This is a genomic window from Streptomyces sp. NPDC002125 (assembly GCF_053593715.1).
Window position 1 is genome coordinate 1 of sequence record NZ_JBSFDD010000045.1, and the last position, 41,634, is coordinate 41,634.

Below are 41,634 nucleotides of genomic sequence, written 5' to 3' on the forward strand. Positions count from 1 at the left end.
TTTTCTTATACGGACCCCCCGACGCCTTCTGGTCCCACCGGCGGCGCGTCGTGGGGGGGGGGGGGGGGCGGGGGGGGGGGGGGGCGGGCCCCCCCCCCCCCCCCCCCCACGGGGGAGGGCGGACGGATCGCCGGCTGTCACGGTTGTCCCATGACCGACACCTCACGCGTCGCCCGTCCCGCGAACGCCGACATCCGCGTCCATGGCCGCACGGCCCGGCTAGGACAGGGACTTGCTCCCTTCCGGCGCTTCCTTCCCGCCCTTGCTCAGCGCACCCGGCCACCAGGCAGCGGGCCCGATGTCCCGGACGAGCGCGGGCACGAGGAGCGAGCGCACGACGAGCGTGTCGAGCAGCACGCCGAACGCGACGATGAACGCGATCTGGACCAGGAAGGCCAGCGGGATGACGCCCAGGGCCGCGAAGGTCGCCGCCAGCACGACACCGGCCGAGGTGATGACCCCGCCCGTGGTGGTCAGCCCGCGGAGAACGCCCTGCCGGGTGCCGTGGATCAGGGACTCCTCGCGGACCCTGGACATCAGGAAGATGTTGTAGTCGACGCCCAGAGCGACGAGGAAGACGAATCCGTACAGCGGCACGGACGAGTCGGTGCCGCTGAAGCCGAAGACGTGCTCGAAGACCAGCGAGGCGATTCCGAGGGTGGCGAGGAAGTTCAGCGCCACCGTCGCCACGAGCAGGAGCGGCATCAGCAGGGAGCGGAGCAGTCCGATCAGGATGACGAGGATGATGACCAGCACCACGGGCACGATGATGTTGCGGTCATGTTCGGCGGTCTTCTGGGTGTCGTACTGCTGCGCGGTGTAACCGCCGACGATGGCGTCGGCACCGGGCACGGCGTGGACCGCCTCGCGGAGCCTGGTGACGGTCGCCTTGGCGGCGTCGCTGTCGGCCGCGTCCGCGAGCGTGGCGTCGATGCGGACCCTGCCGTCCACCACGAGCGGTTCCCCGCTGCCCGGGCGTCCGGAGGCTGTCACCACGGAGACACTGTCGACACCGGACACGCCCTCGGCGGCACCGACCACCTTCTGAGCACCGGCGGCGTCGGCGATCACGACGGCGGGGTTGCCCGACCCTCCGGGAAAGTGCCGTCCCAGCGTCTCCTGCGCGGTGACGGACGGTGCGTCGTTGACGAAGATCTCCTTCAGGGGCACGCCCTTGGAGTTCAGCGTCGGCATGAAGGCGGCGCACGCGAGGAGGCCGATCAGTGTGAAGGCCCACACCTTGCGCGGAGAGCGGTCGACCAGGCCCGCGATCCGGGACCAGATGCCCGTGGAGCCGGCTTCGGGCTCGGCGTCGCCCTTCTTGGGCTTGGCCGGCCAGTACGCGGCCCTGCCGAGCAGGACCAGGACGGCGGGCAGGAAGGTGAGAGCGCTGAGCACGGAACAGACGATGCCGATGGCGCCGACGGGCCCGAGAGCGCGGTTGTTGGTCAGATCGCTGAGCAGGAGAGCGAGGAGTCCCAGGGCGACGGTGGCAGCGCTGGCCGTGATGGGCCCAGCGGACTCCCGGAGCGCCGCCCGCATCGCCGTCCAGCGGTCGGCCTGCCGGCCCAGCTCCTCGCGGAACCGCGCGGTGAGCAGCAGGGCGTAGTCGGTGGCCGCGCCGATGACCAGGATCGACAGGATGCCCTGGACCTGCCCGTCGACCCGGACGATGTCGTGGTCCGCCAGTACGTACACGATCGCGCAGGAGACACCGAGGGCGAAGACCGCGCCGACGATGATGATCAACGGCAGCAGGACGCTCCGGTAGACCAGGAGCAGAATGACGAGCACGGTCACCAGGGCAACACCGAGCAGCAGTCCGTCGATGCCGGCGAAGGCGTCGGACAGATCGGCCTGGGAGGCCGCGGGTCCGGCCAGTCCGACCACCGTTCCAGGAACCTTCTCCGCCGCTTCGCGGATCTCCGCGATGGCGTCGGGGAGCTCGTCACCGAGGTCCGGCCGCAACTGGACGATTCCTTCGAGAGCCTGACGGTCCTTCGACGGGAGTGCGGGGCTCACCTCGCCCGTCACGCCCGGGCCGCCCTGGATCGAGGCGAGTGCGGCCGTCGCCGCCTTCTGCTGCGCCGCCCCGAGCTCTTCGCCGTTCTTGTCGGACGTCCAGACCACGATGGCGGGGACGGTCTGCTGCCGGCTGAACGCCTTCTGGGCCTCGACGACTCTGGTCGACTCGGCGCTCTGCGGCAGGAAGGAGGCCTGGTCGTTGGTGGCTACTTCACCGAGCTTCCCGGCATACGAGCCGAACGTACCGCCGACGACGAGCCAGGCGAGAACAAGGAATACAGGGACAAGGAACAGCCGGCGAACCGGCTTCGATGCGGTGGACATGGCGCTCCTGGGTCGGCCGCGATCTCTCAATCATGATGTATCTCAATGATTGAGATTACATGCTCCACACCACCGCTCGTCACCGGCGGGGCGATTCAGCGCCGGGGAACCTGCATTCGAGCGAGTTCACCGTTCATCCGGCCGAGGAAACGGAGCACGGCCTCCAGCTCCTCGGGGTCGGTCGCGGTGCACGCGCCCGCCGCCGCCTCGGCGAGGGGCATGAAGAAGGAGCGGGCGACCGCCTTGGCCCCGGGCTCGTAGTACAGGTGCACGACACGCCGGTCGGCACTCTCCCTCGCCCGTCGGATGTGGCCCGCGCGCTCCAGCCGGTCCAGACACGCGGTGACCGCGCCGGAGGTCAGACCGAGATGCTCACGGAGCCTGCCCGGGGTCAGCGGCGGGTCGGCGTCGAGAATCGCCCCCAGCGCCTGCACATCCGTGGCGTGCAGACCCTGCGCGTGCGCGAAGGCGTGAACCAGGCGGTTGATCTCGCCGTTCATCCGGCGCAATTCCACCCCGAGCGCCTGAAGCTCCGACACCCCGCTCGCGGTCGGGTGTGATCCGTCACGAGGGTTGTCCGCACTGTTCACCGCCCCATAGTAGGACGCGGGCGGGCACACGAGAGCTCCCTCCCCGATGAGCGCCGGGCACACTCCCCCCGGACGCGGACTGCGATTCAGCAGATCATCTCGCCTTTACACTTCTACAGTTGTGTAGAAATCAACTGCACGCGTTCTCCGTGTACGGAAGAAGGAGTGGACGCCACGATGGTGTTCAAGAAGCTGCTCGGTTCGCTCGGCGTAGGAGGACCGACCGTGGACACGGTCCTGGAGCCGGGAGCCGTGATTCCCGGGGGCAGCCTCAGCGGCCAGGTCCGCCTGAAGGGCGGCGGCGCCGATTTCACGGTCGAGCACATCACGCTGGAGCTCGTCGCCCATGTCGAGGCGGAGCACGAGGAGGGCGAGTCCGAGGGCGCCGTCGCCTTCGACCGCTTCACCGTGAGCGGTGGGTTCGTGCTGGCCGAGGGCGCGGTGCACACCGTGCCGTTCAGCGTGACGCTTCCCTGGGAGACCCCGGTCACCGAGCTCTACGGCCAGGATCTCGGGATCGTGCTCGGCGTGCGCACGGAGCTCTCGGTGGCGGGCGCCAGGGACAAGGGGGACCTCGACCGGCTCACGGTGGGTCCGCTGCCCGCACAGGAGGCCGTTCTCGAGGCGTTCGGCCGGCTCGGGTTCGGCTTCAGGTCGGCCGATCTGGAGCTGGGGCACATCCACGGGAGCGGACAGCGGCTCCCCTTCTACCAGGAGATCGAGCTGTCGCCCTCATCGCGCTACGCGGACCGGATTAGCGAGATCGAGGTGACGTTCCTCGCCGGGGCCGACGGCCTGGACGTCGTCCTGGAGGCGGACAAGCGAGGAGGCCTCTTCTCCGGCGGCGGCGACGTCGTCAGCCGCTTCACCATCGGCCATGACGAGGTTCAGGGGCGCGACTGGGCAACCGAGGTCGACGGGTGGATCCACGCGCTGGCCGAGGCCCGCTCGGCGCACGGCGCCCCCGGGGCGTACGGCGGCACCGCCGAAAGCCACGGACACAGCGGCGGGCAGGGACACCATTCGGGCTCCGGCCTCGGCACCGCCGTGGCCGCCGGGGCCGCGGGCGTCGCCGTCGGCGTGGTGGGCGGGATGGTGGCCGCCGAAGTCATCGACGAGGTGGGCGACTTCTTCGAGGGCGACGAGGAGGAGGACGAGGGCGACGAGGGCTGAGGGGCGGCCGGGAGACGCCCTGCCGCAGTCTTCTACAGTTCTGTAGATTTGGCGCGCCCCGGCCACCCCAGGGCATCGCCGAGGTCGCCGTGCGGGCGTCCCGGACCGCCAAGGAGAGACTGCCGTCATGTTCGGAATCAGTGAGATCGCCCTCTTCATCATCATCGCCGTCGTGATCTTCGGCGCGAAAAAGCTCCCCGAACTCGCCCGCTCCCTGGGCAAGTCGGCACGGATCCTGAAGAGCGAGGCACAGGCTCTGAAGCGCGACGGCACCTCTCCCGCCGATCCGGCAGAGAACGGGTCCGGTACGGCGGGCCCGCGCGTCATCAAGGGCACCGCCACCGAAAGCTCCGGACAGCACTGAGGTTCGATCGGCCCCGCCACCCGGTGGGGTGGGCTTCGGCGTGTCAGGGTCCCGTGGTCGAGCGGATTCCCCCGGACGGGGGCACCGTGGACGAAGGAGACACGAGCCGGAGCGAGGGGCCATGGACAGCAAGGACGACACCGGCGGACTGCGGTGTCTGGTGACAGGCGCGACGGGATACATCGGCGGACGCCTCGTACCCGAGTTGTTGGACGCCGGCCACCGGGTGCGCTGCCTGGCGCGCACGCCGGAGAAGCTCCGGGACCATCCCTGGGCTGGCGAGGCCGAGGTCGTCAAGGGGGACGTGACCGACGCGGAGTCCGTGCGCGCCGCGATGCGGGACGTCGACGTCGCCTACTACCTGGTGCACGCCCTCACCAGCGGTTCGGGCTTCGAGAGGACCGACCGGGAGGCGGCCCGGATCTTCGGCGAGCAGGCGCGGGCCGCCGGAATCAGCCGCATCGTCTATCTGGGCGGTCTCACTCCCGCCGACGTCCCCGAGCGGGATCTGTCCCCCCATCTCCGTTCCCGTGCCGAGGTCGGACGCATCCTCCTCGAATCGGGTGTGCCGGCGACCGTGCTGCGCGCGGCGGTGATCATCGGTTCGGGTTCGGCGTCCTTCGAGATGCTCCGCTATCTCACCGAGCGGCTCCCGGTCATGGTCACCCCGAGCTGGGTGTCGACGAGGATCCAGCCGATCGCGGTCCGGGACGTCCTCCGCTATCTCGTGGGCAGTGCGCACATGCCGACCGAGGTGAACCGCACCTTCGACATCGGCGGTCCCGATGTGATGACGTACCGGGACATGATGCAGAAGTACGCCCAGGTCGCCAAGCTCCCCCACCGGCTGATCCTTCCGGTGCCGATGCTGTCGCCGGGGCTCTCCAGTCACTGGGTCGGGCTGGTGACACCCGTGCCCGCGTCGATCGCCCGGCCGCTCGCGGAGTCCCTGCGCTACGAGGTCGTGTGCCACGAGCACGACATCGCCGACCACGTCCCCGACGGCCCCGGGCAGCCCTTCTCCTTCGACACCGCTCTCTCGCTCGCCCTGCAGCGGATCCGCGAGGCCAGGGTGACGACCCGGTGGTCCTCGGCCTCCACCCCAGGCATCCCCAGCGATCCGCTGCCCACCGACCCCGACTGGGCCGGCGGGAGTCTGTACACGGATGTGCGCGAGCTCGACGTCGACGCGTCACCCGACGCCCTGTGGCGGGTCATCGAGGGGATCGGAGGCGACAACGGCTGGTATTCGTTCCCGCTGGCGTGGGCGGTCAGGGGCTGGATGGACCGGCTGGCCGGCGGAGTGGGCCTGCGCCGGGGCAGACGGGACGCCCAACGGCTGCGGGTCGGCGACTCGCTGGACTTCTGGCGGGTCGAGGAGATCGAGCCGGGCCGGCTGCTCAGGCTCCGCGCGGAGATGCGGCTCCCGGGCCTGGCCTGGCTGGAGATGTACGCCGAACAGGGCAAGGACGGCGGGTCCCACTACCGCCAGCGGGCCGTCTTCCACCCCAACGGTCTGCTCGGACACGCGTACTGGTGGAGCGTCTCCCCCTTCCACGCGGTGGTCTTCGGCGGGATGGCGCGCAACATCGCGCAGGCCGCGGTCAAGGGAACGGCGGGTGGCCGGGCATGACCGTGGCAGTGGTCCTCTTCACCTCCGACCTCCGGCTGCACGACCATCCACCGCTGCACGCGGCCCTGGCCTCGGCCGACGAGGTGGTCCCCCTGTTCGTCCTGGACGACGCCGTCCATGACGCCGGATACGACGCGCCCAACCGGCGCGCGTTCCTCGCCGACTGCCTCCACGACCTCGACGCGGGGCTCCGGGAGCGGGGCGGGCGTCTGGTCCTCCGCCAGGGTGACGTCGCCGACGAGGTCGGCAGGGTCGTCACGGAGACCGGCGCGGGCGCGGTTCACCTGGCGGCCGGTGTCAGTGCGTTCGCCCGGCGACGCGAGGAACGGCTGCGTGAAACGCTCTCGTCCATGGGCTGCCCGCTCAGGGTGCACGACGCGGTCATCACGGCCGTCGCACCCGGAGCGGTGGTGCCCTCGGGAGCGGGCAGGGATCATTTCGCCGTCTTCACCCCGTACTTCAGGCGCTGGTCCGGCGAGGGGACCCGCTCCCCGTTCCGGGCTCCACGCACCGTGCGCGTGCCGAAGGACCCCGGGTCCCTGCCGCTGCCTTCGCGGTCCGGGCTCACTGGGCTCTCTCCCGGCCTCGCCGAGGGCGGGGAGACCGAGGGGCGCAAGCTGTTCGGCGCATGGCGCCGCAACGGTCTCGCGTCGTACGAGGACCGTCACGACGACCTCGCAGGTGACGCGACCTCGCGGCTCTCGCCGCATCTGCACTTCGGCACCCTCTCCCCCACCGAGCTCGTCGAACGGGCCCACGCGGCGGGCGGTCCGGGGGCGGAGGCATTCGTGCGCCAGTTGTGCTGGCGGGACTTCCACCACCAGGTCCTGGCCGCGCGACCGGAGGCCTCCCGTTCCGACTACCGCCCCCGGGGCGACCGTTGGCGCACCGGGCGGGCGGCGGAGAAGGACACGGCCGCCTGGAAGGAGGGCCGCACCGGCTATCCGATCGTCGACGCGGCGATGCGCCAGCTGCTCCACCAGGGCTGGATGCACAACAGGGGGCGGCTGCTGACGGCGAGCTTCCTCACCAAGACGCTGTACATCGACTGGCGCACCGGAGCGCGTCATTTCCTGGAGCTTCTGGTCGACGGGGACATCGCCAACAATCAGCTGAACTGGCAGTGGGTGGCGGGCACGGGCACGGACACCCGGCCCAACAGGGTCCTCAATCCGGTGACACAGGCCAAGCGGTACGACCCGCAGGGTGAGTACGTACGCCGCTGGGTGCCCGAACTCGCGGGGATCGCCGGGCCCGGTATTCATGAGCCGTGGAAGCTGCCGGGCTCGGAGCGCTCCCGCTACGACTACCCGGATCCGGTCGTCGGACTGCCGGAAGGGCTGGCCCGCTTCAAGGACGCACGCGGACTTGACTGAGGCGCGCCGGGCCGAGGCCGACGCGCCGCCGGGCCCGGCAGGGCGGCCCGGCGAAGCCCCGCACCCGGCCGGACGGTCGTCCCGGCGAAGCCCCCGCGCCCGGCGGGCTCGGCCGGTCGGCCCGGCACCCGGCCCGCCACGGCTTCGGTTCAGACCCTGCGCCAGCGCGCGTTGGCCCAGGAGAAGAGGCCGAAGGCGGCGAGGCCCAGCGCGATCAGCACGAGCAGCCAGGGCCCCGCAGGGGTCTCGGTGAAGGAGCGCAGGGTGTCGTCCATGCCCTTGGCGCGGCCCGGTTCGTGCTGGACGGCAGCGGCCACGGCGAACCCGCCGGCCGTCGCGAAGACCGCACCACGGACGGCGCCGCCGAAGACACCGGTGACGTCGACGGCCTGACGGACCTTCTTCGTCATCTCGGCAATCTTCAGATGCTTGTGGAACTTGCGCATGACGGCCCGTCCGGCGATCCACAGGCCCGCGCAGGTCACGGCGGCTCCGGCGATCCCGACGATCCACTGGCCACCGGTCCACTCCAGGGCGCGCGCCGTGACGTCGGCGGTCTGACGGTCGCTGGATCCGCTACCGCTGCTGTGGTCACCGGCGGCGTAGGAGAGCACGGAGTACGACACGAAGGAGTAGAAGAGGAAACGGCCCGCGGCCATGGCCCGCTTGCCCGCCTTGCGTCCGTCCGGACCGGCCTGCCCGAACAGCGCCTCGGACAGTCGCCAGAGCGCCATCCCGGCCAGGGCCACGCCCAGCACCCAGAGCAGGAGGTTCCCGAAGGGCTTCTCGGCTATCTCCGCGATCGCGCCGCCTCGGTCGGCCTGCTTCCCGCCCCCGTCGGAGAAGGCGATGCGCAGAGCCAGCAGGCCCACCAGGAGGTAGATCACTCCGCGGGCCACGAACCCGGCGCGTGCTCCCGCTTCCACGGCCCGGCTGTTGGCCGCCCGTCTGGCCTGACCCCGTGCGTTCATCGACAGTGCGTTCGTATTCATGCACTGCCGGATGCCCCTGAAACGCCGATCAATGCCGGGGCGTCAGGGCACGTCAGGCGTTCTCGTCCGTCGGTTCGCCCTCCCCGGCCGCCTGCCCCTTGGCGCGTCGGCCGACGACGGCCGCCGCGGCGAGCGCGCTTCCGGCGAACGCGAGGGCGACGACCCACGGGCGGTCCAGGACATGCCCGGTGGCATGGTCCAGGGAGTAGCGTCCGGCGCCGGTCACCCCGATCGCGGCGGCGGTGAAGCCCAGGAACGCCGGGTACTCGTAGCCGCCGGCGGTCGCGAAGAAGCCCGCGGGCGCGTGCACGGCGACGGCACCCGCCATCGTGCCGGCCGCGGCGGCACCGGCGGCCGGGGTGGCCAGCCCGAGGGCCAGCAGGATCCCGCCTCCCGTCTCGCCGAGTCCGGCGGCCATGGCGCTGTGCTTCGGCGGGTCGAAGCCCATGGCCTCCATGGCCGCGGTGGTGCCTTCGATGCCGCCTCCGCCGAACCATCCGGCCAGTTTCTGGCTGCCGTGGGCCGCCAGGACCGCCCCCGTCCCGACCCTGAGCACGAGGAGTCCGAGGTCACGTCGGTTGATGCAGGTCATGGGATGACTCCTGTCGCCGAGGAGGGTGCGCGCGGGAGGGAAGGCGTACGCATCCACTGTCGTCCGGGCCGGGAGGCGAGGGCCGGTGGTGTTACGCCATTCGTGGACCGGCCTTGCGGGGGCTGCGACGTACGCCATTGTGCAACTAGTTGCATAAAGCCTTCCGGGTGGTCTACAACTGGCTCGACGACACCTGCGAGGAGACCCGGATGAGCCCGTACCCCACCCTGCTGAGCCCGCTCGATCTCGGGTTCACCACACTCCCCAACCGGGTGCTGATGGGTTCGATGCACATCGGCCTCGAGGAGGTCGAGCGCGGTTTCGAGCGGATGGCGGCGTTCTACGCGGCCCGGGCGCGCGGCGGGGTGGGCCTCATCGTCACCGGCGGGATCGCGCCCAGCGAGCGTGCGTGCTCCTTCCCCGGCGGCGCGAAGATGACCACAGAGGCGGAGGCGGAGCAGCACGCCGAGGTCACCTCCGCCGTGCACGCGGCGGGCGGCCGGATCGCGATGCAGATCCTGCACTTCGGGCGCTACGCCCACCACCCGGACCTGGTGGCGCCCAGTGCGCTCAAGGCCCCGATCAGCGGGTTCACCCCGCACGCGCTGACGGACGACGAGGTCGAGGAGACCATCGAGGACTTCGTGCGGGCGGCGGAACTCGCGCGCCGCGCCGGCTACGACGGAGTCGAGATCATGGGCTCCGAGGGCTATCTGATCAACGAGTTCATCGTCGCGGCGACCAATCACCGCGAGGACCGCTGGGGTGGTTCGTACGAGAACCGCATCCGCTTCCCCGTCGAGATCGTGCGCAGGGTCCGCGAGCGGGTCGGGCCCGACTTCATCCTGATCTACCGGCTGTCGATGCTGGACCTGGTGCCGGGCGGTTCCACGCTGGAGGAGGTCGTGCACCTCGCCCGCGAGATCGAGGCCGCCGGGGCGACCATCATCAACACCGGCATCGGCTGGCACGAGGCCCGTATCCCGACCATCGCGACCTCGGTGCCGCGCGGCGCCTTCACCTGGGTGACGGAGCGGGTCCGCGGCGCGGTCTCGGTGCCGCTGGTGACCAGCAACCGCATCAACACCCCCGAGCTGGCCGAGGAGGTACTCGCCTCGGGCCGCGCGGACATGGTGTCGATGGCCAGGCCCTTCCTCGCCGACCCGGATTTCGTGGCCAAGGCCGCCGAGGGCCGTGCCGACGCGATCAACACCTGCATCGGCTGCAACCAGGCTTGTCTGGACCACATCTTCAGCCTGCGGATCACCTCCTGCCTGGTGAATCCCCGCGCCTGCCACGAGACGGAGCTGGTGCTGTCCCCGACCCTTACGCGCAAGCGCGTCGCCGTGGTCGGCGCCGGGCCCGCGGGGCTGGCGTGCGCGGTCACGGCCTCCGAGCGCGGGCACGCGGTGACGCTGTTCGACACGGCCGACGAGATCGGCGGCCAGCTGAACGTCGCGCGACGGGTCCCCGGCAAGGAGGAGTTCGACGAGACGTTGCGCTACTTCCGTACGCGGCTCGCCGAGGAGGGCGTCGAGCTGCGGCTCGGCGCCCCGGCCACGGCCGCCGCGCTCGAAGGCTTCGACGAGATCGTCCTCGCCACCGGAGTCGAGCCGCGCACCCCCGCGATCCCCGGCGTCGGGCACCCGAGCGTGGTCAGCTACCTGGACGTCCTGCGGGACGGCGCGGAGGTCGGCGACCGGGTGGCGGTGATCGGCGCGGGCGGAATCGGCTTCGACGTCGCCGAGTTCCTGACCGACGGGGGCGACGGCGCGAGCCTGGACCCCGAGGTCTTCTTCAGGCAGTGGGGTGTGGACACCGGTTACGCGGACCGGGGCGGGCTGCGGGCCCCCGAGCGCCCGAGGACACCGCGCACGGTGCACCTGGTCCAGCGCAAGGCGACCAAGGTCGGGGCCGGCCTGGGCAAGACCACCGGCTGGATCCACCGGACCGAACTGCGCCACCGGGGCGTGACGATGATCGCGGGAGCCTCGTACGACCTGATCGACGACGAGGGGCTGCACCTCACGGTGGACGGCGAGCAGCATCTGCTGCCGGTCGACACGGTGGTGCTGTGTGCGGGCCAGGAACCCCGGCGTGAGCTGTACGAGGAGCTGCGCGCGGCAGGCCGGCCCGTGCATCTGATCGGCGGCGCCGACGTGGCGGCCGAGCTGGACGCCAAGCGCGCGATCCGCCAGGGCACGGAGCTGGCCGCGGAGCTGTGACGGGGCGGCGCACGCCGTCCATAGGACGCCCACGCCGTCCTTAGGATGCACACCATGTCACTGCCGCACGCGATCCTCACGGCCCTGCTCGAGAAGCCGTCGTCCGGTCTCGAACTGACGCGCAGGTTCGACCGGTCGATCGGCTACTTCTGGCCGTCCACGCACCAGCAGATCTACCGCGAGCTGGGAAAGCTGGAACAGGCCGGGCACATCCGGGTCCTGCCGTCGGCGCAGCGGGCCCGTGGGCAGAAGAAGGAGTACGAGGTGCTGCCCGCGGGCCGCGAGGAGCTGACCGGCTGGGTGTCGCTGGCCGAGGATCCTCGGCCGGTCCGCGATCCGCTGCTGCTCAGGATGAGGGCGGCCGCCGTGGTCGGGGCGCCCGGTCTCGCCGGGGAGCTGCGCAGGCATCTCGCGCTGCACCAGCGGCAGCTGGCGGAGTACCTGGAGATCGAGCGGCGGGACTTCCCTCCGGAGCGGACCGCCGACGAGGACCGGCTGCGTCATCTGGTGCTGCGCGGGGGGATCGACCTGGAGACGTTCTGGACCGGCTGGCTGACCAGGGCGATCGACGATCTGGAGGGTTCCGGGCGTTCCGGGGCGGAGGGCGGCGCCGGGGCCGGGTCCGCGGACGCCGGCTAGGAGCCCCACTCCCCCGCGTCCCGGACATCTGCGAGCACATCTCTTCGGGCTGCGAGCGGCTCCGCGCTCCCCCTCGGCCCGTCCGTCTGCCCGAGGGGGATGGACCGGGACTACTGGCCGGGGCCGCCCTGTGTCCCGACCGGTTCTGCCCGGAACACGAGCGGCTCGGCGGGGCGGGGGACGGAGAGGGACGGGACGGCGATGACGACCCGCGACGGCACAGTCGGCCCGGGTGAAGCGGCCGGGACCAGTGGCACGCTCGGCCCGGGTGAAGCGGCCGGGACCAGTGGCACGCTCGGCCCGGGTGACGCGGCCGGGACCGGTGGCGGAGCCGGAACGGCCACGGCCGGCGGCGTGGCCGAGACGGGTGGCGCGGCCGGGACCGGTGGCGCGGCCACGGCTTCGGGTGCGCCCTCCGCCTGCGCGCGGCTGAGCAGAATCACGCCCCGTACGGCGGCGGCGGCCCCGACGAGCGCCGGGATCACCCCGAGCAGCCCGCCCTGGAGGCGTTCGCCGAGCAGGACCAGGCCGATGGCCGCGGCGGCCACCGGATTGGTGAGGGTGACCACGGCGAGCGGGGCGCCGAGGCCGCCCCGGTAGGCGGTCTGGGAGAGCAGCAGGCCGCCCAGGGCGAAGAAGGAGACGAGCAGTGCCACGGTCACCAGCCGCCAGCTGAGCAGCGGCCCCGAGTGGTCGGTGGCGGCGACCGTCAGGGTCTGGGTGAGCGCGGAGGCCACCCCGGAGGTGATGCCCGACGCGGCGGCGTGCCGGAGGCCGGGCCGGGTGCCCGGGCGGCTGAGGACCGCGACGAGCGTCATGGTCACGGCTCCGACGCCCACGGCCTCGGGCAGGGTCAGCGTGTCGTGCGGTGCGGTGCCTCCGGCCGCCAGGAGCAGCGCGGCGAGGCCGAGGAGGGTCAGGAGCGTCCCGCGCCACTCCGTACGGCTGACGCGGCGCCCCGCCGAGCGGGCCCCCAGCGGGACGGCGGCCACGAGGGTGAGCGCGCCGAGCGGCTGGACCAGGGTGAGCGGTCCGTATTTCAGCGCGGCGACGTGCAGGAGGGCCCCGGCCGCGTTCAGGCCGACCGCCGACCACCAGGCTCCGCGTGCCATCAGCCGCAGCGCTCCGGTGGAGGGGTCGGTACGGCCGGCGAGACGGGCCTGGGCGACCGCGGCGGACGCGTAGGCGACGGCGGACACCAGGGAGAGCGCGACGGCGATGAGCGTGGCGTTCATCGGCGTACCCCCTGCTCTGCGTACATCGGTGACCCGTAGCCCTGAGCGGGGATGGCGGCCGGCCACGGGAGGTGGGGGGTGATCGGGGTGCTGGGCAGCCTGATCGCGGCGTAGGCGACGGCGAGCATCGCGGAGACCACGATCGAGTCGAGCCAGTAGTGGTTGGCGGTTCCCACGATGACGAACAGTGTGATCAGGGGGTGCAGCAGCCACAGCAGGCGCCACCGGGAGCGGGTCGCGACGATGAGCCCGACGGCGATCACGAGGGCCCAGCCGAAGTGCAGGGAGGGCATGGCGGCGAACTGGTTGGCCATCGGGTCGGTCGCGGGGCTGTCGCCGTACACCGTCGGGCCGTAGACCTGGCCGGTGTCGACGAGGCCCGCCGCGTGCAGCATCCTCGGCGGCGCGAGCGGGAAGAGCAGGTGCACGGCGAGTGCCGCGCCGGTGAGCGCGGTCAGGATGCGCCGCGACCAGACGTAGTGGCGCGGCTCGCGCCAGTACAGCCAGATCAGGAACGCCAGCGTGGCCGGGAAGTGCACGGTCGCGTAGTAGGTGTTCGCCGCCTGGATCAGGGTGGGGCTGTGCAGCAGAAGGCCCTGCACGGCTCCTTCGCCGGGGAGGCCGGCGGCTCGTTCGAAGCCCCAGACCTGTCCGGCGTTGTGGAACGCCTCGTCGACATGGCCGGTCGCGGCCATCCGGCCCAGTTTGTAGACGAGGAAGAGTCCGGCTACGAGAAGCAGCTCACGGACGAGGGGTGGTCGGGCTGATATGTCCGGCTCCCGCTCCGCAGGCTCTCTGCGGGTGTGCATCACCCGTGCCCCTTTGCTGACGGTGCGCTGTTACGACATCGGTCCGGCCGGTCCGACCGAATCGATACGCCAGTGTACCGATACGCAGGCGTATCGGTACACGCGCGTATCGGTACACTGGCGTATCGAGGGTCCTCAGCCGCACAGCCGCAGAGAGGGAAGCAGATGCCGTCGCCCGGTTCAGCACAGGAGTCACCGCCCGCGTCGCGCAGGTCGAAGATCACACCTGAGCGGGCGCAGGAGCTCTACGCCGCCGTGCTGGACCTGCTCCGGGAGAGCGGTTACGAGTCGCTGACCATGGAGGGCGTCGCCTCCCGCACCCGCTGCGGGAAGTCCACGCTCTACCGCCAGTGGGGCTCCAAGCCGGAGCTGGTCGTGGCCGCGCTGCACGGCACCCGGCAGACCCTGCTCTCGGACATCGACACGGGCAGCCTGGGCGGAGATCTCAGGGAGGCCGCCCGGGCCGTGGAGACGGCGTCCGGCAAGGACACCCCGCTGATGCACGCGCTCAGCCATGCCGCACTCCAGAATCCCGACCTGCTCTGCGCACTGCGCTCCACGCTCATCGCGCCGTCGATCGCCGCGATCGACGCGATGGTCGAGCGGGCCGTCCGGCGCGGCGAGATCGACGCCGACAACCCCGCGACGGACTACGTGGCGGCCCAGGTGCTCGGCATCATGCGCGCCCGGCCACTCCTGGAGGGGCGGTACGCCGACGACGCCTTCCTGACCCGCTTCATCGAGTGCGCAGTGCTTCCCGCACTCGGACTCCACGCGTCCCCGCCCACTCCCGTGGAGCACGGGGGCGGTCCCCCCTCACCCCCACCCGCCCCCGTGGAGAGCGGGTCCTGATGAACGTGGGCCGTCGTCCCGAGCGGATGACGGCGGTCCACCCGCGCGCCGCACCGTGGGGACGGGGTCGGCGCACAACCGGCCGGCCGGTGGTTTCTTCGGAAGCCACCGGCCGGCCGCGTTCGTACCGCCACCCCTCCCCCCTTCTCGTCCTCTTGACGATATACAGGGAAAGCCGTTATCGTCGTCGTGACGAGAAAGAGGGGGTCCCGACATGGCCGACATCACCCGGCGCCTCGGCTGGCGGCATCTGCGCTCCGCGCCCACCACGCACATCCGCCACCACAAGCGCGGCAGGCTCGCCCACGACGGCACGGGGCTGAGCTTCTGGTACCGCTCACTGTCCGCGGCGCTGTCCGAGGTCCCGGTGGACGACCGGGAGCTGGCGATGGCCTTCCACGCGCGTACGGCCGACTTCCAGGACGTGACCGTGCAGGCGACCGTCACCTACCGGATCAGCGACCCCGCCGAGGCCGCCGCGCGGCTCGACTTCTCCGTCGACCCCGACACCGGGGTCTGGCGCGGTGCGCCACTGGAACAGATCGCCACCCTGCTCACCGAGACCGCACAGCAGCACACCCTGGACGTCCTGGCCCGCACTCCCCTGGCCACCGCACTGGTGGACGGGGTCGCCGCCGTACGGGAGCGGGTCGCGACCGGGCTCGCGGCCGAACCCCGGCTGCCGGCCACCGGCATCGACGTGGTCGCCGTGCGCGTGGTCGCCATCCGCCCCGAGGCGGAGGTCGAGCGCGCCCTGCGCACCCCGGCCAGGGAGCAGATCCAGCAGGAGGCCGACAGGTCGGTCTACGAACGCCGGGCGGTCGCCGTGGAGCGTGAGCGCACGATCGCCGAGAACGAGCTCGCCAGCAAGATCGAGCTGGCGCGCCGCGAGGAGCAGCTCGTCGACCAGCGGGGCACCAACGCCCGCCGGGAGGCGGAGGAGAAGTCGGCGGCCGACGGGGTGCGCACGGAGGCCGAGGCCGCCCGCAAGGTCCGCCTGGCCCGCGCGGAGGCGGAGGCGGCGCGCGAGGTCGGGGCCGCCCGTGCCGAGGCGCAGTCGGCCTGGCTGCGGGCGCACGGGGACGTGGACCCCGCGACCCTGCACGCCCTGGCGGCGACCCGGCTGGCGGAGAATCTGCCCCGCATCGACAGCCTGACCCTCTCCCCCGACGTGCTCACGGGCCTGCTCGCCCGGCTCGGAAGGCCTGAGCCGGAACAGGAGGCACGGGCGTGAGCCTCGCGCCCCGCGCGGTACTGGTGCACCGCACGACGGAGTACGAGGAACTCCTCGCCCGGCACGGGACGCACGGTCAGGCCGCGTTCGTGCTCGCCGGGCGCGGCCGGTCCGTCGAGGAGGTCGCCGAGCGCCACCGGCGCAACGAGCAGGCGCTCACGGAAGTGGCCGCCGCTTTGCCGCTGCGGTGGCGCAGGACGCGGGTGGAGCGGGCGGATCTCGACCGCTTCCTGTTCGGCCCGGAGGACGTGGTGGTCGTGGTCGGGCAGGACGGCCTGGTCGCCAATGCGGCGAAGTACCTGTCCGGGCAGCCGGTGGTGGGCATCGACACCGATCCAGGCCGCAACCCCGGAGTCCTCGTACGCCACCGCCCGCGCGACGCTGCCGCACTGTGCCTGGCGGCCGTCGCCGGAGGCGGGAAGGTGGACCCGCTCACGATGGCGGAGGCCGTCGCCGACGACACCCAGCGGCTGCTCGCCCTGAACGAGATCTACCTGGGGCCGCCGGGCCACCAGACCGCGCGGTACCGCATCGGCCCCGACGGCACGCCCACCGCCGGTGAGTCACAGGCGTCCTCGGGCGTCCTGGTCGGAACGGGCACGGGCTCCACCGGCTGGCTGCGCTCCCTCTGGCTGGAGCGCGGCAGCCGGCTGCCGCTTCCGGCTCCGTCCGATCCCCGGCTGGTCTGGTTCGTACGCGAGGCCTGGCCCTCCCCCGCCACCGGTACGTCGATGGTCTCGGGTGAGCTGGGGCGCGGGGACGGGCTGACGCTCACCGTCGAGTCGGACCGCCTGGTGGTGTTCGGCGACGGGATGGAGTCCGACGCGCTGGAGCTGACGTGGGGCCAGTCGGTGCGGCTGGGAGTCTCTGACACCACGCTCAATCTGGTGGCCTGACGGCTCGTGCGCTTCCGGCCGCCGGCACGGGTGCGGCTGAACCGGGGGAGCCGGCCGTTCACCCGGGGCCGGGGGACGGGTCCGGCGGCCCCGGGCACGGTGCGAGGATGGCGGACATGGCCGATGATCTCGCGAACGTCCCGACCCGCAACACCCGTCCGCCGCTGGCCCAGGCCGCGTTCGGGGTCGGAGTCGTCGTGCAGGACGCGGAGGGCCGGATTCTGCTCGGCAGGCACCGCGACGGCACATGGGAGCTGCCCGGCGGGAAGGTCGACCCGACGCACGAGTCGGTCGCGGCGGCGGCAGCCCGCGAGCTGCGCGAGGAGACCGGGCTGCGGGTGCGCGAGGACGAGGTGGACGTCTTCGCGATGGTGCACGACGTGGTGGGAGGCATCAACCGGATCAGCATGGCGGCGCTGGTGACGGTGGAGTCGGCGGTCGCGCGGGTCACCGAGCCGCACCTCATGAGCGCATGGCGCTGGACCGCTCCCGACGAACTGCCCGGCCCGCTCTTCCACCCCTCGGCCCAGATCCTGGCCGTCTGGCGCCCCGATCTGGGCGTCGAGCATCCAGCCGCCCACCACCTCAGGGTCGCCCCACCCCGGAGCGACACCCCGCACCACCGGATGCGCAGGACAGAGCCCTAGAGCATGACCTAGCTCCAATAATTATTTGCCTAGGGGTCATAGGCAGGTTTAGCGTCGATGCCATGAGAGCCGTCACCGAACAGGACATCCGCGCGTCGTTCGTCAATTGCTCCAAGGGAGAGGCGAAGCGCCTGCCGCTCCCCCGCGACCTGGAGGAGCGACCCTGGGACGATCTGGACTTCCTGGGCTGGCGCGATCTCTCGGCACCGGACCGGAGCTACATCGTCACGGAGACGGGCGGCGAGCTGACCGGCATCACGCTCCGCTTCCCCTCCCAGCAGCGCGGCTTCCTGCACCGCAGCATGTGCTCGGTCTGCCTGACCACGCATCCCGGCAGCGGTGTCTCGCTGATGACCGCCCGCAAGCGGGGCCAGGCGGGCAGGGACGGGAATTCGGTGGGCATCTACCTCTGTACCGACCTCGACTGCTCGCTGTACGTACGGGGGAAGAAGAAGCCGGCCCCCGGTGGGCGCTTCGAGGAGTCACTGACGGTGGAGCAGCAGATCGAACGGACCAGGAACAAGCTCTCGGCCTTCCTGGAGACGCTCGGCGCCTGAATCACAGGAAATGCGGCACTTCGTATGCGGATGTACCAATAAGGGACCGTCCGCACGATCGGAGTAGCCCCATGGACGACTATCCGCTGCTCAACCTCTTCCTGACGATGATGTACGTGTTCCTCTGGGTGCTGTGGTTCTTCCTGCTCTTCAAGGTGGTCACGGACATCTTCCAGGACCACTCGCTGAACGGCTGGGCCAAGGCGGCCTGGCTGATCTTCGTGATCGTGCTGCCCTACGTGGGCGTCCTCGTCTACCTGATCGCCAGGGGCAAGAGCATGGGCAAGCGCGAGGCGAAGCAGGCCAAGGAGCGGGAAGAGGCCTTCCGCGACTACGTGCGGCAGGCGGCCCGGCCGGAGGGCGAGCCGGGAGCGGGCGGCGGCCATGTGTCCGACCTCGCCAAGCTCGCCGAGCTCAAGGAGAAGGGCCACATCAGCCAGGAGGAGTACGAGAAGGCGAAGGCCAAGCTCCTCGTCTGAGGCAGAAACACCTTCCGCTCTCCCGCCCGGGGAACCGAACCGGGCGGGAGAGACGTGTGCGGCCCCTTGTCAGAGCCTCTCGATAGCGTGCCGGCAGCCAGCTCCGACTCCTCTTCGGGAGAACAACCGTGGACATCCTGCTCATCGCCGGCCTGTGGCTCGATGGCTCCGCATGGGACGACGTCGTGCCCGAACTCAGCGCGCTCGGCCATCGCCCCGTGCCGCTCACCCTCCCCGGCCAGGGCGACGGGAATTCCGGCGCGACGCTCGACGACCAGGTGGCAGCGGTGATCGCCGCCGTCGACGCGATGCCCGGGAAGCCCCTGGTGGTGGGGCACTCCGCCGCGTCGAGCCTGGCCTGGCTGGCCGCCGACGCGCGACCCGGAAAGGTGGCCGGGGTCGCCCTGATCGGCGGTTTCCCCGCCCCCGACGGGCAGGCCTATGCCGATTACTTCGCGATGGAGGGCGGCGCCATGCCCTTCCCGGGCTGGGGCCCCTTCGAGGGGCCGGACGCCGCCGATCTGGACAAGCGGGCCCGGCGCCGTTTCGCGTCCGCCGCCGTCCCGGTCCCCGAAGGGGTCGCGCGGGGAGTCGTGCGCCTGACCGACGAGCGCCGCTTCGACGTTCCCGTCGTGATCGTCTGCCCCGAGTTCACCCCCGCCCAGGCCGAGGAGTGGATCGCCGCCGGCGAGAGCCCCGATCTCGCCCGCGCCACCCACCTCACCTACGTGGATCTCGACTCGGGCCACTGGCCGATGGCCACCCGTCCCCGTGAGCTCGCCCGCGTCCTGGCGGAGGCCGCGAGCGCGTAGCACCGTGACCGGACACCTGGGCGGGCCGCCGGCGGCCCGCCGCCCCGGACGAGGCCCGCGCCCCGACGAATACCCGCATCCGTCGAGGCCGGCCGCCCCCGGCGAATGCCCGCATCCCCGCGGAGGCCGGCCGCCCCGGCGAATGCCCTCATCCGTGGACGCGGGCGCGTTCCGGCGCGGCCGGAACGCTCGCCGCGCGGCCCGACCGGCGCGGGCCCTCCGGCTCCGGGTCAGTGCAGGCGGGCCGGGGTGGGGGTCTCGCGCAGCGCCTCGACGACACTGTCGACGTGCGCACGCGCCGCCGCCTCCGCCGCGGCGCAATCGCCCGCGACCACGGCGTCGATGATCGCCAGATGCTGGGGCAGCGACTGCGCGGGGCGGCCGGGCCGGAGCGCCAGACGGAACTGGTAGCGCACCATCTGCCCGTTCATCCGGTCCAGCAGTTCCTGCGCGACCTTCTGGTCACTGACCTCGCCGATGCACTCGTGCAGCCTGCGGTTGAGCACCGAGTAGGCGTCCGGGTCCCCCTCGGCCACCGCCCGGGTCATCGCCGCGCCGATGTCCTTGAGCTTCTGGCGCACCTCGTACGACGCGTACTCCGCGGCCCGCCGGGCGCAGAGCCCCTCCAGCAGGGCCCGGCACTCGGTGATCTGGATCGCCTCCTCCACGGAGATCACCCGGACCCGCGCCCCGCGCCGGGGAATCAGCTCCACCAGCCCTTCTGCCGCCAGGTCCTGGAGTGCCTCGCGTACCGAGCTCCGGGTGGCCGCGAAGACCTCGGACAGCTCCTGCTCGACCAGACGCTGCCCGGGCACCATGTCCCCCGCCGCGAGCGCCGCCCGGATTCCGCTGGAGACCGCGCTCCGGCCCGCCCGGCCGGTGACCTGATTCGACGTCACCCCTCCGCCTTCCGTACATCGTCGGGAAATTCGCGCGCCGCGTGGACTCCACGGCGGCGCCAGCAGCGATGATGCCCGAAACTTTCTCGTCAGGCATATTGTCAACAATTTCATCGACGGTTACGGTGGCGTGACAGCCGGCCGGGTCGGACGGCCCCGGGAGCGGCCCTCCGGCTGTGTACACGCAGGCACTTCGAAGAGGAACAGCGATGATCATCGACTGCCACGGCCACTACACGACGGCCCCGCCCGCGCTGGAGGCCTGGCGGAACCGGCAGATCGCCGGTCTCGGGGACCCGTCCGTCGCGCCGAGAAGGTCCGACCTGAAGATCAGCGACGACGAGCTGCGCGAGAGTGTCGAGTCGAACCAGCTGCGGCTGATGGACGAGCGCGGTATCGACATGACGATCTTCTCGCCGAGGGCGTCGTTCATGGCCCACCATGTCGGTGATTTCGGCACCTCGTCCGAGTGGGCCGCCATCTGCAACGAGCTGTGCTTCCGTGTCAGCCGGCTCTACCCGGAGCGCTTCGTCCCCGCTGCGATGCTCCCCCAGTCGCCGGGCGTCGACCCCGCGACCTGCATACCGGAGCTCACCAGGTGCGTCGAGGAGTACGGCGCCGTCGCGCTGAACCTCAATCCGGACCCCTCCGGCGGCCACTGGACCGCACCACCCCTCACCGACCGCTCGTGGTACCCCCTGTACGAGAAGATGGCCGAGTACGACGTCCCGGCGATGGTGCACGTCAGCACCAGCGTGAACCCCGCGTTCCACACGACGGGCGCGCACTACCTCAACGCCGACACCACCGCCTTCATGCAGCTGGTGCAGGGCGACCTGTTCGCGGACTTCCCCACCCTCCGGCTGGTCATCCCGCACGGCGGCGGCGCCGTCCCCTACCACTGGGGCAGGTTCCGCGGTCTGGCCATGGCGCTCGGGAAGCCGTCCCTGGAGGAGCACGTCCTCGGCAACGTCTTCTTCGACACCTGCGTCTACCACCAGCCCGGCTCGGACCTTCTGTTCGACGTCGTGCCCACCCGGAACATCCTCTTCGCCTCGGAGATGATCGGCGCCGTCCGCGACATCGACCCCCGGACCGGCCACCATTTCGACGACACACGCCGCTACGCCGAGGCCGCCGGGCTGCCCGGGAAGGACCTCGCGGACATCCAGGAGCACAACGCCCGCTCCGTGTACCCGCGCCTGGACGCCCTGCTGAAGCGCCAGGGCCGCTGAACCCGCGGAATCGACCGACCGGGTAACCGGCCGGCCGAGGATGAGGCCGGCCGGGAGTGCGGGAGAGGCGGGCGGAGCCCGCCCATGGCCGCCGCTCGCCGGTCCCGCATGCCCGGGCGCCGCTCCGCTCCCCGCGCCCGGACGGACACGCACCACCGCACCGACGTCCCCCATGAACCACAGGAGTTCTCATGAGTGTGCCTTCCCCCAGGACACCGGGCTGGCTGAACTGGTACCAGAATCCGTCCACGCCCTCCTTCCGGCTGCCGCGAGGCACGGTCGACGCCCACTGTCACGTGTTCGGGCCGCAGGCCGAATTCCCCTTCGCGCCGGAGCGCAAATACACCCCCTGCGACGCGAGCAAGACGCAACTGGCCGCACTGCACGACCATTTGGGCGTGAGCCGCGCCGTCGTCGTCCAGGCCACCTGTCATGGCGCGGACAACACCGCGATGACCGACGCCGTCCGGGCGTCCGGTGGCAGGGCACGCGGCATCGCGACCGTACGGCCCGGCATCTCCGACGCGGAACTGCGGGAGCTGGACGCCGCCGGGGTGCGTGGAGTGCGCTTCAACTTCCTGCGCCGCCTGGTCGACACCTCCCCGAAGGAGGACCTGCGAACGATCGCGAAGAAGATCGCTCCGCTCGGCTGGCACATCGTGCTCTATTTCGAAAGCGCTGATCTGCCCGAGCTGGAGGGCTTCTTCGGCTCCCTGCCCGCTCCCCTCGTGGTGGACCACATGGGCCGGCCCGACGTGAACCATCCCGCGGACGGACCGGAGTTCGACCGATTCCTCCGCTTCGTCGGCGCGCACGACGTCTGGGTGAAGGTGACCTGCCCCGAGCGTCTCAGTGTGACCGGACCCCCCGCTCTCCACGGGGAGCGGCACGCCTATACGGACGTGGTGCCCTTCGGCCGCCGTGTGATCGAGGAGTTCCCGGACCGCGTCCTGTGGGGCACGGACTGGCCCCACCCCAACCTCACCGGCCACATGCCCGACGACGGGCTCCTGGCCGATTTCGTGCCGCGGGTCGCGGTCACGTCCGAGCAGCAGCAGAAACTCCTCGTCGACAACCCGATGCGCCTGTACTGGCCCGGCGAGGACGTCTGACCCCCTCCGCACACCGCGCCCTCACCCCCGCACCCGCACTCCGACAGGGACCGTCCCATGCAGCACGCCAATTCGGCGAACCGGCTGGACCGACTGCCGATCTCCCGCTTCCACAAGACCACTCTGCTCGCCATCGCGTTCGCCTACTTCTTCGAGTTCGCGGACATCAACAGCTTCGCGACGACCGCTCCCAAGCTGGTCGATCTGTGGGGCGTGACGGTGAGCCAGGTCGCCTACGTCACCTCGCTGTCGTTCGTCGGCATGTTCATCGGCTCCATCGTCGCCGGAGCCCTGGCCGACCGGTGGGGCCGCAAGAAGACCCTGCTCCGCACCATCCTGTTCTTCGGGTTCTTCTCGTTCGTCTCGGTGTTCTCGTGGGACATCTTCTCGCTGGGCGTCTTCCGGGTGCTCACCTCGGCGGGTCTGTCCGCGATGACCGTCGTGGCGGTCATCTACGTCAACGAGCTGTATCCGGCCGCGGTCCGGGGCAAGTACCAGGCGTACGCGATGGTCATCGGCATCTGCGGCACTCCGGCCACCAACCTGATCGCCAGTTTCGTCGTCCCGCTCAGCGACTGGTCCTGGCGGCTGGTGTACCTGTGGGGCGCGCTCGGCGTCGTCCTCGTGCTGTTCTCCAGGCACCTCAAGGAGTCCCCCCGCTGGCACGAGAGCCGGGGCGACCACGCCGCGGCCGACGCGGTCCTGCGTGAGATCGAGGCCTCGGTGATCGCCGAGAAGGGGCCGCTGGCCGAACCGGCGGAGCCCGTGGAGGAGCCCCCGGCCGTCAAGGCTCCGGTGCGCTTGCTGCTGCAGAAGCGGTACCTCGCGCCGACGCTCCTGCTGACGGTCCTGTGGGTGACCCAGACCATCGGGTTCTTCGGCTACTCCAGCTTCGCGCCGACCCTGCTGTCCGCGGAGGGCTTCAGCGTCGAGAAGTCCGTCTTCTACATCGCCCTCACCACCGTCGGCGCGCCCCTGGGCTCCTTCCTGGCCTCCCTGGTCACCGACCGGTTCGAGCGCAAGTGGTGTCTCGTCGCCTTCGGCGTGGTCATCGCCACCTGCGGTCTGCTGTACGGGCTGACCTTCGACCCGGTCCTGATCGTGATCTTCGGCTTCCTGGTGAACCTCTTCGAGCGCGGCTACACCGCCCTCGCGTACGCCTACTCCCCCGAGCTCTTCGACACACGGAGCCGCTCCCTGGGGACGGGCATCACCTACGGGATCGGCCGGCTGTCGAACGCGGCGGGCCCTCTGATCATCGCGGCGCTCTACAACCGCACCGGCTACCAGAGCGTCTTCTACTTCATCGCGGGTGTCTGGATGGTGGGCGCGGTCGCCCTGGCCGTCTTCGGCCCCCGCACCAGGCCGTCTCGTCCGGCGGCACGGAGGCCGAAGGCCGTCACGACCGCTTCGTGAGGGTGCGGCTCCTCGGCACCACGACGGGCGCCGCGTCGCCCGGTGCGCGCAGGATGTCGGCGTCCAGCCCGTAGAGCTCCTTCACCAGGGTCTCGTCGACCGTCTCGTCCGGCTTGCCCCGGGCGACGACCCGCCCGTCCTTCATGGCGACGAGGAGGTCGGCGTAGCGGGACGCGGCCACCAGGTCGTGCTGCACCATCACGACGGTACGTCCGGTGGCGGCGACCTCCCGTACCAGTTCCAGGACTTCCACGGCGTGGCCGAGGTCGAGGGCGCTGGTCGGTTCGTCGAGCAGGATGACCGGGGTGTGCTGGGCGAGGACCATCGCGAGCCAGCACCGCTGGCGCTGGCCGCCGGAGAGCCTGTCGAGGCGCTCCGCGGCCAGTTCCGTCGTTCCGGTGGCCGCCAGCGCGTCGCGTACGGCGTGCTCGTCCTCCCGGGACCACTGGCGCAGGAGGCCCTGCTGGGGGTGGCGGCCGTAGCGGACGAGCCCTGCGACGGTGACGGCCTCGGGGGCGCGCGGCGACTGGGGCAGCAGGGCGACGCGGTGGGCGGCCCGGCGCCGGCCGAGCTCCCAGATGTCCTCGCCGCCGACTTTGACGGTTCCCGAGTCGGGGCGGTGCAGGCGTGCGACGGTGCGCAGCAGGGTGGACTTCCCGCAGCCGTTGGGGCCGACGATCGCGACGACCTGTCCTGCGGGCACGGTGAGACCGACGTTCTCGACGACGGGCCGGCCGGGGTATCCGGCGTGCAGCGCGGTGATGTCGAGCCCGGGGGCGGTCTCGTGGGAGGTGTCGGTCATGGGGTGGTCATGCCTTTCCGTTGGCACGGTCCGGGCGGAACAGGACCCAGAGCAGGAAGGGGCCGCCGAGGACGCTGGTGACGACGCCGACGGGGAGTTCGACAGGGGCGGCGACGCGTCCGAGCGCGTCGGCCGCGGCGATCAGGGCGGCACCGGTCAGTGCCGAACCCATGACCGGGACCCGGGTAGGTCCTGACAGGCGCTGGGCGAGGATCGGGGCGGCGAGGGCCACGAAGGCGATCGGACCGCCGACGCCGACGGCCGTGCCCGCGAGGGCGACGGCGAGTGCCAGCGCGCAGGCGCGCAGCCGGCGCAGGTCCACGCCGAGCGAGGCGGCCACGTCGTCGTCGAAGCGCAGCAGCTGGAGCCGGTGTCCGACCGCGAGGGCGAGCGGCACGAGGAACAGCAGGACGAGCGCCAGTGGTGTACCGACACCCCAGTCCCGGCCGTTGAGGCTGCCCACGGTCCAGAGGAAGACGCCACCCGCTGTGTTGTCGTTCTCGCGGGACATGATCAGGTCGCTCACGGCGCCGATGAAGGTGGAGACGCCGATGCCGGTCACCAGGACGCGGTATCCGGCGGTTCCGGCTCCGCCCGCGCACAGGACGACGATCGCGGCGGCGGCGACGGCGCCGATCGGGCCGAGCCACCAGTCACCCACCATGCCGGTGGTGGAGCCCGCGGCGGCGGCGATCACGGCGGCCGTGGCACCGTCGTTGACGCCGACCAGGTCGGGGGTGGCGAGGCGATTGCCGGCCAGGGTCTGGGTGAGGCAGCCGGCGATGCCGAGTGCGGCACCGACCATGAGCCCGGCGAAGATCCGGGGCAGCCGGAACTCCCGCACGATCATGACGGTTCCGGCGTCCCCGGTGCCGAGGAGTCCCGAGAGGGTCTGGGACAGGCTCATTCCGGTCGAACTCGCCATCACCGCGAGGGCGATGAGGACGGCGAGGAGCGGCACGAGGAGCGCGGCGGCCAGTGCGCTGCGGCGGGGCACGAGCCAGGACAGCGTCCCGGTGCGCAGCACGGTGCTGTCGGGGGGTGTCACGTCCGCGACGGGAGCCGGGGCCGTCGTCGTCCTGGGAGCGGTCATGCCTCGGCCCCCGCGGTGGACAGCCGGGAGGAACGGGCGATCCAGATGAGCAGGGGACCGCCGACGAAGGCGAGCAGCACGCTGACGGGGGTCTCCCAGGGTCGGATGACGATCCGGGCGAGGATGTCGGCGAGGATCATGATGTCGGCCGCGATCAGTGCGGACAGGACGAGCTGGGCCGTCATGCGCGGTCCGGTCAGCGCTCTCGCGGCGTACGGGGCGAGCAGCCCCAGGAAGGCGATGGGGCCGGCCACCGCGACCGCGCAGCCGGCGAGCAGCGAGACCGCCCCGGCGACGACGAGCCGTATGCGGCCCGGGTGGTGGCCGAGCGAGCGGGCGCCGTCGTCCCCGAGGCCGAGCGCCGAGAGGGGGCGTGCGCAGCCGAGCGCGGTGAGCAGGCCGAGCGCCACCAGGGGCAGCAGGGGGACCAGGTCGGACGCCTCGACTCCCGCGAGCGAGCCGATCGTCCAGTACCGGTAGGTGTCGAAGGTCGACTGGGTGCCGAGCAGGACGTAGGAGGTGCAGCCGTGAAAGGTGGCACCCAGTGCTGATCCGGCCAGGACGAGACGCAGCGGTGAGCCCGCGGTGCGTCCCGACGCGGCGAACAGCAGGACGACGGCGCTCGCGGCCATGCCTCCGGTCAGCGCCCATACGAGCAGCGCGCCCGGGGAGTCGGCGCCGAAGAAGGTGAGCCCGAGCACAACGGCGAACGCGGCACCCGAGTTGACGCCCAGCAGTCCGGTCTCGGCGAGCGGATTGCGGGTGGCGGCCTGGAGCAGGCATCCGGCGGCGCCGAGGCAGGTGCCGACGAGGACGGCGGCGAGCGTGCGCGGCAGGCGTACGTCCATGACGGCCAGCCGGACCTGAGCGTCGGCGCGGGCGGTGGGGTCTCCGAGGACGAAGTCCCAGGCGCGTCCGACGGTGCTCTGGCCGGTGCCGATGACGAGGGAGAGCAGCACGAGGGCCACGAGAACAATCACAAGTCCTGTGGCGGCCCGGGCAATTGGGCGTCCCTGAGGAGGGGGACCTTCGGATGGGCGGGATCCGGCTGATCTTGGCCGACCCCCTTGCGCTATCGACATAAGGGTAGCCTAACCTAAGCAAGCTCGCCCGGTTCCGGCGGGTCTCCGGGCACACCTGTGTCCTGAAGTGGTGCGTTGTGTACCGCCTTTCTCCGATTCACGCTTCGGAGAGCGCCCGGCCGGAACCGGATTCGTCTGAATGCAAACGGAGATCCCTGGCCATGGCGCCGTATTCGTCCCTCTCGTCCCGCGGTATCGCACGTCCCGTTGTGTCCGCCACGCTGTTCACCCTCTGCGCTCTCACCCTGAGCGCCTGCGGATCCACCGACGACACAGCCGATTCCGCGGACGCGGGCGCCGCGGCAACCACACAGGTCACCGACGCCACCGGGACCAAGGTGAAGGTCCCCGCGGCGCCGAAGCGCGTGCTCGCGCTCAGCGAGATGGACCTGGACGCGTCGCTCGCCCTGGGTGTCGAGCCGGTCGGCCTTACCGCGGGCCGCGGCCAGAAGGGCGCGCCCCAGTACCTCGCGGACCAGGCGAAGGGCATCCCCGTGGTGGGCGCCGTGACCGGCCCCGACATCGAGAAGGTCGTGCAGGCGAAGCCGGACGTGATCCTCGCCGGGCAGCTCGCCGACGAGCAGGTGCTCGCGCAGCTCCGGAAGATCGCGCCCACCGTCATCACCATCGACGACACCAAGGACTGGAAGAAGGCCCTCACGCTCACCGGCACGACGCTCGGCAAGTCCAACGAGGCCGAGAAGTTCCTCGCCGACTACGAGACCAAGGCCGCGGCCCTCAAGACCGACCTCGGCGCACAGGCCGGCGCGAGCGTCTCCGTGGCCCGCTACTCGGCCAAGGGCACCGCGGTCATGCAGCAGGGCGTCTTCATCAGCGACGTGCTGAAGGACCTCGGCTTCACGCGCCCCGGTATCCAGAACGAGCAGGGCGAGGGCCACTCGACGCCGCTGAGCGACGAGAACCTCAAGGAGATCGACGGCGACTGGCTGTTCATCGGCTCCCTCGACGCGGGCACCGACGCCGGCCTCCTCGACCAGCTGGCGAAGAAGCCCGCCTACCAGCAGCTGGGCGCGGTGCGCGACAAGCACGCCACGGTCATCGACGGCACCAAGTGGACCAGCCTCGGCGGCGCCCAGGCAGCCGTCTCGGTGCTCGACGACATCCGGAAGGCCATGGTCAAGTGAGCACCGGGCAGGAACTCACCGGCCGGCTCGCCCTCGTGACGGGTGCCGGCGGCGGCATAGGCGAGGCGGTCGTGCACGCGCTCGCCGGCCTGGGTGCCCGCGTCGTCGCCACCGACCTGACCGAGGACGGTGTCGCCGCCCTCGCGAAGGCGTACGACGGCCGGGTGACCGCCCGGGCGCTCGACGTGACGGACTCCGCCGCCGTCGAGAGCGTCGTCGCCTGGACCGAGGACACCCTCGGCCCCCTGGACATCGCGGTCAACGTGGCCGGAATCCTGAGCGGTTCGGCGGTCGCGGAGATGCCGGACGAGGAGTGGGCGGCCACCTTCGCCGTCAACGCCCACGGCGTCTTCCACGTGTCACGGTCCGTCTCCCGCCGCATGGCGGAGCGGGGTTCGGGAAGCATCGTCACCGTCGCCTCCAACGCCGCGGGCATCCCCCGTACCAACATGGCGGCGTACGCGGCCTCCAAGGCGGCGGCCGTGATGTTCACCAAGTGCCTCGGCCTCGAAGTGGCGTCCAAGGGCGTGCGGTGCAACACCGTGTCCCCCGGATCGACCCTCACCGACATGCAGCGCGGCATGTGGACGGCGGGTGCGGAGGAGGCGTCCGCCCGCGCCGTCGTCGAGGGCGACCCGGCGTCGTACCGCACCGGAATCCCGCTCGGCCGGATCGCGGAACCCTCCGACATAGCCGACGCGGTCGCCTTCCTGGTGTCCGACCGGGCCCGCCACATCACCATGCACGACCTGTACGTCGACGGTGGAGCCACCCTGCGGGCCTGAACCCGCTCCGCCGTCGCCACGGCGGCCACAACGCGGGCCTGAACCCGCTCCGCCGTCACCCTGCCGCAGTTCGAGCCATCCCCCCTGGAGACCACCCATGTCTGCCTCTCTGCGCGTCCATGCCGCTCCTCCCCCTCACACCGCTCCCGGCGCGGCGACCGCCCTGCTGGAGGCCTACCGGCCCGGCACGGACCGCTTCCTCGCCACACCCCGGCACACCCTGCTCGGCTCCGGCACCCGGGCGCAGGTGCCGCACGGCGACCGTCCCCTGACCCTGCGGGTACGGGAGGTCCTGGACTCCGCCCGGGGTGCGGGCGGTTCCGCTCCGGTCGTCGTGGGCTCCGTGCCGTTCGCCCCCGGCGGCACGGCGGCCCTGGCGGTCCCCGAGACCCTGCGGTGGGCCGGCGCCCTGCGCGCCGACCCGCTCGTCGCCCTGCACGGCCCGGACGTGGAGCCGGGTGAAGACTGGCGGATACGCGAGGTGCCGGCGGCCGAGGAGTACTCCGCGGCCGTCGCCGCCGCCGTGAAGCGGATGCGGGCCGGGGAGTTCGACAAGGTCGTCCTCGCCCGCACCCTGGAGCTGACCTCCGCGCGTGACCTCGATCTGCCGGCCATGCTGAGCCGGCTGGCGCGCCGCGACCCGGAGGGCTACACCTTCGCCGTGCCCAGCGGACCGGGACGCACCCTCGTGGGCGCCAGCCCCGAGCTGCTCGTGTCCCGCAGGGGCGCCCGGCTCGTCGCCAATCCGCTGGCCGGCTCGGCACCCCGCAGCGGCGATCTGGCGGAGGACGTCCGCAGGGCGGCCGCGCTGCTGGACTCGCCGAAGGACCTGCACGAGCACGCGGTCGTGGTCGACGCCATCCGGGAGGCGCTGGCGCCGTTCTGCGTGAGCCTGGACGTGCCGGAGCGCCCCACCCTCATCCGCACCGCCGCCATGTGGCACCTGTCGACGACCCTGACCGGGGAGCTGCGCGACCCCGCCTCCACCGCCCTGGACCTGGCCTCCGCCCTGCACCCCACCCCGGCGGTCTGCGGCACCCCGACCGAGGTGGCCCGGCAGGTCATCGCGGACTCGGAACCCTTCGACCGCGGCGCCTACACCGGCATGGTCGGGTGGCAGGACGCCGACGGCGACGGCGACTGGGTCGTGACGATCCGCTGCGCCGAGGCCGAGGGCCGCACCCTGCGGCTGTTCGCCGGCGCCGGTGTGGTCGCCGAGTCCTCGCCCGCCGCCGAGACGGCGGAGACCGGGGCCAAGTTCCGGACGTTCCTGAGCGCCGTGGGAGCGGCCCTGTGACCGCCCTCCCGGAAACCGACGCCCCCACCTGGCCCGCCGAGTTCGCCGAGCGCTACCGCGCCGCCGGCCACTGGCGCGGCGAGACGTTCGGCGGCGTACTGCGTGAGCGCGCCGCCGCGCACCCCGGCCGCGTCGCGATCGTGGACCCCTCCCCCGGGCGCCGCGAGTGGACGTACGGGGAACTGGACGAGCGGGCCTCGCGGATGGCGGCCGGCTTCGCGGCGCGCGGGATCTCCCGGGGCGACCGGGTCGTCGTGCAGCTCCCGAACATCGCCGAGTTCGTCGAGGTCGTCTTCGCGCTCTTCCGGATCGGCGCGCTGCCCGTCTACGCGCTGCCCGCGCACCGGGAGACGGAGATCGAGTACTTCTGCTCGTTCACCGAGGCCGTCGCCTACGTCGTCCCGGACCGGCACGCGGGCTTCGACCACCTCGCGCTCGCCTCGAAGGTCAAGGAGCGCACGCCGTCCCTGAAGCACGTGTTCGTGGCCGGGTCCCCCGGCGAACACACCGCCCTGTCGGACGTGCCGTGCGAACCCTCGGAGACCGGCACCGGGTACGAACCCGAGCCGCACGACCTGGCGTTCCTTCAGCTGTCGGGCGGCACGACCGGGGTGCCGAAGCTCATCCCCCGTACGCACGACGACTACATCTACTCGCTGCGGGGATCCAACGAGATCTGCGGGGTGGACGGCGGCACCCGCTTCCTCGTCGTGCTCCCCGCCGCGCACAACTTCCCGATGAGCTCGCCCGGCTGGCTGGGTGTGCTGTACGCCGGGGGGACCGTGGTGATGTGCCCCAGCCCGGACCCGGCGACGGCCTTCGCCCTCGTGGAGCGCGAGCGCGTCACGATGACCGGGATGGTGCCGCCGCTCGCCCTGGTGTGGACGGAGGCCGGCCCCGGCACCGAGCACGACCTGTCGAGCCTGGAGCTGGTCCTCGTCGGCGGTGCCAAGTACAGCGAGTCGGCGGCCCGCCGTCTGGAACCCGCCCTGGGGTGCCGGCTCATGCAGGTCTTCGGCATGGCCGAGGGGCTCGTCAACTACACGCGCCTGGACGACGATCACGAGACCGTGGTCACCACCCAGGGCAGGCCGATCTCCGAGGACGACGAGGTCCGCATCGTCGACGACGCGGACGAGGACGTGCCCGAGGGCGGCTTCGGGCATCTGCTGACCCGCGGCCCGTACACCATCCGCGGCTACTGGCGTGCGCCGGAGCACAACCGGCGGGCCTTCACCGAGGACGGCTTCTACCGCACCGGTGACATCGTGCGCCGCACCCCCACGGGCCATCTGGTGGTCGAGGGGCGCGCCAAGGACCAGATCAACCGGGGCGGCGAGAAGGTCGCTCCGGAGGAGGTCGAGAACATCATCCTCGCCCACCCCTCCGTGCACGACGTCTCCGTCGTCGGCGTGGCCGACGAGTACCTGGGGGAGCGCACCCTCGCCTACGTCATCCTCCGCGAGGGCGCCGAGGCCCTGAAACCGGCCGCGGTCAAACGCCTCGTGCGTGAGCGCGGTGTCGCCGCGTACAAGATCCCCGACCTCGTCGAGTTCGTCGAGGCGTTCCCCCAGACCGGCATCGGCAAGGTCAGCAAGAAGGGGCTGCGCTCCGAGGCCGTCCCCGGCCGCGCCGTGTCCGCCCAGCACTGAGATCAGCACCGAGTTCCGCCCCGCGCGGCACCGAAAGGTTCCACCCCATGGCTCTTCCCGCCATCGCTTCCTACGCACTGCCGACCGACGCCGAGCTGCCCGCGAACCGCGTCGGCTGGACCGTCGACCCGGCGCGCGCCGTCCTGCTCGTCCATGACCTGCAGAACCACTTCCTCGGCGCGTTCCCGTCCGGCGAGCAACCGCTCACCGGCATGCTCGACAACACCTCCCGCGTCATCGAGCGGTCCCGCGGCCTCGGCGTGCCGGTCGTCTACTCGGTGCAGCGCGGCGGTCAGACGCCGGAGGAACGCGGACTCCAGCTCGACTTCTGGGGCCCCGGTGCCGCCGACGACCCCGAGGCGCTGGCGATCCCGCCGTCCGTCGCACCGGCCGACGGGGACACCGTACTGACCAAATGGAAGTACAGCGCCTTCGTGCGGACCGAACTGGATTCCCTGCTGCGTGACTCCGGCCGCGACCAGCTGGTGATCACCGGTGTGTACGCGCACATCGGGGTGCTCATGAGCGCCTGCGACGCGTGGATGCGCGACATCCAGGCCTTCGTCGTGGCCGACGCCGTGGCGGACTTCTCACGCGAGGACCACGACATGGCGCTGCGCTGGGCGGCGGGCCGCTGCGCGGTCGTCACCACGACCGACGCGCTCCTGAAGGAGATCTGAACACATGGCGCTCACCCTTGAACTGATCCGCCGGGATGTCGCCGACGCCCTCGGCGAGGACCCCGCGGACATCCCCCTGGACGAGAACCTCCTGGACTACGGCCTGGACTCCGTACGCATCATGGCGCTGCTGGGGCGCTGGCGGCGGGACCACGGGGTCGAGGCGGACTTCGCGGACCTCGCCGAACAGCCCGCCGTCGAGGCCTGGGCACCGCTGCTGGGGGTCTCATGACCGCCCTGCTCACCGACGCCGGCCCCGGACCGGCCGGGGCGTCCGGCGTACTGCCGCTGACCGCCGCGCAGTCGGGCATGTGGTACGCGCAGTCGCTCGACCCGCTCAGCCCGGCGCAGAACACGGCGGAGTGCCTGGAGATCGAAGGACCCCTGGACCCGGAGCTGTTCGCCGGGGCGCTGCGCCGGGTGGCCTCCGAGGCGGAGGCGCTGCGCGTACGCGTCGAGGACTCCCCCGAAGGACCGCGCCAGCGTGTCCTGGACTCGGTCGGACTCCCGCTGACCACCCACGATCTGCGGGAGGCGGCGGACGCCTCCCGGCAGGCCGAGGAGTGGATGCGCGCGGATCTGGCCGAGCCCTTCGACCTCGGTGCGGGGCCGCTGTTCAGGCACGCCCTGTTCCGGGTGGGCGAGGAGCGGTGGCTCTGGTACCAGCGCATCCACCACCTCGTCATGGACGGCTTCGGCTATTCGCTCCTCGTACGCCGCACCGCCGAGGTCTACACGGCGCTCGCCGGGGGCGCGGAGCCGGGCCCCCGCACCTTCGGCTCGCTCGCCGGCCTGGTGGCCGAGGACGACGCCTACCGCTCGTCGGAGGCGTTCGAGGCGGACCGGCGGCACTGGAACGAGGCGTTCGCCGACCGCCCCGAGGTGCCGCGGCTCGCCGGCCGCGGGGCGCTCCCCTCCCGGACGTTCCTCCGCCGCACGGCCCACCTGGGGCCCGAGGCGACGGAGGGGGTGCGGGAGCTGGCCGACCAGCTCCGCGCGACCTGGCCGGACGTGCTGATCGCCGCCCAGGCCCTCTACACCTCACGGGCGACCGGCCACCGGGAGGTCGTGCTCGGCCTGCCCATGATGGGCCGCATGGGGTCGGTCTCGCTCCGAGTACCGGGCATGGTGATGAACGTCCTGCCGCTGCGCCTGGACGTGTCCCCCGAGGCGACCTTCGCCGAGCTGGTCCGCCAGGTCGTGCTGGGCATCCGCGAGGTCCGCCGCCACCAGCGCTACCGCTACGAGGACATCCGACGCGACCTGCGGCTGCTCGGGGAGAACCGCGGACTGGTCGGGCCCCTGGTCAACGTCATGCCCTTCGACTACGACGTGGACTTCGCGGGCGCCCCCGCACGGGCGCGGAACCTGTCCGCGGGACCCGTCGACGATCTGACGCTGAACATCTACGACCGCTCGGACGGGCGCGGCCTGCGCATCGACCACGACGGCAATCCCGCCCTGTACGGGGAGGAGACGCTGGCCGCGCACCAGGAGCGGTTCCTGCATCTGGTGGAGCGGCTGAGCCGGACCGACCCGCATCTGCCGACGGGCGCGCACGGGATCGCGACCCCGGCCGAACTCGACCTGGTCGTGCATTCGTTCAACGACACGGGCCGGACGCTCCCGCGGACCACGCTGATCGGCCCGATCGAGTCCCGTGCCGCGCGCACCCCCGACGCGACCGCCGTGGTGTACGGCGGCACCTCGCTCACCTACGAGGAACTGAACACCCGGGCCAACCGGCTGGCCCGGCACCTGCGGACGCTCGGCGCCCGGCCCGGCGCGGTGGTGGCGGTGTCCGTCCCTCGCTCGGTGGAACTGATCGTCTCCCTGCTCGCCGTGCTGAAGGCGGGGGCCGCCTATCTGCCGCTGGACCCGGACTATCCGGAGCAGCGGCTCACCTACATGCTCCAGGACGCGGCACCGGTGTGCGCGGTGACCGACCGTGCGGGCAGGCTCCCCGAGGACACCGGGACGCCGCTGGTCGTCCTGGACGGCCTCGACGTCTCCGGATACCTCTGGGTGAACCCCTCCCGGCCCCTCACCCCGGCCCACCCCGCGTACGTCATCTACACCTCGGGCTCCACGGGCCGCCCCAAGGGCGTCGTCGTCTCGCACGGGGCGATCGACAACCGGCTGCGCTGGATGCAGAGTGCCTACGGCCTGACGTCCGAGGACCGCGTGCTCCAGAAGACGCCGTCGTCGTTCGACGTGTCGGTGTGGGAGTTCTTCTGGCCGCTGCGCCAGGGCGCGGTGCTCGTCGTCGCCGAGCCCGGCGGCCACAAGGACCCGGCCTATCTGGCCCGGCTGATCCGCGAACAGGCGGTCACGACCTGCCACTTCGTGCCGTCGATGCTCCAGGTCTTCCTGGCGGAGGCGGACGCCGAGGCATGCGGCAGCCTCCGGAGGGTCTTCTGCAGCGGTGAGGCGCTGCCCCGCGAGACCGCCAACGCCTTCGGGCGGCAGCTGCCCGGCGCGGAGCTGCACAATCTGTACGGCCCGACGGAGGCGGCCGTCGACGTCACGTACCACGCGTGCGCTGCGGAGACCACGGGCCCCGTGCCGATCGGCCGCCCGGTCTGGAACACCCGTCTGCACGTGCTCGACGCGGCGCTGCACCCCTGTCCGCCCGGCGTTCCGGGAGAGCTCCACCTCGCCGGGCACCAGCTCGCCGAGGGCTATCTCGGCCGTCCGGGGCTGACCGCGTCCCGTTTCGTCGCCGACCCCTTCGGCCGGCCCGGCGAACGCATGTACCGCACCGGGGACCTGGCGCACTGGACCGAGGACGGTGAGGTCGTCTACCTCGGCCGCACGGACGACCAGGTCAAGCTGCGCGGGCAGCGCATCGAGCTCGGCGAGATCGAGACCGCGCTGACGGCACGGGACGGGGTGGACGCGGCCTGCGCCCTCGTCAGGGAGGACCGGCCGGGCGAGCAGCGGCTCGTCGGCTACATCACGGGCGGCGCCGATCCGGTGGCCGTACGCGCCTCGCTGGCACGGGAGTTGCCGGAGCACATGGTGCCCGCGGCGGTGGTGGCCCTGGACGCGTTCCCGCTCAGCCCGAACGGCAAGCTGGACCGGCGCGCCCTGCCCGCCCCGGTGTTCAGCGGCGGCGCGGGCTCCCGGCGCCCATCGGGCGCGCGGGAGGAGGCGCTCACGCGGCTCTTCGCCGAGGTGCTCGGCGTCGGCAGGGTGGGCCCGGAGGACGCGTTCTTCGACCTGGGCGGCACCTCGCTGCTCGCGGTCCGGCTCGTGGCCCGTGTCCGGGAGGAGTTCGGGACGGAGCTGACCATCGGCTCGCTGTTCGAGTCCCCGACTCCTGCGGCGCTCGCCGCCCGGCTGGACTCCACCGGCCAGGCGTCCGAGGACGCGCTCGGCGTCGTCCTGCGGCTGCGCGGCGGGGACGGGCGGCCTCCGCTGTTCGCCATCCATCCGGCCGGCGGCATCGCCTGGTGCTACGCGGGACTGTCGGCCCGCCTCGGCGCCGAACAGCCGGTGTACGGCATCCAGGCACGCGGGCTGGTCGGCGACGACGCACTGCCGCGCACCCTCCAGGAGGAGGCGGCGGACTACCTCCAGCACATCCGCGCGATCCAGGAGCACGGCCCGTACCGGCTGCTGGGCTGGTCGGTCGGCGGGGTGCTGGCGCACACCGTGGCCGTGCTGCTCCAGGAGGCGGGCGAGGAGGTCGAGCTGCTGGCGCTGCTGGACTCGTTCCCCGCCGAGCAGTGGCGCGAGCGTCCCGCCCCCGAGGAGGGCGACGCGCTGACCGCCGTCCTGCGCATGGCCGGCTTCGAGCGCACGCACGAGCGGAACCGCGAGGACGTGCTGGCGACGCTGCGCCGGGCGGGGAGCCCACTGGCCGGGCTCAGCGACCGTGCGCTGTCGAGGATCGTCGACATCGTCCCGAACCATGCCCGCATGATGCGCGAGCACCACCACCGGCGCTACGAGGGCGATCTGCTGTTCTTCACGGCCGCCGCCCCGCGCGCGGAGGACTGGCTGACCCGTGAGGCGTGGCGTGCGCATGTGACCGGGGCCATCGACAACCACGATCTCGACTGCACGCACCCGCAGTTGATGCAGGACCGCTTCCTCGACGACATCTGTGCCGTCCTGGCGGCCCGTCTGAAGGAGCTGGACGCATGAGTACGAGGAGCGGCCCGTTCGACCCGGGACCCGAGGGCGTCGCCACCCATCTGGTGCTGGAGAACGACGAGGCCCTGATGTCGCTCTGGCCGGTCTGGCGGGAGGTGCCCCCGGGATGGTCCGTGCGGTTCGGTCCGGCTCCGTACGAGGCCTGTGCGGGCGTGCTGGAGCCGGACCGGGAACGGGTGTGAGCAACCTGCCTCAGCCCAGCAGTTCGACCAGGCCGTCGGCGAGCTCCGTGCGCCAGCAGAGGTAGTCGTGGCCGCCGTTGAACTCCGTGTAGGAGGCGTCGTCGTAGCCCGCCGCCGCCAGGACGTCGCGAAGACGCCGGGCGGCGGGCAGGGCGACCCATTCCTGCTCGCCGAAGGAGAGCCGGAAGCGGACGGGCAGGCGTGGTGCCTGGGCGATCCGGTCGGTGAGCCACTGCGCCTGCGGCCCGTCGGGCCACCAGAAGGAGCCGGACTGCGCGAGGACGTTGCCGAACCGGGCGGGGGCCGACACCGCCGCGTGGGCCGCGGAGAGGCCGCCCAGGCTCTGCCCGGCGACGACGGTGCGCGCGGGGTCGCGGGTGACCGGGAGCCGCGCCGCAGCCCAGGGCAGCAGTTCGTCGGCGAGGAAGGCCACGAACTCGGGGCGGCACGTCAGGTGCGCCCATCTGGTGGCCGAGTCCACGGAGTCGGGCAGCAGGGCCACCAGCGGCGGGATGCGGCCGTCGGCGATGAGGTTGTCCAGCAGGTTCGCCAGACCCAGGTGGGGCTGCCAGTGCTCCCCGTCCAGGAGGACCAGCACCGGGAGCTCGGCCGAGTGCCCCGGGGCGAGCGGGGGTTCGTACAGCCAGACGCGGCGGGTGCCTCCTCCGAGCTTCTCGGCGGGCACCTGGTGCGCGGCCACCCGGCCACGGGCGACGTCCGGCCTCGGCTGCCAGTCCTGTCCGCCCGGAGCCGCCGGGAGTTCGGCGTAGGACACCGGCTCTCCGTCCCAGCGCTTCGGCAGCGTACGGGCGTTGAGCGGGTCGTGGCGCCGCCGGGTGCGCAGCCACTGCCAGTAGTCGGCGGTGCCGGGCTCGGGGCCGTCCCCCTCGTCCACGTAGAAGTCGTAGGTGCCGCGCCAGTCGTGGCGCAGCCGGAGCGTCCAGTGCCAGACGTCGGTGCCGGGGACCCGCTCCATCATGTTGCCCTCGGGGTCGCGGGGGTCGCCGATCTTGTTGGGCAGGACCTGCACCGCGCGGGTGGCGGGGGTGCCGCGCCAGAGGAACGTCACCGCGCTGTGGTCGGGACTTCCGTAGGGATCAGGCGCGACCAGGGGGGTGCCGTCGAGGCGCGCCCTCGCCCAGAAGTCCTCGGCCTCGTCGGGTCCGGGAAGGGGGATTCCGGGCAGCGGGAGCCTGGGCACGTCGTCCGGGCGCACGATCCTGGGCGGCCGGCGCGTGACGTCCTGCGGCGGCTCTGAGGTGATCACGAGAGGGACTCCGAACACGAAGGAAATGCAACTTAGGGTCACCTTACCTCCCGACTCCCGAACGGGACGCCCGCCACGGTTAAGGTTAGGCTAACCTAAGCAAGTTCGGAGGGCTCAGACCGGCTGATTCACAAGGCCGTTGTCCCGCATGCCCTCCCCCTCACTCTCTTCGCCGCCCGCCAGGAGCAGCTCACCATGACCCCTGCCAGACCCTCCCGCATCTCCGCGTCCGCCCTCACCAAGCCCCGGCTCGGCCGCATGGCCGCTCTCGCCGCAGGCGCGACGCTCGGCATCGGCGCCCTCGCCGGGGCGCCGGTCGCCGCCGGCTCCTCCGGAGCGGACGCCACCGGCACGGTCGCCCTCGTCGCCGACACCGTCGCACCGGCGGTCACCCTGGGCGCCACCACCGTGAAGCCCGGCGGCGACGTGCCGTTCGAAGCGACGGGATTCCCCGCCGGAGCCACCCTGAGCGTCAAGTTCGACGACAAGGCACTGATCAAGCAGTTCGCGATCGGTGACGACGGGACCGTCTCGGGAACGGTGACCGTCCCGGCCGACGCCGCCCCGGGCGGCGAGCACTGGCTCCGCTTCCTGGCGCCGGGGACCAGCGTCCGCAGCGAGAACCTCACGGTCACCGGCACCACGCCCACTCCGGCCCCGACCCCGGACCCGACACCCACCCCGGACCCGACGACGGAGCCGCCCGCGACCCCGGACCCCGCGGTGCGGCTGACGGACTCCAAGGTCGCGGCGGGCGGCAAGGTCACCTTCACCCTGTCCGGCTTCACCAAGGGCCAGAGCGTCACGGCCAAGCTGGACGACGCCGACATCATCGGCCAGTGGCCCTCCGCCGTGAAGGCCGACGGCACGTTCACCGCGACGGTCACCGTTCCCAAGTCGGCCTCGGCGGGGGCGCACTGGCTGCGCTTCCTGGCGCCGAACCCGTCGACGAGCCTCAAGGCCGACATCACCGTCACGTCGTCCGGTACGGGGGGTTCGGGAGGCACGGGAGGCACCGGCGGGTCGACGGACGGCGGCACCTCCGGCACCGGAGGAACGGACACCGGCACGGGGGGTACCAGCGGCACGGGAGGCAGCACCGGCGGGTCGTCCGGCTCCGGCACCACGTCCGCCACGATCACCGCGGGGTCGCAGGTCGCCGCGGGCGGCAAGGTGTCCTTCCGGGTGACGGGATTCCCCGCGGGCCAGCAGCTCACCGTCAAGCTCGACGACTCCAAGATCATCGGCCAGTGGGCGAACGGCATCGGGGCGGACGGCTCCCTGTCCGGCACCGTCACGATTCCCGCGGACGCCACGAAGGGCGCCCACTGGCTTCGCTTCCTCGCCCCGAACCCGTCGACGAGCCTCAGGGCCGACTTCACCGTCACCTCGGGCACCACGGCCGAACAGGCCGCGGCCGCCGCCTCGTCGAGCTCCACGGGCGGATCGGCCGGCACCACCGAGGTGCCCGCCGCCACGGGCGCGCCCGCCAGCGCGTCCAACTCCAGGGGCGCCAAGGCCACCATCTCGGCCAGCGAGGTGCAGCCGGGCGGGAAGATCCCCTTCGAGGTCACGAAGTTCCCGGCCGGACAGACCGTCACCATCAAGCTCGACGACGAGGAGATCCTCGGCCAGTGGAAGGCCGACGCCTCGGGCTCGTACAAGGGTGAGGTCACGATCCCGGCCGAGACCGCGACCGGGGCCCACTGGCTGCGCTTCCTCGCGCCGAACCCGTCCACCACCCTGAAGGTCGACTTCACGGTGACCGAGCCCGGCACCACGGCCACCGCCGGCGACACCTCCGCGGCTTCCGCGCCCGAGGCCGCGCCGAACACCCTCACGACGGCATCCGCGGAGAGCTCCGTCTCGTACCCGACGATCGCCTGGTCCGCCGCCGCCGCGGCCGTGGGCGGAGCCGCGGGAGCCGCCGCCACGACCCTCTTCGTCGTCCGCCGGCGTCCGGGCGGAACGGCCGCACCCGCCGGGCCCTCCGGGCCGGTCGCGCAGGGCTGACACGACGCGCGTGACCCAACACAGCGCTTCCACAGGGAAGTTGTTGCGTGCGTCACACACCTGAAAGCGCGTTACTTAGGTAAGCCTAAGCTAAGTTGTACTTGTTCCTACTGAGACCCCTGTCAGGGAGTTGACCCCCGCATGACCACGTCCAACCGCAGAAGCCGTCGCACCGTCACCCGTGCCGCCGTCGCCGTCGTGATCGCCGCAGGCACGACCGCCGCGCTGACGGGCACCGCCTCCGCGCACACCGCGAGCGACTCCGTCACCGTCGCGCCGCTGGTGAAGGGCCTCTACCAGTCCTCGTACTCCGAGCGGAACAACGTCCTGTGGACGACCTCCGCCGTGGGCCGTCCGCCGGTCGTGAGCTCCAGCCTGCTGAAGGTGGACCCGAAGACCCTCGCGGTGAAGCAGACCATCACCCCGCCCGTCACCGACGCGGCCACCGGCGCGCTGGAGGCCGTCTACGGCGTGGCCGTCGACGACGAGCACAACACCGTCTGGACGACCAACACCCGTAACAACACGGTGGCCGTCTACAGCCAGCGCACCGGTAAGCACCTGGTCACCCTCCCCAACGTGAACCACGCCCGCGAGATCGTCGTCGACGAGCGCCACAACACCGTGTGGGCGAGCGCCTTCTCCGACGGCACCCTCGTCGCCTTCGACTCGAAGACCTTCGAGGAGAAGCAGCGGATCACCGTCGAGGGGTCCGGCCCGACCGGTCTCGTCGTGAACGAGCGGACCGGCACCGCCTACGCCGCCGACCTCAGCAACGACCAGGTCATCGAGGTCACCGCCAAGTCCGCGACCCCGCGGCTCATCCCCGCCGGTGACGGCCCGATCTCGATCGCCCTGTCCAAGAACGGCAGGACCGCCTACACCGCCAACCAGACCGGCGGCGACGTCTCGGTGATCGACCTCAAGAAGGGTCTCGTCACCAAGTCCATCGCCACCGGCGCGGGCGCCCTGTCCGTCGCCGACGACGACCGCACGGGCAACCTCGTGGTCGTCAACCGCACCGCGGCCACCGCGACCGTCGTCGACCCGAAGGCCGGTACGGTCGTCAGGACCGTGGCCACGGGCACCAACCCGAACCACGTCGAGATCAACAACGGCACCGCCTACGTGGTCGACAAGTCCGGAGCCGGCCTCGGCGGCGCCGACCAGATCCACAGCTTCCGCGTCACCCGCTGACACCCGCCGCTCAGCCGCTCCCCCGCATCTGGCGGCTCCCCCGTCCCCCCACATCTCCGCAGCCGGGTGCCCGGCGGGGGTGGGGGCGCCGGTTGGGGAGGGCACCCGGCGGGACACACCGCACAAGCGGTGTGGGGTGGTTTTGCGGGGTGGGCGAGAGTA

Annotated in this window: 37 protein-coding genes; 26 read left to right on the forward strand and 11 right to left on the reverse strand. The window is 71.9% G+C overall.

Annotated elements, in window-relative coordinates; genetic code table 11:
* Positions 1 to 219: 219 nt before the first annotated feature.
* Both ACWCQM_RS39470 and ACWCQM_RS39475 read right to left on the reverse strand, forming a co-directional pair.
* Positions 220 to 2,349, reverse strand: coding sequence for an MMPL family transporter (locus ACWCQM_RS39470; RefSeq protein ID WP_450919896.1), 2,130 nt, complete (start codon positions 2,347 to 2,349; stop codon positions 220 to 222).
* Positions 2,350 to 2,444: 95 nt separating this feature from the next.
* A complete protein-coding gene (locus ACWCQM_RS39475) occupies positions 2,445 to 2,939 on the reverse strand; it encodes a MarR family winged helix-turn-helix transcriptional regulator (RefSeq protein WP_450919897.1) in 495 nt (164 codons plus the stop codon).
* 177 nt (positions 2,940 to 3,116) lie between these two features.
* On the opposite strand from ACWCQM_RS39475, the gene ACWCQM_RS39480 reads away from it, so the two are divergent.
* From ACWCQM_RS39480 to ACWCQM_RS39495, 4 genes are all read left to right on the forward strand, one after another.
* Positions 3,117 to 4,112, forward strand: coding sequence for a sporulation protein (locus tag ACWCQM_RS39480; protein WP_450919898.1), 996 nt, complete (start codon positions 3,117 to 3,119; stop codon positions 4,110 to 4,112).
* Between the two features lie 127 nt (positions 4,113 to 4,239).
* Complete coding sequence (locus ACWCQM_RS39485; RefSeq protein ID WP_450919899.1) at positions 4,240 to 4,476, forward strand: twin-arginine translocase TatA/TatE family subunit; 237 nt, start codon at positions 4,240 to 4,242, stop codon at positions 4,474 to 4,476.
* A 121-nt stretch (positions 4,477 to 4,597) separates the two neighbouring features.
* A complete protein-coding gene (locus ACWCQM_RS39490) occupies positions 4,598 to 6,109 on the forward strand; it encodes an SDR family oxidoreductase (protein ID WP_450919900.1) in 1,512 nt (503 codons plus the stop codon).
* Positions 6,106 to 7,485, forward strand: a complete 1,380-nt coding sequence (locus ACWCQM_RS39495) for a cryptochrome/photolyase family protein (RefSeq protein ID WP_450919901.1) — start codon at positions 6,106 to 6,108, stop codon at positions 7,483 to 7,485. Before ACWCQM_RS39490 ends, ACWCQM_RS39495 begins: the two co-directional genes overlap by 4 nt.
* A 149-nt stretch (positions 7,486 to 7,634) precedes the next feature.
* Here the strand turns inward: ACWCQM_RS39495 and ACWCQM_RS39500 are convergent, their stop codons facing one another.
* Positions 7,635 to 8,477, reverse strand: a complete 843-nt coding sequence (locus ACWCQM_RS39500; RefSeq protein WP_450919902.1) for a DUF1206 domain-containing protein — start codon at positions 8,475 to 8,477, stop codon at positions 7,635 to 7,637.
* A gap of 52 nt (positions 8,478 to 8,529) precedes the next feature.
* Positions 8,530 to 9,069 (reverse strand): DoxX family protein, encoded by a 540-nt coding sequence (locus ACWCQM_RS39505; RefSeq protein ID WP_450919903.1) that lies wholly within the window; start codon positions 9,067 to 9,069, stop codon positions 8,530 to 8,532.
* A 209-nt stretch (positions 9,070 to 9,278) separates the two neighbouring features.
* Between ACWCQM_RS39505 and ACWCQM_RS39510 the strand changes: the two genes are divergently transcribed.
* Both ACWCQM_RS39510 and ACWCQM_RS39515 read left to right on the forward strand, forming a co-directional pair.
* Positions 9,279 to 11,294, forward strand: a complete 2,016-nt coding sequence (locus ACWCQM_RS39510; RefSeq protein ID WP_450919931.1) for an oxidoreductase — start codon at positions 9,279 to 9,281, stop codon at positions 11,292 to 11,294.
* Positions 11,295 to 11,348: 54 nt separating this feature from the next.
* Entirely contained in the window at positions 11,349 to 11,933 is a 585-nt protein-coding gene (locus ACWCQM_RS39515; protein ID WP_450919904.1) for a PadR family transcriptional regulator, read from the forward strand.
* Between the two features lie 110 nt (positions 11,934 to 12,043).
* On the opposite strand, the gene ACWCQM_RS39520 is transcribed toward ACWCQM_RS39515, so the two are convergent.
* Positions 12,044 to 13,168, reverse strand: coding sequence for a DMT family transporter (locus ACWCQM_RS39520; RefSeq protein WP_450919905.1), 1,125 nt, complete (start codon positions 13,166 to 13,168; stop codon positions 12,044 to 12,046).
* Positions 13,165 to 13,977 carry a phosphatase PAP2 family protein gene (locus tag ACWCQM_RS39525; RefSeq protein ID WP_450919906.1) on the reverse strand — a complete coding sequence of 271 codons (813 nt, stop codon included), beginning with the start codon at positions 13,975 to 13,977 and terminating at the stop codon, positions 13,165 to 13,167. Before ACWCQM_RS39525 ends, ACWCQM_RS39520 begins: the two co-directional genes overlap by 4 nt.
* A gap of 165 nt (positions 13,978 to 14,142) precedes the next feature.
* Between ACWCQM_RS39525 and ACWCQM_RS39530 the strand changes: the two genes are divergently transcribed.
* From ACWCQM_RS39530 to ACWCQM_RS39560, 7 genes are all read left to right on the forward strand, one after another.
* Positions 14,143 to 14,829, forward strand: a complete 687-nt coding sequence (locus ACWCQM_RS39530; RefSeq protein WP_450919907.1) for a TetR/AcrR family transcriptional regulator — start codon at positions 14,143 to 14,145, stop codon at positions 14,827 to 14,829.
* A gap of 214 nt (positions 14,830 to 15,043) precedes the next feature.
* On the forward strand, positions 15,044 to 16,063 hold the full coding sequence (locus ACWCQM_RS39535; RefSeq protein ID WP_450919908.1) for an SPFH domain-containing protein: 1,020 nt from the start codon (positions 15,044 to 15,046) through the stop codon (positions 16,061 to 16,063).
* Positions 16,060 to 16,959, forward strand: a complete 900-nt coding sequence (locus ACWCQM_RS39540; protein WP_450919909.1) for a hypothetical protein — start codon at positions 16,060 to 16,062, stop codon at positions 16,957 to 16,959. The genes ACWCQM_RS39535 and ACWCQM_RS39540 overlap by 4 nt, the downstream gene beginning before the upstream one ends.
* 116 nt (positions 16,960 to 17,075) lie before the next feature.
* A complete protein-coding gene (locus ACWCQM_RS39545) occupies positions 17,076 to 17,606 on the forward strand; it encodes a nucleotide triphosphate diphosphatase NUDT15 (protein ID WP_450919910.1) in 531 nt (176 codons plus the stop codon).
* A 62-nt stretch (positions 17,607 to 17,668) separates the two neighbouring features.
* Positions 17,669 to 18,163 carry an FBP domain-containing protein gene (locus tag ACWCQM_RS39550; protein WP_450919911.1) on the forward strand — a complete coding sequence of 165 codons (495 nt, stop codon included), beginning with the start codon at positions 17,669 to 17,671 and terminating at the stop codon, positions 18,161 to 18,163.
* A 71-nt stretch (positions 18,164 to 18,234) separates the two neighbouring features.
* The gene (locus ACWCQM_RS39555) at positions 18,235 to 18,642 is read left to right on the forward strand and encodes an SHOCT domain-containing protein (protein WP_450919912.1); all 408 of its coding nucleotides are present in this window, start codon (positions 18,235 to 18,237) and stop codon (positions 18,640 to 18,642) included.
* Positions 18,643 to 18,770: 128 nt separating this feature from the next.
* Positions 18,771 to 19,454: an alpha/beta fold hydrolase gene (locus tag ACWCQM_RS39560; RefSeq protein ID WP_450919913.1), complete on the forward strand. Its 684-nt coding sequence runs from the start codon at positions 18,771 to 18,773 to the stop codon at positions 19,452 to 19,454.
* A gap of 230 nt (positions 19,455 to 19,684) precedes the next feature.
* Here the strand turns inward: ACWCQM_RS39560 and ACWCQM_RS39565 are convergent, their stop codons facing one another.
* The gene (locus tag ACWCQM_RS39565) at positions 19,685 to 20,353 is read right to left on the reverse strand and encodes a GntR family transcriptional regulator (protein ID WP_450919914.1); all 669 of its coding nucleotides are present in this window, start codon (positions 20,351 to 20,353) and stop codon (positions 19,685 to 19,687) included.
* Positions 20,354 to 20,562: 209 nt separating this feature from the next.
* Between ACWCQM_RS39565 and ACWCQM_RS39570 the strand changes: the two genes are divergently transcribed.
* The 3 genes from ACWCQM_RS39570 (at position 20,563) to ACWCQM_RS39580 (ending at position 24,116) form a co-directional block, all read left to right on the forward strand.
* Positions 20,563 to 21,588, forward strand: coding sequence for an amidohydrolase family protein (locus ACWCQM_RS39570; RefSeq protein WP_450919915.1), 1,026 nt, complete (start codon positions 20,563 to 20,565; stop codon positions 21,586 to 21,588).
* 191 nt (positions 21,589 to 21,779) lie between these two features.
* Positions 21,780 to 22,700 carry an amidohydrolase family protein gene (locus ACWCQM_RS39575; protein WP_450919916.1) on the forward strand — a complete coding sequence of 307 codons (921 nt, stop codon included), beginning with the start codon at positions 21,780 to 21,782 and terminating at the stop codon, positions 22,698 to 22,700.
* Positions 22,701 to 22,757: 57 nt separating this feature from the next.
* Entirely contained in the window at positions 22,758 to 24,116 is a 1,359-nt protein-coding gene (locus ACWCQM_RS39580) for an MFS transporter (protein ID WP_450919917.1), read from the forward strand.
* On the opposite strand, the gene ACWCQM_RS39585 is transcribed toward ACWCQM_RS39580, so the two are convergent.
* The 3 genes from ACWCQM_RS39585 to ACWCQM_RS39595 are packed head-to-tail and all read right to left on the reverse strand — an operon-like array spanning position 24,100 to position 27,093.
* A complete protein-coding gene (locus ACWCQM_RS39585) occupies positions 24,100 to 24,918 on the reverse strand; it encodes an ABC transporter ATP-binding protein (protein WP_450919918.1) in 819 nt (272 codons plus the stop codon). The two genes, ACWCQM_RS39580 and ACWCQM_RS39585, sit on opposite strands and share 17 nt — an antisense overlap.
* A gap of 7 nt (positions 24,919 to 24,925) precedes the next feature.
* On the reverse strand, positions 24,926 to 26,011 hold the full coding sequence (locus ACWCQM_RS39590; RefSeq protein WP_450919919.1) for a FecCD family ABC transporter permease: 1,086 nt from the start codon (positions 26,009 to 26,011) through the stop codon (positions 24,926 to 24,928).
* Positions 26,008 to 27,093: a FecCD family ABC transporter permease gene (locus ACWCQM_RS39595; protein ID WP_450919920.1), complete on the reverse strand. Its 1,086-nt coding sequence runs from the start codon at positions 27,091 to 27,093 to the stop codon at positions 26,008 to 26,010. Before ACWCQM_RS39595 ends, ACWCQM_RS39590 begins: the two co-directional genes overlap by 4 nt.
* 161 nt (positions 27,094 to 27,254) lie before the next feature.
* Here ACWCQM_RS39595 and ACWCQM_RS39600 point away from each other — a divergent pair, with 161 nt between their 5' ends.
* The 8 genes from ACWCQM_RS39600 to ACWCQM_RS39635 all read left to right on the forward strand — a co-directional run bounded on the left by ACWCQM_RS39600 (position 27,255) and on the right by ACWCQM_RS39635 (position 36,995).
* Positions 27,255 to 28,238 carry an ABC transporter substrate-binding protein gene (locus ACWCQM_RS39600; protein WP_450919921.1) on the forward strand — a complete coding sequence of 328 codons (984 nt, stop codon included), beginning with the start codon at positions 27,255 to 27,257 and terminating at the stop codon, positions 28,236 to 28,238.
* Positions 28,235 to 29,023 (forward strand): 2,3-dihydro-2,3-dihydroxybenzoate dehydrogenase, encoded by a 789-nt coding sequence (locus ACWCQM_RS39605; RefSeq protein WP_450919922.1) that lies wholly within the window; start codon positions 28,235 to 28,237, stop codon positions 29,021 to 29,023. Before ACWCQM_RS39600 ends, ACWCQM_RS39605 begins: the two co-directional genes overlap by 4 nt.
* A gap of 97 nt (positions 29,024 to 29,120) precedes the next feature.
* Positions 29,121 to 30,320, forward strand: coding sequence for an isochorismate synthase DhbC (gene dhbC / locus ACWCQM_RS39610; RefSeq protein ID WP_450919923.1), 1,200 nt, complete (start codon positions 29,121 to 29,123; stop codon positions 30,318 to 30,320).
* A complete protein-coding gene (locus ACWCQM_RS39615) occupies positions 30,317 to 31,972 on the forward strand; it encodes a (2,3-dihydroxybenzoyl)adenylate synthase (RefSeq protein WP_450919924.1) in 1,656 nt (551 codons plus the stop codon). The genes dhbC and ACWCQM_RS39615 overlap by 4 nt, the downstream gene beginning before the upstream one ends.
* Before the next feature lie 47 nt (positions 31,973 to 32,019).
* Positions 32,020 to 32,652 (forward strand): isochorismatase family protein, encoded by a 633-nt coding sequence (locus ACWCQM_RS39620; RefSeq protein ID WP_450919925.1) that lies wholly within the window; start codon positions 32,020 to 32,022, stop codon positions 32,650 to 32,652.
* Between the two features lie 4 nt (positions 32,653 to 32,656).
* Entirely contained in the window at positions 32,657 to 32,884 is a 228-nt protein-coding gene (locus ACWCQM_RS39625; protein WP_073749190.1) for a phosphopantetheine-binding protein, read from the forward strand.
* On the forward strand, positions 32,881 to 36,804 hold the full coding sequence (locus ACWCQM_RS39630; RefSeq protein ID WP_450919926.1) for an amino acid adenylation domain-containing protein: 3,924 nt from the start codon (positions 32,881 to 32,883) through the stop codon (positions 36,802 to 36,804). The genes ACWCQM_RS39625 and ACWCQM_RS39630 overlap by 4 nt, the downstream gene beginning before the upstream one ends.
* Positions 36,801 to 36,995 carry an MbtH family NRPS accessory protein gene (locus ACWCQM_RS39635; protein WP_450919927.1) on the forward strand — a complete coding sequence of 65 codons (195 nt, stop codon included), beginning with the start codon at positions 36,801 to 36,803 and terminating at the stop codon, positions 36,993 to 36,995. Before ACWCQM_RS39630 ends, ACWCQM_RS39635 begins: the two co-directional genes overlap by 4 nt.
* Positions 36,996 to 37,005: 10 nt before the next feature.
* Here the strand turns inward: ACWCQM_RS39635 and fes are convergent, their stop codons facing one another.
* Positions 37,006 to 38,262 carry an enterochelin esterase gene (gene fes, locus ACWCQM_RS39640; protein WP_450919928.1) on the reverse strand — a complete coding sequence of 419 codons (1,257 nt, stop codon included), beginning with the start codon at positions 38,260 to 38,262 and terminating at the stop codon, positions 37,006 to 37,008.
* 195 nt (positions 38,263 to 38,457) lie between these two features.
* On the opposite strand from fes, the gene ACWCQM_RS39645 reads away from it, so the two are divergent.
* Together ACWCQM_RS39645 and ACWCQM_RS39650 are read left to right on the forward strand one after the other, a co-directional pair.
* Positions 38,458 to 40,275: a hypothetical protein gene (locus ACWCQM_RS39645; protein WP_450919929.1), complete on the forward strand. Its 1,818-nt coding sequence runs from the start codon at positions 38,458 to 38,460 to the stop codon at positions 40,273 to 40,275.
* 141 nt (positions 40,276 to 40,416) lie between these two features.
* Entirely contained in the window at positions 40,417 to 41,472 is a 1,056-nt protein-coding gene (locus tag ACWCQM_RS39650) for a YncE family protein (RefSeq protein ID WP_450919930.1), read from the forward strand.
* Positions 41,473 to 41,634 lie beyond the last annotated feature (162 nt).

What these genes read in the sequence shown, in the direction of transcription:
- ACWCQM_RS39470 (WP_450919896.1), bottom strand. Translation starts at nt 2,349, where the DNA reads ATGTCCACCGCATCGAAGCCGGTTCGCCGGCTGTTCCTTGTCCCTGTA.
- ACWCQM_RS39480 (WP_450919898.1), top strand. Translation starts at nt 3,117, where the DNA reads ATGGTGTTCAAGAAGCTGCTCGGTTCGCTCGGCGTAGGAGGACCGACC.
- ACWCQM_RS39485 (WP_450919899.1), top strand. Translation starts at nt 4,240, where the DNA reads ATGTTCGGAATCAGTGAGATCGCCCTCTTCATCATCATCGCCGTCGTG.
- ACWCQM_RS39490 (WP_450919900.1), top strand. Translation starts at nt 4,598, where the DNA reads ATGGACAGCAAGGACGACACCGGCGGACTGCGGTGTCTGGTGACAGGC.
- ACWCQM_RS39495 (WP_450919901.1), top strand. Translation starts at nt 6,106, where the DNA reads ATGACCGTGGCAGTGGTCCTCTTCACCTCCGACCTCCGGCTGCACGAC.
- ACWCQM_RS39500 (WP_450919902.1), bottom strand. Translation starts at nt 8,477, where the DNA reads ATGAATACGAACGCACTGTCGATGAACGCACGGGGTCAGGCCAGACGG.
- ACWCQM_RS39505 (WP_450919903.1), bottom strand. Translation starts at nt 9,069, where the DNA reads ATGACCTGCATCAACCGACGTGACCTCGGACTCCTCGTGCTCAGGGTC.
- ACWCQM_RS39510 (WP_450919931.1), top strand. Translation starts at nt 9,279, where the DNA reads ATGAGCCCGTACCCCACCCTGCTGAGCCCGCTCGATCTCGGGTTCACC.
- ACWCQM_RS39515 (WP_450919904.1), top strand. Translation starts at nt 11,349, where the DNA reads ATGTCACTGCCGCACGCGATCCTCACGGCCCTGCTCGAGAAGCCGTCG.
- ACWCQM_RS39520 (WP_450919905.1), bottom strand. Translation starts at nt 13,168, where the DNA reads ATGAACGCCACGCTCATCGCCGTCGCGCTCTCCCTGGTGTCCGCCGTC.
- ACWCQM_RS39525 (WP_450919906.1), bottom strand. Translation starts at nt 13,977, where the DNA reads ATGCACACCCGCAGAGAGCCTGCGGAGCGGGAGCCGGACATATCAGCC.
- ACWCQM_RS39530 (WP_450919907.1), top strand. Translation starts at nt 14,143, where the DNA reads ATGCCGTCGCCCGGTTCAGCACAGGAGTCACCGCCCGCGTCGCGCAGG.
- ACWCQM_RS39535 (WP_450919908.1), top strand. Translation starts at nt 15,044, where the DNA reads ATGGCCGACATCACCCGGCGCCTCGGCTGGCGGCATCTGCGCTCCGCG.
- ACWCQM_RS39545 (WP_450919910.1), top strand. Translation starts at nt 17,076, where the DNA reads ATGGCCGATGATCTCGCGAACGTCCCGACCCGCAACACCCGTCCGCCG.
- ACWCQM_RS39550 (WP_450919911.1), top strand. Translation starts at nt 17,669, where the DNA reads ATGAGAGCCGTCACCGAACAGGACATCCGCGCGTCGTTCGTCAATTGC.
- ACWCQM_RS39555 (WP_450919912.1), top strand. Translation starts at nt 18,235, where the DNA reads ATGGACGACTATCCGCTGCTCAACCTCTTCCTGACGATGATGTACGTG.
- ACWCQM_RS39570 (WP_450919915.1), top strand. Translation starts at nt 20,563, where the DNA reads ATGATCATCGACTGCCACGGCCACTACACGACGGCCCCGCCCGCGCTG.
- ACWCQM_RS39575 (WP_450919916.1), top strand. Translation starts at nt 21,780, where the DNA reads ATGAGTGTGCCTTCCCCCAGGACACCGGGCTGGCTGAACTGGTACCAG.
- ACWCQM_RS39580 (WP_450919917.1), top strand. Translation starts at nt 22,758, where the DNA reads ATGCAGCACGCCAATTCGGCGAACCGGCTGGACCGACTGCCGATCTCC.
- ACWCQM_RS39585 (WP_450919918.1), bottom strand. Translation starts at nt 24,918, where the DNA reads ATGACCGACACCTCCCACGAGACCGCCCCCGGGCTCGACATCACCGCG.
- ACWCQM_RS39590 (WP_450919919.1), bottom strand. Translation starts at nt 26,011, where the DNA reads ATGACCGCTCCCAGGACGACGACGGCCCCGGCTCCCGTCGCGGACGTG.
- ACWCQM_RS39595 (WP_450919920.1), bottom strand. Translation starts at nt 27,093, where the DNA reads ATGTCGATAGCGCAAGGGGGTCGGCCAAGATCAGCCGGATCCCGCCCA.
- ACWCQM_RS39600 (WP_450919921.1), top strand. Translation starts at nt 27,255, where the DNA reads ATGGCGCCGTATTCGTCCCTCTCGTCCCGCGGTATCGCACGTCCCGTT.
- dhbC (WP_450919923.1), top strand. Translation starts at nt 29,121, where the DNA reads ATGTCTGCCTCTCTGCGCGTCCATGCCGCTCCTCCCCCTCACACCGCT.
- ACWCQM_RS39620 (WP_450919925.1), top strand. Translation starts at nt 32,020, where the DNA reads ATGGCTCTTCCCGCCATCGCTTCCTACGCACTGCCGACCGACGCCGAG.
- ACWCQM_RS39625 (WP_073749190.1), top strand. Translation starts at nt 32,657, where the DNA reads ATGGCGCTCACCCTTGAACTGATCCGCCGGGATGTCGCCGACGCCCTC.
- ACWCQM_RS39630 (WP_450919926.1), top strand. Translation starts at nt 32,881, where the DNA reads ATGACCGCCCTGCTCACCGACGCCGGCCCCGGACCGGCCGGGGCGTCC.
- ACWCQM_RS39635 (WP_450919927.1), top strand. Translation starts at nt 36,801, where the DNA reads ATGAGTACGAGGAGCGGCCCGTTCGACCCGGGACCCGAGGGCGTCGCC.
- ACWCQM_RS39645 (WP_450919929.1), top strand. Translation starts at nt 38,458, where the DNA reads ATGACCCCTGCCAGACCCTCCCGCATCTCCGCGTCCGCCCTCACCAAG.
- ACWCQM_RS39650 (WP_450919930.1), top strand. Translation starts at nt 40,417, where the DNA reads ATGACCACGTCCAACCGCAGAAGCCGTCGCACCGTCACCCGTGCCGCC.